This window comes from Paenibacillus ferrarius (genome assembly GCF_002027705.1).
In the GTDB taxonomy this organism is placed as follows: Bacteria; Bacillota; Bacilli; order Paenibacillales; family NBRC-103111; genus Paenibacillus_E; species Paenibacillus_E ferrarius.
This window is the reverse complement of sequence record NZ_MBTG01000073.1, coordinates 57,672-115,342: the sequence shown is the minus strand read 5'-3', so window position 1 is coordinate 115,342 and position 57,671 is coordinate 57,672. Positions and strand designations below refer to the sequence as shown.

Annotated in this window: 41 protein-coding genes (1 of these 41 only partly in view); 5 read left to right on the top strand and 36 right to left on the bottom strand. The window is 43.4% G+C overall.

What is annotated here, in order from left to right; genetic code table 11:
- From BC351_RS40630 to BC351_RS40550, 17 genes are all read right to left on the bottom strand, one after another.
- Window positions 1-501, bottom strand: the 5' portion of a protein-coding gene (locus BC351_RS40630; protein WP_244209353.1) for a carbohydrate ABC transporter permease. The gene continues 420 nt to the left of window position 1, outside the view; the window shows 501 of its 921 coding nt (coding positions 1-501); the start codon lies at window positions 499-501; its stop codon lies off the left edge, out of view.
- Window positions 502-507: 6 nt separating this feature from the next.
- Window positions 508-1,308 (bottom strand): endonuclease/exonuclease/phosphatase family protein, encoded by an 801-nt coding sequence (locus BC351_RS40625; protein WP_079421381.1) that lies wholly within the window; start codon window positions 1,306-1,308, stop codon window positions 508-510.
- A 15-nt stretch (window positions 1,309-1,323) separates the two neighbouring features.
- A complete protein-coding gene (locus tag BC351_RS40620) occupies window positions 1,324-2,697 on the bottom strand; it encodes an ABC transporter substrate-binding protein (RefSeq protein WP_079421380.1) in 1,374 nt (457 codons plus the stop codon).
- A 131-nt stretch (window positions 2,698-2,828) separates the two neighbouring features.
- Window positions 2,829-3,695: an AraC family transcriptional regulator gene (locus BC351_RS40615; protein ID WP_244209352.1), complete on the bottom strand. Its 867-nt coding sequence runs from the start codon at window positions 3,693-3,695 to the stop codon at window positions 2,829-2,831.
- Window positions 3,696-3,962: 267 nt separating this feature from the next.
- The gene (locus tag BC351_RS40610) at window positions 3,963-5,363 is read right to left on the bottom strand and encodes an ADP-ribosylglycohydrolase family protein (RefSeq protein ID WP_079421379.1); all 1,401 of its coding nucleotides are present in this window, start codon (window positions 5,361-5,363) and stop codon (window positions 3,963-3,965) included.
- 20 nt (window positions 5,364-5,383) lie between these two features.
- On the bottom strand, window positions 5,384-6,268 hold the full coding sequence (locus BC351_RS40605; RefSeq protein ID WP_079421378.1) for a carbohydrate ABC transporter permease: 885 nt from the start codon (window positions 6,266-6,268) through the stop codon (window positions 5,384-5,386).
- 60 nt (window positions 6,269-6,328) lie between these two features.
- The gene (locus tag BC351_RS40600) at window positions 6,329-7,219 is read right to left on the bottom strand and encodes an ABC transporter permease (RefSeq protein WP_079421377.1); all 891 of its coding nucleotides are present in this window, start codon (window positions 7,217-7,219) and stop codon (window positions 6,329-6,331) included.
- A gap of 69 nt (window positions 7,220-7,288) precedes the next feature.
- The gene (locus tag BC351_RS40595; RefSeq protein WP_079421376.1) at window positions 7,289-8,983 is read right to left on the bottom strand and encodes an extracellular solute-binding protein; all 1,695 of its coding nucleotides are present in this window, start codon (window positions 8,981-8,983) and stop codon (window positions 7,289-7,291) included.
- 158 nt (window positions 8,984-9,141) lie between these two features.
- On the bottom strand, window positions 9,142-10,554 hold the full coding sequence (locus BC351_RS40590) for a response regulator transcription factor (protein ID WP_079421375.1): 1,413 nt from the start codon (window positions 10,552-10,554) through the stop codon (window positions 9,142-9,144).
- Complete coding sequence (locus BC351_RS40585; RefSeq protein ID WP_341866056.1) at window positions 10,532-12,235, bottom strand: sensor histidine kinase; 1,704 nt, start codon at window positions 12,233-12,235, stop codon at window positions 10,532-10,534. Before BC351_RS40585 ends, BC351_RS40590 begins: the two co-directional genes overlap by 23 nt.
- Window positions 12,236-12,654: 419 nt before the next feature.
- Window positions 12,655-13,548: a glycine betaine ABC transporter substrate-binding protein gene (locus BC351_RS40580; protein WP_079421374.1), complete on the bottom strand. Its 894-nt coding sequence runs from the start codon at window positions 13,546-13,548 to the stop codon at window positions 12,655-12,657.
- 20 nt (window positions 13,549-13,568) lie between these two features.
- Window positions 13,569-14,222, bottom strand: a complete 654-nt coding sequence (locus BC351_RS40575) for an ABC transporter permease (RefSeq protein WP_079421373.1) — start codon at window positions 14,220-14,222, stop codon at window positions 13,569-13,571.
- Window positions 14,219-15,349: a betaine/proline/choline family ABC transporter ATP-binding protein gene (locus BC351_RS40570; RefSeq protein WP_079421372.1), complete on the bottom strand. Its 1,131-nt coding sequence runs from the start codon at window positions 15,347-15,349 to the stop codon at window positions 14,219-14,221. Before BC351_RS40570 ends, BC351_RS40575 begins: the two co-directional genes overlap by 4 nt.
- 214 nt (window positions 15,350-15,563) lie before the next feature.
- A complete protein-coding gene (locus BC351_RS40565; protein WP_079421371.1) occupies window positions 15,564-16,196 on the bottom strand; it encodes a GntR family transcriptional regulator in 633 nt (210 codons plus the stop codon).
- A 178-nt stretch (window positions 16,197-16,374) separates the two neighbouring features.
- The gene (locus tag BC351_RS40560) at window positions 16,375-16,623 is read right to left on the bottom strand and encodes a hypothetical protein (protein WP_079421370.1); all 249 of its coding nucleotides are present in this window, start codon (window positions 16,621-16,623) and stop codon (window positions 16,375-16,377) included.
- A 158-nt stretch (window positions 16,624-16,781) separates the two neighbouring features.
- A complete protein-coding gene (locus BC351_RS40555) occupies window positions 16,782-18,023 on the bottom strand; it encodes a CynX/NimT family MFS transporter (protein WP_079421369.1) in 1,242 nt (413 codons plus the stop codon).
- A 220-nt stretch (window positions 18,024-18,243) separates the two neighbouring features.
- Window positions 18,244-18,810, bottom strand: coding sequence for a helix-turn-helix domain-containing protein (locus BC351_RS40550; RefSeq protein WP_079421368.1), 567 nt, complete (start codon window positions 18,808-18,810; stop codon window positions 18,244-18,246).
- 181 nt (window positions 18,811-18,991) lie between these two features.
- Here BC351_RS40550 and BC351_RS40545 point away from each other — a divergent pair, with 181 nt between their 5' ends.
- Window positions 18,992-19,420: an SRPBCC family protein gene (locus BC351_RS40545; RefSeq protein ID WP_079421367.1), complete on the top strand. Its 429-nt coding sequence runs from the start codon at window positions 18,992-18,994 to the stop codon at window positions 19,418-19,420.
- Between the two features lie 51 nt (window positions 19,421-19,471).
- On the opposite strand, the gene BC351_RS40540 is transcribed toward BC351_RS40545, so the two are convergent.
- Genes BC351_RS40540 through BC351_RS40530 form a run of 3 tightly spaced genes read right to left on the bottom strand, consistent with a single transcriptional unit; the run spans window position 19,472 to window position 23,182 of the window.
- Window positions 19,472-20,584, bottom strand: a complete 1,113-nt coding sequence (locus BC351_RS40540) for a Ger(x)C family spore germination protein (RefSeq protein WP_079421366.1) — start codon at window positions 20,582-20,584, stop codon at window positions 19,472-19,474.
- A 5-nt stretch (window positions 20,585-20,589) separates the two neighbouring features.
- Window positions 20,590-21,678, bottom strand: coding sequence for a GerAB/ArcD/ProY family transporter (locus BC351_RS40535; RefSeq protein WP_244209351.1), 1,089 nt, complete (start codon window positions 21,676-21,678; stop codon window positions 20,590-20,592).
- Window positions 21,656-23,182 carry a spore germination protein gene (locus tag BC351_RS40530; RefSeq protein ID WP_425270970.1) on the bottom strand — a complete coding sequence of 509 codons (1,527 nt, stop codon included), beginning with the start codon at window positions 23,180-23,182 and terminating at the stop codon, window positions 21,656-21,658. The genes BC351_RS40535 and BC351_RS40530 overlap by 23 nt, the downstream gene beginning before the upstream one ends.
- A gap of 147 nt (window positions 23,183-23,329) precedes the next feature.
- On the opposite strand from BC351_RS40530, the gene BC351_RS40525 reads away from it, so the two are divergent.
- Both BC351_RS40525 and BC351_RS40520 read left to right on the top strand, forming a co-directional pair.
- Window positions 23,330-24,454, top strand: coding sequence for an ABC transporter permease (locus BC351_RS40525; protein ID WP_079421365.1), 1,125 nt, complete (start codon window positions 23,330-23,332; stop codon window positions 24,452-24,454).
- On the top strand, window positions 24,451-25,128 hold the full coding sequence (locus tag BC351_RS40520) for an ABC transporter ATP-binding protein (protein WP_079421364.1): 678 nt from the start codon (window positions 24,451-24,453) through the stop codon (window positions 25,126-25,128). Before BC351_RS40525 ends, BC351_RS40520 begins: the two co-directional genes overlap by 4 nt.
- A gap of 309 nt (window positions 25,129-25,437) precedes the next feature.
- Here BC351_RS40520 and BC351_RS40510 read toward each other — a convergent pair whose 3' ends face one another.
- Together BC351_RS40510 and BC351_RS40505 are read right to left on the bottom strand one after the other, a co-directional pair.
- Window positions 25,438-26,850: an MDR family MFS transporter gene (locus BC351_RS40510; RefSeq protein ID WP_079421506.1), complete on the bottom strand. Its 1,413-nt coding sequence runs from the start codon at window positions 26,848-26,850 to the stop codon at window positions 25,438-25,440.
- Between the two features lie 14 nt (window positions 26,851-26,864).
- Window positions 26,865-27,605: an SDR family oxidoreductase gene (locus tag BC351_RS40505; RefSeq protein ID WP_079421362.1), complete on the bottom strand. Its 741-nt coding sequence runs from the start codon at window positions 27,603-27,605 to the stop codon at window positions 26,865-26,867.
- Window positions 27,606-27,825: 220 nt separating this feature from the next.
- On the opposite strand from BC351_RS40505, the gene BC351_RS40500 reads away from it, so the two are divergent.
- Window positions 27,826-28,254: a MarR family winged helix-turn-helix transcriptional regulator gene (locus BC351_RS40500; RefSeq protein WP_079421361.1), complete on the top strand. Its 429-nt coding sequence runs from the start codon at window positions 27,826-27,828 to the stop codon at window positions 28,252-28,254.
- A gap of 293 nt (window positions 28,255-28,547) precedes the next feature.
- Here the strand turns inward: BC351_RS40500 and BC351_RS40495 are convergent, their stop codons facing one another.
- From BC351_RS40495 to BC351_RS40455, 9 genes are all read right to left on the bottom strand, one after another.
- On the bottom strand, window positions 28,548-31,631 hold the full coding sequence (locus tag BC351_RS40495; protein WP_079421360.1) for a hybrid sensor histidine kinase/response regulator: 3,084 nt from the start codon (window positions 31,629-31,631) through the stop codon (window positions 28,548-28,550).
- A gap of 68 nt (window positions 31,632-31,699) precedes the next feature.
- The gene (locus tag BC351_RS40490; RefSeq protein WP_079421359.1) at window positions 31,700-33,295 is read right to left on the bottom strand and encodes a xylulokinase; all 1,596 of its coding nucleotides are present in this window, start codon (window positions 33,293-33,295) and stop codon (window positions 31,700-31,702) included.
- A 15-nt stretch (window positions 33,296-33,310) separates the two neighbouring features.
- Complete coding sequence (gene araA / locus BC351_RS40485) at window positions 33,311-34,801, bottom strand: L-arabinose isomerase (protein ID WP_079421358.1); 1,491 nt, start codon at window positions 34,799-34,801, stop codon at window positions 33,311-33,313.
- Window positions 34,802-34,832: 31 nt separating this feature from the next.
- Window positions 34,833-35,543, bottom strand: coding sequence for an L-ribulose-5-phosphate 4-epimerase (gene araD / locus BC351_RS40480; RefSeq protein WP_079421357.1), 711 nt, complete (start codon window positions 35,541-35,543; stop codon window positions 34,833-34,835).
- A gap of 229 nt (window positions 35,544-35,772) precedes the next feature.
- Window positions 35,773-36,927 carry a glycoside hydrolase family protein gene (locus BC351_RS40475; protein ID WP_079421505.1) on the bottom strand — a complete coding sequence of 385 codons (1,155 nt, stop codon included), beginning with the start codon at window positions 36,925-36,927 and terminating at the stop codon, window positions 35,773-35,775.
- 48 nt (window positions 36,928-36,975) lie between these two features.
- A complete protein-coding gene (locus tag BC351_RS40470; protein ID WP_079421356.1) occupies window positions 36,976-37,998 on the bottom strand; it encodes a dienelactone hydrolase family protein in 1,023 nt (340 codons plus the stop codon).
- Window positions 37,999-38,061: 63 nt separating this feature from the next.
- Entirely contained in the window at window positions 38,062-39,603 is a 1,542-nt protein-coding gene (locus BC351_RS40465; protein WP_079421355.1) for an extracellular solute-binding protein, read from the bottom strand.
- Window positions 39,604-39,670: 67 nt separating this feature from the next.
- On the bottom strand, window positions 39,671-40,510 hold the full coding sequence (locus BC351_RS40460) for a carbohydrate ABC transporter permease (protein WP_167388062.1): 840 nt from the start codon (window positions 40,508-40,510) through the stop codon (window positions 39,671-39,673).
- Between the two features lie 66 nt (window positions 40,511-40,576).
- Window positions 40,577-41,488 carry an ABC transporter permease gene (locus BC351_RS40455; RefSeq protein ID WP_079421354.1) on the bottom strand — a complete coding sequence of 304 codons (912 nt, stop codon included), beginning with the start codon at window positions 41,486-41,488 and terminating at the stop codon, window positions 40,577-40,579.
- A 224-nt stretch (window positions 41,489-41,712) separates the two neighbouring features.
- Here BC351_RS40455 and BC351_RS40450 point away from each other — a divergent pair, with 224 nt between their 5' ends.
- Window positions 41,713-43,953, top strand: a complete 2,241-nt coding sequence (locus BC351_RS40450; RefSeq protein ID WP_079421353.1) for an AraC family transcriptional regulator — start codon at window positions 41,713-41,715, stop codon at window positions 43,951-43,953.
- 170 nt (window positions 43,954-44,123) lie between these two features.
- On the opposite strand, the gene BC351_RS40445 is transcribed toward BC351_RS40450, so the two are convergent.
- From BC351_RS40445 to BC351_RS40425, 5 genes are all read right to left on the bottom strand, one after another.
- On the bottom strand, window positions 44,124-50,627 hold the full coding sequence (locus BC351_RS40445) for a chitinase N-terminal domain-containing protein (RefSeq protein ID WP_079421352.1): 6,504 nt from the start codon (window positions 50,625-50,627) through the stop codon (window positions 44,124-44,126).
- 277 nt (window positions 50,628-50,904) lie between these two features.
- A complete protein-coding gene (locus BC351_RS40440; RefSeq protein WP_079421351.1) occupies window positions 50,905-52,041 on the bottom strand; it encodes a glycoside hydrolase family 88 protein in 1,137 nt (378 codons plus the stop codon).
- A 33-nt stretch (window positions 52,042-52,074) separates the two neighbouring features.
- Window positions 52,075-53,631, bottom strand: coding sequence for a glycoside hydrolase family 43 protein (locus BC351_RS40435; RefSeq protein WP_079421350.1), 1,557 nt, complete (start codon window positions 53,629-53,631; stop codon window positions 52,075-52,077).
- Between the two features lie 20 nt (window positions 53,632-53,651).
- Window positions 53,652-56,042 (bottom strand): glycoside hydrolase family 95 protein, encoded by a 2,391-nt coding sequence (locus BC351_RS40430; protein ID WP_079421349.1) that lies wholly within the window; start codon window positions 56,040-56,042, stop codon window positions 53,652-53,654.
- 49 nt (window positions 56,043-56,091) lie between these two features.
- The gene (locus BC351_RS40425; RefSeq protein WP_079421348.1) at window positions 56,092-57,516 is read right to left on the bottom strand and encodes a glycosyl hydrolase family 28 protein; all 1,425 of its coding nucleotides are present in this window, start codon (window positions 57,514-57,516) and stop codon (window positions 56,092-56,094) included.
- Window positions 57,517-57,671: the final 155 nt, after the last annotated feature.

The following is a 57,671-nucleotide window of genomic DNA, read 5'->3' as shown; positions in this document are numbered from 1 at the left end:
CTTTTCATCACCGAACCAGTTGATGCTAAGTCCAGTTAGAGCGTTGAATACGCCGATCGACGGATTTAAGATCAGTTGAAAAATCATTGCCGCCGAGGACATCGATACAGCCATGGGCAAAGCGAACAAAATCTGGTAAATACTTGTCCCTTTCCGTTTCTTTTCCGCCAATAATGCCATGCAAAGGCTGATTATTATGGTTCCCGGAATCGTGATGACGGTATATTTCAACGTATGAGTAACAGTTTGCAGCATTCTTTGATCACTGAATATATTTGTAAAGTTTTCAAACCACACAAATTCAATCGGATTGCCATTCAAATCGACTAATGTAAATCCTAAATAAAATGTTTTCGCAAATGGGTAATAGGTGAATAAGAAAACAAAAATTAAACACGGCAGCATAAACAAATATGGCTTAGCGGCTTCTCTCCATCTTTTCTTCGCGAAATGATATTTTAATCCCTTGCTTTTAACTTGTTGAGTTGAACTGATATTCACGCGGGATCATTCTCCTTCAATAGCAATCAGATGAGCGACGACCGGATAATGATCCGAAGGATACCGTCCGTCAATCATCCGTCGGTCGATTTGAATGGATGACACTTGCACGTCAGGAGTAACAAAAATATAGTCGATCGGCTCTCCTTCCATTCTTCCGGAATAGTTATCATGGAACGATGTTCCTATGGGTCCAACCATCACGGAATAAGCATCCGACATGTCCACAAGCGCATCATCCCAAACGGGCTCTCCCCTCATAAAGCGGATCACCGCATTATCAGGCTGTGAGTTGAAGTCACCTGTCAATAAGGCAGGAACATCTTTTGCAGTCCGCAGTTCCTTGATTCGCTCCCATATAAGCCGAACACCTTGTTCCCTGGCCTGCTGCCCCTGGTGATCTAGGTGGGTATTGAATAATAGTAGCTCCGTACCTGTGCCTTTATGCCGAAAGTGCCCCCAGGTACAAATACGTGGCAGAGAGCTGTCCCAGCTAATACTTGCCGGAATCTCCGGCTGCTCGGATAACCAGAAGGTGCCGTGTTCCACAATGTCCAGTTCGTCTTTTTTGAAAAAGATTGCGCAGTGCTCATCTCCTCGATCTCCAAGCCGATCCTCGCCGATCCAATGATATTCCTCTAACTTCAGATCCTCCAGCATCCTGGTATTTCCTTCCTGAGTACCCAAAAGCAGCGGACTATGCTCTCTGATCATTGCTGCCACTTTCTCGTAACGGTACTCCCAAGCATTATCACCGTCCTGTGCCAAATAGGTTCTCAAGTTATACGTCATCAAAGAAATATGCATAGTTAGCCCCCAGCATCATTTAATATTATTTGCCCGGTTGTAATCCTTCAAAGCTTTGTTGCTTGCATTTGCCATATCCGTGATCGCCTTATCTATGTTTTTCTTGCCTTGTACGTAGTTTAAGGTCTCCTCCCGCATAGCCTGGCTGAACTCGGCGCTTACCGGTCCCATCGGCTCTTGAGTTTCGGCAGACGACGCATGGAGCTGCTCGATTGCTGTTTTAAACAATGGATTTTTGGTCAAATGCTCTTTCATTTGAGGCAGATCATACGTTTTGGTGTTTACAGGGAAATACCCGGTTCCAGTGTGCCATACAAATTGGGATTCCGGCGTAATTCCATATTTCAGGAATTCCCATGCAGCATCTGATGCCGCTTTATCTCCCCGGTTCATAATATACAGTGCGGAACCGCCGACCGCGACTCCCCCTTTGTCCGTTTCGTTCACTTTGGGAAGGAATGCGGTGCCGACTTCAAATTTATCTGCGACCTTAGCCAGTGTGCCTTTTAATGCTGCAGTAGATGTAACGAACATAGCCAGTTTTCCCGCTGCAAACTCTTCATCTGCTTTGACATCGGTGCCCGTCTGGATGCCTCCGGCGTCTACCGCTTTTTTCCACTCTGACAAAAAGCGTTTCATTGCTCCGTTCGTATCATACTCAACAGCCGTCATATAATCGGCACGTCCGTTTTTGTTGTTGCCAATATAGGCTCCCTGCATGCCAATCCAGCTTGACAGTTGATATTGATCGGGGGTGACGGAAAAGCCCCATTGGGTAACTTGACTGCCACTTTTCTTGCTCATTTGTGCCGCGTATTTTCCTAATTCGTCTATCGTTTGCGGAGGCTTAGTCGGGTCCAGACCTGCCTCTTTAAACAAGTTTTTATTGTAATAGAGCAAAATCGTAGAATTTGCAAAAGGGATGCCTACTTGCTTACCTTTAAAGCTAAAGCCAGCAAGAGTATTCGGCTCTATGTCTGTGACTTTGAACGAAGGATCTTTGGCAAGCAAATCTTGAGCCCAGATGACCGCCGGTACATCTTTAATATAAGAGGTGTCCGAAGCAGGAATCTGTACGATATCCGGAAAGTCCTTTTCGTTCTTGGCCTGAACGGCTGCTTTTACTTTTTTCAGAAGATCAGCGTAGGATCCTTGAAACACCGGTGTGATTGTAATTCCTTTTTCCTTACCGACAGTTTCATTAAAGTTTTGGACCATCTTTTTGACAACCTCTTCGTTCGAGCCCCCCATGGCGTGCCAAAATGTCAAGCTTACCGGCCCTGTGCTTTTGGGTTTCGCTGAAGTGTTAGCTGCCGGTTCACTACTGCAACCTGCTAATGCCATAGCTAAGACGGCTACTGTCAAAATCGTTTTCATCTGTTTCTTCATTCATAGAACCTCCCTTTTCATATTGTATATAAAACCTTCCCCGTTTATCGGGAATGGCAGTTCACATAACTTATATCCTTTAAGCTACTTAAAATATAATCCTAAATAGGTGAAATTTCTTCACTAAATACTTAATCCGATTCACAAAAAGGGCTATTTATTCTCATAGCTGCTTTCCTATAATCCCCAGGAGACATCCCTACAATTTTTTGAAATGCATGGTAGAATGGGTTGTGACTCTGAAACCCTGATTGATAACATATATCTACAATGGATAAATTTGTATTCAACAGTAATCTTCTTGCTTCATTCACACGTAAATGGAGCAGATAATCCTTAAATCCTTCCCCCATAATCTCTTTAAATAAGTGACGTACCCGCGAAGAGCTAAGGTCAAGTTTCTTAGCGACATCTGAGAGTTCTAGAGGTTCTCTAAAATTTTCATGCATGTAGGTTAATACAGGCGCTAATTTGTAATAAAGCGCAAACACTTGGTTAAATTCCCCCGTCGATATATGACTCTTGAAATGTCTAGAAAGTAGAACACAAATTTGCAGAATGTAACTACGAATCATGCCAGGGTACGCTGTTCTTTTCTTTTCCATCTCCTCATTTACAGCTAAAATAATCCGTCCGATTTCTTGGGCAGCCTCTAATTCGGAAGATATTTGATTAATAAACTTTCTTGGACTATAGAAGAATGGAATTAATAATTCTTTTTCAATTTCAATGAGCTCTTTTTTAAAAAAGACAAATATGTACTGGCTCGGATTTTCAGGATCTGACTGAGCAATGTGCCGTTCCATATGATTGACGATAAACACATCACCGGGATTCACACTAAATTTTTTATCTCCAAAGTAAAACCAACCTTTGCCGGAGAGACAATAACCAATTTCAAATGAAGTATGCCAATGGAATGTTTCTAGTAACGAATTAGGAGTCCATTTGATTATACCAACAGGTATGCCTTCTTCTAATTTATTGAAAACTTCCACAAATTTGCCCCTTCCAAACTACATTGATCCCAACTAAAACGAATTGCTGTAGATGAATACTCCTGACTACGGAAAATAAACCGTCAGATCCTCCTGACGGTTATTTTTAAGTTACAAGTGAATTTCTGCCTATAGGGTTCCAGATCATTACTTCTTTGAATTTGTAGTTGTTAAGAAAGCCTCAATCTCAGATTTATTCGGAATACCATCTAGGGCACCTTTTCGTGTAATTTTAATTGCAGCAGCAGGTTTTTGATAAATTCAAATTCAAAGGCAGGAATCCACGTTCTCGTTCACATAGAGTTCGCTGGGTTGAATTCGATGTTGGCCGATGTGTAGCAGCTCTGGCAAACGTCCCATCCGCTCAGCCAAACGAGAAAGCTTTTGCTCATTAAAATAAGATAACCCCGTATAAATTCGGTCCTGAAATGGCTCAAGCCATCTTGGTTCCAAGCTGCCAGAACCGAAATAAACCCCGAGCAGAGAACCGGCTGTTGCCCCAAAGCTATCTGTATCGTTGCCTTGCATCACCTGCTTGCAAATCCCATCTCCGACATTCTCGGCAAATCGAAATGTATTCATTAAGGTGCCTATTTCCTGATAAACCTGACAATGGCAATAATTCGCATACTTAAGGTTAATGCTCTGATAAGCTGCCAGCCAATTGTCTGCATTCGCGACCATCTGCAGGCAATCCTGAGTAATCTCGTAGAATCGGCTCCGTCTAGGTACGAATTGCAGGGCAGTACTCATTATTTCTATCGGATCGCGCAGCACATGCGCGACAGCAATCGCAGCAGCAATGAACATCGTGGCGTAGATACCGGTCCGGCGATGTGTAAAGCTTGCATCCCGCCAAGCCAGCTCAGCAGCAAGAGCTGGTTGACCAGGGCAGGCATAGCCGTAAGCGTCTGCGCGAATCGCCGCACCGCATAGCTCTGTATCCTGGACCATGAAGTCAGGCCAACCCTCGATTTCAGAATGATTAAATATATCCCTATCATGCTCCAAATAGCTCATCCCCGATCGAAGCAGGATAGCCCTCTCTGGACCCCAAGTTGTGCTTATCGGAATATGATTAATCCATAAGTCTCTTACATTTCTTTTTGTAAAACCAGTGCCGAATTGCTCTAGCGCCATCATTCCCATTATGGTGTAATTGATATCGTCGTCAGGTGCCACGTAATGCATTCGCCCGCGGGTCGTCTCATACCAAGACCAATGACGACGATCCAATGCATGGAGGATTTCATCAGAAATGTAATCGTTCAGTGGCCATTCCCCTACGGAAGTTAGCGCTTGACGCAATTCCGACAGGCTGGGATTTACCTCAATTGGCTTGCCCAACATGGAACCGCAAACTGAAGCGAGGAATCCCGTCTCTACTCGCTTGGAGCTGTCCTTCAGATTCAGGATTCCGACCTGTCCGAGAGGTCGAGCCGGATCGCATTCCCGCCATATCTCCTCTAAATCATTAGGTTCATAGTAAGACCAATTATCCCTCATTGGAATAGAAGCCAAGCTGTGAGCGAATTCCACATAGGCATCATAGCTTGCGGGAAGCTCTTCCAGCTTGGCTAAGTAACCCGAGGTTTGATGTCCCTGCTCAAATTTATTGCGCAGAATTCCCTCCAATTGACGTTTAAGAAATGTAAGTGATGGTAGCATGCTGTATCTCCTTTATTTGATTACTCTTTAACAGATCCTAACGTAATCCCATGGATAAAAAACCTTTGCAAAAACGGATAAATGACTAAAACTGGAATCATTGCGATGAAGATTTTGGCTGCGTTCAATGTCTGGTTGGAAAGCTCGCTCATCTTTTGAATTTGTTCTGCTGTCATGGTTTGTGCATCAATGATTACGACCAATTGTTGAATGTAGGTTTGCAGCGGATAATGATCGGCGCTGGACATCAGCACAAGACCGTTAAAAAACTCATTCCAATGATAAACTATGCTGAATAAAGTAACCGTAGCAAGCACTGGAACAGCCAGTGGTATATAAATGTTCACAAGCATGTACCATGGACCCGCTCCATCCACTAACGCCGCCTCTTCTAACTCCTTAGGCAGATTGCGAAAATAGTTAATAACGAGAATAACACTAAAAACCGGAACGCTGTTTCCCAACACAAGCGCCCAAATATTATTGATTAGTCCGAATGATTTGACCGTTTGATACCAAGGGATCAAGCCGCCGTTAAATAGCATAGTAAAAACCAAAATCCACATGAGTACATTTCGAAAAGGCAAATCTTTCGCATTTTTGGATAACGGATAGCCCATGAGAATGATAATTACAAAATTAAGACTGGATCCTAACACGACACGCTGTATTGAAACCCAAAAAGAATTAAAAAACTTGCTGTCGCCCATAATTTCTTTATATGAACTCAAATTAAACCCCACCGGCCATAATCCAACCCGACCCGAGGAAGCTGCTGCATTATCACTTAACGAAATCACAAGTGTGTACCATAAAGGAAGTATACACAAAAGCGCAATGCCAACCAGAAGCACGACAAGCAAAACATCAAATGCTTTGGAGCCAAATGTTTTTTCTATAACCATAGTTGTAATGCTCCTTTATTTAAACATCAATTCAAAAAGTAACTGTCACAGAGGTTACTATTAAAAAATACGATAATTTGCAAATTTAGCAGCCAAGAAATAGGACGTTGTGATCAAAGTAAAACTGATAACAGATTTTAACAGTCCAACGGCCGTTGCCAAACCATACTGTAAATTCAATAAACCGGTTCGATATACCCAGGTGTCAATAATATCACCGCTTGAATAAACAAGAGGGTTATAAAGATTAAATATTTGATCGAATCCAGCATTCAAGACATTGCCAAGACTAAGTACAGAGAGCAAAATAACCGTTGTAATAATTCCGGGCAGCGTGACATTTAGCAATTGTTGCAAACGCGACGCACCGTCGATCGCAGCCGCTTCATATAAAGAGGGATTGATGCCCGTCAAAGCCGCCAAAAAAATAATCGTGTTAAATCCAAACTCCTTCCAAGCATCGCTTCCAACAACAATGAAGGGAAACAAATCTGCTCTGGCAAAAAAGACAGTAGGACTTATACCAAACACAGACAAAATCCCGTTAACCGGTCCTTTGTAAGAAAAGATATCCAAAAGAATACCCGAAAGAATAACCCAAGATAAAAAATGGGGCAAATAAACAATCGTCTGAATCCATCTCTTTAAAATTGTCACACGTAATTCATTCAACAACAGGGCAAAGGTAAGCGGTACGACCATATTCGCGATAATTTTCATTACAGCAATAAAAATCGTGTTAAAAAAAATCGTCTTACTATCATTAAGCGTAAACATATACTTGAAGTTTTCCAATCCAACCCACTCGGAGTGAAACATGCCTAAGCCAGGATTAAAGTCCTGAAAAGCAATAACGATTCCGAACATAGGAACGATACTGAATAGAGTCAACCAAATAAATCCAGGGAGGAGCATGAGATAGTAATGCTTGGCATAACCCTTAGTTATCATTCTGTAATCACTTCCATTCTCGCATGTTTAGAGAAAGGCGCCAGATTTCACTGACGCCTTTGGGGATATTTACGGTTTTGCGACTTCGTCTATTTCTGCAAGAATTTGGTCTCCGCCTTGCTTCTTCCAATCGAGTACAAACTGATCGAAGGAATCTAATGGGGCAGCCCCCATGATAATTTTGAGAAATGTTTCCTTTTCCAATTTATCCAGTGCAGCCCATCTGCTTTCCATGGTCTTGGTCTGCGAATAGGTGACGCTGTATGTTTTTTTATAAGGCTTTTGCAATGGAGAGATGCCGACGAATGTAGAATACATTCGTTTCCATACTCCCAAATCCGCATTCGGGTTCCAATACTGGATATCATAATTGTCGTAAGGCTCCAACTTCACTTTCTTTACATTTTCAGCGTCCGATTTTAATAGGTTATATCCGGGAAGATTTAAGTCTTCTGGCTTCTTAGTGCCCGCCAAAACCTCTTTCAACATTTTATAGGTAACATCCATGACATCCATCGAAGCAAAGACCAGACGTAATGGATAATTGCCAATTGCAACATTCACGTCAAATTTCGATTCATCTCGATACAAGAGATTTTGCATTTGAATCGCCGCTTCAGGATGCTCATATCCCTTCCGAACAACGAGATATTGGTTCGATGGGTTGCCCATATGCGGAGTAAATTCGCCATTCACATCAAGTGGTGCGGTATAGGCCTGCCAGTTTGCCTTCGGATTATTCTTAAACGCATCCGCTAACGGACCATACCCACCTGACCACCATACACCAAAATAGATGCCCGCTGTTCCATTCTTGATTGATTCCTGTGCATCCTTGCGAATGCTCATTTCCTTATCGATTAAACCTTTGCTATAGAAATCACGCAGCTTGGAAAGCGCTTGTTTCGTTTCAGGCTGAATCGAACCGTACGTTGCTTTGCCATTAGAGCCCTTAAGCCAATATCCCGGATAAGAATGGAATGAAGCAAAAATGGGGTCAAACCCATAGTTGTTGCTATTCGGATTAATAAAATCCGCATTGAGCTTTCCGCCTAGTTGCGGACCAGCAATACCGATGGTGTCTGCCTTCCCATTACCGTCGGGATCCTGCTCCACGAAGGCTTTGGCTACCTTTTCCAACTCATCCATCGTCTTAGGAGGCTGTAGGCCTAGCTTATCTAACCAATCCTTGCGAATCCACATGTAATGTACCATATCTGATTCCGGTGTTACATTTGGCAAGGCATACATTTTCCCATCAACTGTAACTGATTTGAGTGCAAGCCCATTCGTTGTTTCAATAATGCCTTTAATGGTTGGCGAAGCGTATTTATTATAAACATCGGTTAAGTCCTCAAGCTGGCCGCTTTTTACCATTTGTCTGAACTGCGTCTCCTTCACCACCAACGCATCAGGCAAGTCGTTACTCGCAATGGATAAATTCACCTTTTGTTCGTAATCTTTTCCTCCAGCGGCCTGCCAAACAATCTTCGTATCAATGTTCAAGTTTTCTTTCACATAACGCGTATACTGGTTATTCTCGGGAGAATCGCCGGCTGGTAAGCTTTTATCCGACGCATCAACTTCTTTTCCAATTTTAAGCGTGATTGGTTTCTCGGATTTCCCAAATGGATCCGCAGCTTTGTGCACTGCCGCCGTTGAAGAATTCGGTGATTCTTTGGAAGAGTTTGATTGACTACATGCGGTTAATACAATGATCATTCCTGCAAGTAAAATCTGAATACCTTTTTTAGACTTGCTCATGCGTGCCCCTTCTTTCTCTTTTAAATTAATCCACATCTAAAGGGTATCACACAAAGGCATTTAGCTAGGATAGGCGACGGTTGCCTGTTTAGAGAGCCAAATGACCGACGATTAGCAAGGTTTTGCGACTCTTTTTTCAGCTATCCACTTTTGCCCCCCTATTTATCGGACATTTCTCTACCTGTACCCAGAGTTTGCCGATATTTGCTCGGAAGCATGTCCGTTTGCTCACGAAAGGTGCGGCTAAAATACTTTTCATCCATATACCCAACGTTTTCTGCAATCCAAAGTATTGTTTTGTTGGTGTAGAGCAGAAACATCTTTGCTTTTTCGATACGAACCTGACGTAAATAGTCACTAAAATTCATACCAACAATTTCTTTAAAGCATTGACTGAAGTAGCTTCGACTCATATTGACTCTTTTCGCAATGTTTACCGCTGTAATCTGTTGATTCATCTCTTCCTGAGCTATATACACAGCTTTAACAATACTCTCCATAACCTCTTGCGAAAAGGTAGGTTTGTCCATAGCGTTACGGATCATATTCCGTGTGTTTATAAGCCATTCATCGACTTGATACCAAAAATCAAATGAATCCAGCAGTTGAATTTTTACTAAGCTTACAGGATAAAATAATAGGTTCCATTTATCGATTAACGTATACAGCAACCCGAAAAGCTTCGCCTGAGGTAACCGCATCATCTTTAAAGCATCGATATGCTGCTTAAATAAACTGTCCTGATAGATCCATTCGTAAGACGACCATTGCTCTTTCAGATCATTTATACTTTTTTCAGACTGTACTTGCCTGAGACAGCCCCATTCTTGCAACAAAATCGACCCCATGCTGGAATCTAAATCATAATCGTAAAAGAAATCCTTCTCTCTATATTCTCTTAACCAACGATGAACATCTTTATGGGGCCTGCCGTAGAGACCAATCAGCTTTATCAGCGCCCATCCCGATTTAGTGTTGACCTCGTGTGCAAGCCTTTCTAACCATAATTCGCTAGACTGCTCCACTGGTTGTGTCCAAAGCCAAAGGTTGCTGTCCACTTCAATCATCAATTGATTCGCGTGTTCGCACCACTCCTCTACCCAATAGTCTCCAACATCATTATTTAATGAGAGCAATGCATAACCTTGATCACTTGTATAAACCTCATTTAGATTTGCAGCTCGTTTTTGTTCTTGAGCAATCCGGTTGTAGATTCTTTCAAGCACTTCCTCAAAGCGCTCCTTTTCGAGCTGAACCTTAGCAATGTAATCAATCGCTCCTAATCTAAGCGCCTCTTGGATGTATTCAAAATCCTGATGGAGCGTCAATACAACAATATAGATATGAGTGAACTCTTTACGGACCCTCTTTATTAATTCAATGCCCGACATAACAGGCATTGCAAGGTCAGTAAGCAGCAAATCAACCGTATTAGATTGTAAAAATTCCAATGCCTTTTCGCCATTGCTTGCTTCCCCGACAACCTCCATATCGAAATTCTGCCATGGCATTGCCGATATAAGGCCCTTTCGAACTAATTTATCATCATCAACAACCATTACTTTTATCATGATTAGGTTCCACCTCCGAGAGCGGCAGACTTAACAAAATGCTCGTCCCTTTCCCTATGACACTATTAATTTCCAACTTGGCCCGCTCACCATATTGCGAATCAATCATACGCTTCACATAGTTCATCCCGATGCCCATACCAACCTTCCTATTTTCAACTTCTGAGTTATTTAATAAATTTTGTATGAATTCTTCTGACATCCCCGAGCCGTTATCGTGAATCGAAATAGTAATCGTTTGTGTTAATTTCACCTCAACTCGGATGAAGCCATCATCGCTTAAGCCATGATAAAGCGAGTTCTCCACGAGCGGTTGAAGGATGAACCGCGGAATCGGCATTTTCAATACCTCTTCATCCACATGAATCTGCACATCAAATTGAAAATCATAACGAATTTGCTGCAAAATAAGGTATTGCCTCAATGCCTCGATTTCCTCTTGTATTGTTGAAGCTTGTCCTAGCTTGCCTAAATTATAATGCAACAGTTTATTTAAAGAAGTTACAAGACGATCGATTTCGATCTGCCCGTTCATGACAGCAAGCCAATGCACGGTATCCAACGTATTCATCAAAAAATGAGGATTGATTTGATAAAGCAGTTTCTCGACTTCAAGATCAACTCTGCGCTTCTCTTTCTGCTCAACTTCCGCGAACAACTCCCAAATTTGTACTTTCATTTGTCGAAATTGATCCAAGAGATAATCAAACTCTGGTATTCTTGTCTTTGCTATACCAGATTGGATTCGATTCTGCGCCATCAGCTTAATTTCTTTATTGAAGCCGCTCAATGGTCGATACACCATTTTCCATAATAGCCAAGCCAGGAACAGACTCATTCCCAAAAAAACTAACGAAAATAGTAAGATTTGAACGAACCATCGATTCATCTCTTTATTATAATCTGCTTTCGGAATCACGGAGACAATGCTCCAACCTTGATTACTTTCCTGTCTAAACCAGTAAAACCCATTTTGTGAGCCAGAAGATTTTCCATTTTCAATGCCAGGGAATATCGTATCCATTGCATACGTATCCGGCAATTCGCTGTAGGCAATTCTACCATCATTGTCAAGGAATATATGAGAGTTCTTAACTCCGGTTTGATCATTATTTAGGATGCTCTGTGTCAAATGGAACCCTGTTTCAATGTATACATAAACATCATCCCGATTAGGCAGTTCTACTTTTCTTAAAGCAGACAACACATATTGATTATCAAATGAATTGTTGCTTACATGTGGACCATAATAGGAAATTCCAGAGTATTGGGCAAGCAATGGCAATTGTTCCGGAGAGAAGCTATTCTTGACTCCCGAATTTTCAAGATCATAGGAATGATCATTTTGGAAATAATAGAGGGTTAATCCGATACTAGGATTCGTGAAAGTAATGAGGCTTAATTCATCCTTCAGATTGCTTTTCATTTTGACTCGTTCGTATGGTTGACTATCTGTACTCGATAACAATTGATCTAATTTCTTGCCTACACTGCCTTCAAATGCAAGCTGTTGGGATACATGGTTCAAATTGCTGATGGTGCCCTCTAACGAGAGCTCAACTTGCTTTAAATTACTTTGAATGCCGCTTTGAATTTTATTTGTAAGAATAGAGTAGATTGTATAGTAAGAAATCAGACCGATGCTAATAAACGGAATCAACGAGCTAAATAAGAAGATCATAATAATCCTCTTTTTTAAAGTCAGGTATTCATAAAGAAATGATTTCAAATTTCTACTCATATTGAAAAGTATACAGACACACGCTCCCAAAAATAATATTTTCTGAATCTAGAACGTTGTAACATCCACTGCTTTACCATTGGTTGACCTTCTAACCAAAATAACACAGTACCCTCATTTTCAACAATAACAGAATTCGTTGTGGAATTTTCTCTTTCACCGCAGAGGGAATCACACAGGCGCATCACCACAAGCATAAAAAAGGAAAATTAGTAATTCGGAGGAAACCATTCTAAAGACGTCACATTTTTAGCACCCCCATCTTATCTGTTGGAATTCAAAAGGAGCAAAGCATCCCTTTTAAGGTTGCTTTGCTCCTTTGTGTTCATACCTTCATACTTATGATACGGTTCAGCCTATTACAATTTTATTATCCCTTTATCTCTTAAAAAATCATGCGCTACTTTTTGTTCTTTTAAACCTTCCGAATCTACTTTTGCGTTTAGTTCTTGCATATTACTCTCGTCAAGTTTATCTTGGAGTTTGTTCAACGCTTCGGCAAGTTGGGGATATTTGGTCAGGATGTCCTGACGAACCAGCGGCCCTGCATTATAGGGTGGAAAGAAAGATTGGTCATCTTCCAAGATGATTAAATTGTTCAGCTTGATCTGACCGTCCGTTGAGAACGCATCAATCACATCAACACTATTGTCATTCAAAGACCGGTACATAATGCCATGATCCATGCCCTTTACATTTTTAAAAGCCATTTTGTATACCTTTTCTAATCCTGGATATCCATCTGGACGATCCTTGAATTCGAATTCGCTGCCAAGTATAAGTTGATTCGATACTTTAGCAAGATCAGTAAACGATTTTAGCTGGTACTTATCTACCGTTTCTTTTTTCACCGCTAAGGTATACGTATTATTGAAGCCAAATGGATTGCCGAAAACGAGTTTATCGTTTTTCAACAGATCCTTTGCTTTTTGAAGGGTTTCTTCCGCGGTACCTGTCATTTCCTGATAGTAATTCGAAACGATTGTCCCTGTATATTCCGGATACATCTGGATATCGTTGTTCAGGAGAGCCTTCCATGCCACGTTAGAGCCACCTAGATTAAATTTCCGTTCAACTTTAAGATCGGTTTGATCCTCAATTACATCTGCCATCATATGAGCCAAAAGAATATTTTCAGTAAAGTTTTTTGAACCTATCGTTATCGTTTCTTGCTTGCTCTTTGAACTACATCCGTTCATTACAATAGCTAAAATACCTACGATACTTACAATTAGCAAGTTTTTGATTTTCATTTTTACCTCCACTTTTGAAATTATATTTTTAATCCTCTCGGTGTCGTCAACTTCTCCAACCCTCCCAACAAATAATCGAGCACGATGGCCAGGATAGCTGCAGGAAGAGCACCAATAAGAATTAAAGCATCAATATTTCTTTGAATACCGATAAAAATGAAATCCCCCAGTCCTCCCGCACCAATAAAAGCTGCCAAGGTTGCTGTACCCACATTGATTACCGTCGCCGTCCGAATGCCGGCCATGATGACACTCAGTGCCAAAGGAAGCTCGATTTTGAACAATATCTGCACATTCTTCATGCCCATTCCTTTGGCGGCTTCGATCAGAACTTTATCCACATCCTGAATGCCCGTATATGTATTCCTGACAATCGGCAACAAAGAATATAAAAACAATGCGGCTATCGCTGTTTTAATCCCAATCCCAAACAAGGGAATCATAAAACCCAGCAGGGCCAAACCGGGAATTGTTTGTAGGATCCCCGTCCCTCCCAATACCCAACTCTTCAAGAAGGGGAAGCGCGTTACGGTAATTCCCAATGGGACACCTATGACTATAGCAAGCAGCATCGAGATGAGCACCAGCTCCATATGTTGAAACGCGGCGACGCCCAAGTCTTCCCACCGCATAGTAAATTGAGTGATCAATTGTTCCCACAACGTTTGTTTCATAAACTCTCCTTTCTTCCTGCCCAATGATCAGCGAATGCGGTTAGCAAACTTGACCTTGTTACGACACCAATAATTTTATTGTTTTGTCCCACGATCGGAATGACGCCGAATTTAGCGTCTGTGATGGCGATTAGTGCATCTTTGGCTGTTGCTGTTTCCTCTAAATAGGGGACAGCTGGCTGACTTATTTCCTGAATAGATCGAATGTCTTCCATTTTCATTTGCAAATCGTAAGCCGAGACAATGCCGATCAACATACCTTTATCGTCGCCTATAATCAAAGTATCCGTCCGCCGCTGCCTCATAAAGGTTAGTGCTCTAGCTGGTGAAAGCGATGGAAGCGCAGTCGCTGGGTTCTCTCTCATAATATCTTTAACGGAAATAAAATCAGGATTTTGGTAAATACGATTCTTTCCAATGAATGTTTCTACAAAACCATGTGCAGGCTCTTTGAGCAGCTTATCCGCTGTGTCCAGCTGCAATAAGGAACCGTCTTTCAGTACAGCAATTCGATCTCCTAACTTCAAAGCTTCATCCATATCGTGGGTAACAAATACGATGGTTTTGTTTACCGTTTTTTGAAGTCTAATCAATTCATCCTGAAGCTGCTCTCTAGTCAACGGATCCAATGCCCCAAACGGTTCATCCATGAGCACGATTTCCGGATCGGCAGCCAAAGCCCGGGCAACGCCAACCCTTTGTTGTTGTCCGCCAGATAGTTCCCGGGGGAATCGTCCCGCAAAAAGAGCCGGATCTAGACCGATCATATGCAGCAACTCATGCACGCGCTCCTTTTTCTTCGCTGCCTTCCAGCCTTTCAAATCCGGGATCAGAGCAATATTCTCTTCGATCGTATAATGCGGAAAAAGTCCTGCTTGCTGAATCACATAACCGATATTTCGGCGAAGCTCTACAGGATTCGCTTTCGTGATGTCTTGCCCGTTAATCGTAATTGTGCCTTCAGTATGCGGCATTAATCGATTAATCATTTTCATCGTTGTCGTTTTACCACAGCCGCTTGGACCAATGAGAACAATGAATTCTCCCTTCGCTATTTCAAAATCCATGGATTTAACCGCTTGATATCCGTTTGGATACGTTTTACCGACATGTTCAAATTTAATCATATTAACCTCCTACTGAATTGTTTTATAGTTCACTACTATAACAAAGACGACCACAACTGACAACCCCATACAACATTTAAAGTTGTATGTTACTATATGTATCATTTAGCGGTCAATCCATATTTAAACAAGGTGCTTACTTAAAAAAATGCAGCACAAAAAAGCCTGTTGAAGAATATCAACAGACTGAAATGATCCAAAAAGGGCTTTTTTACTATTCTTTGTTTTCTACAGAATTGTTATTAATAAAAAGATTTGTTCGCTGATACGTATAACTATCACCAACTACAACAAGAATGTCATGTTCTCTTAGAATAACATGAGGTCCGGGAGAGATAGCTACCTCTGTGCCTCGACGTAGTGCAACGATCGTCGCACCGGTATTTTGCCAAAATTGAAGATCGGAAATGGTTTTCCCCACTACATGGGAGAATTCATTCACGTTTATTTCTATTGGATTGTAAATCTTCAGATTTTGAAGACGGTCCGAATAATTAATAATTTCAGTAAGAATCATGTCAAATTTATGATCCATTTTCTTCTTTTCAACTAATAATAATTCTAACTCTTGTTTGAGCGAATAAACCGACTTCAAGTAGTTATTTTTTGTTATATAGTCATATGCCCTTTGATCAGATAAAACAATGATTTCTTTGCCTTGTGAGACAGAAACAATGTTTTCATCCTTTAATAGACCAATAGCTTTTCGAATTGTTTCAGGTGAAACATGATATTGACTAGCCAATAGGGAGCGTCCTGAAATTTTTCTTTGTATTGAGAACTCACCACTTACAATCCTTTGAGCAATATCTAGCGCTATAGACTTATAGCCAGAAACTTCTTGCATGTATTCTTCTCCTGCCCTCTTTGAAATATAGCAACTACACCCCACTCGCAAACACTTACATTATATCAAATTTATCACACAAGTATGCAAATACATTTCTTATTCGTGATAATGTTCAGATTCCACCTTGAATCGCCATGCGCGCCGCACATAAAAAAAGCCGTTCATGATGAACGACTCAAGTTACTAACACATTTTCCTTTTGATCTGGCACACACTCTAAATTAATGCCCATAAATCGCACCTTATCTGGGACCATTATTTCAAAACGTTCAAAGTTTTCATCATACGCCGCTACTCGCATGTACGTTCTGTAATTAAGTGTGATCTTTACAGGTTTTTTCAAACCTTCACGCCTCCACCTAAAGTCATCTACTGCCTTTAATACTTCTTCGGTTGCATCTTTCAATATTAATTTATTTGTCATAGCAGAGCACTGTCACCCAACCTAAAATTTATGTTTATTAAATTATATAAACATAGTCAGCCGTTTGTCTAATCAAGTTTTGATAAAGAAAAAAAGCACTCGTAATGAGTACTTTCAGTCTCTAGAACACGGAGCGCGCTGTAGAATTGTGGCTGACATTAATCAAGGTAACTTGAGTTTGTATGTTTCGGGTTATTTCGGCTGCCTACAAAACGGTTTCTTGCTGCTCCTATACCGACTAAAAAGAGTAAGACCGAAGCGCCAAGCAGAATGAAAAGCGGCAGGTTCCAACTATTTGTCGCATCATGCAGAAATCCTATAAGGGCAGGACCGATTGCGGCAAGAAGATATCCGACCGCTTGCGCCATGCCAGACAGTTCCGCTGCTTGATGCGCATTTTCGGTACGTAAACCGAAAAACATCATGGACAAACTAAAGGCGCAGCCTCCACCAATTCCGAGTATGATAATCCACAACAGAATTATATTGGAGCTTCCGTATAGAAGTCCGAGCGTTCCCGTCATAAGCAATATGATGGTGATAACCACTAACAAACGTTGGTTAGACATGCGCCCAGCAATAACGGGGACAATAAAGGTAAATGGAAGCAGAGCCAACTGCATGATCGAGAGGTACCATCCTGATTGGTTTGAGTCAATTCCTTGCTGCTTTAGTATTTCAGGCAACCATGCGATCAACACATAGAAAATCAGGGACTGTATACCCATAAACAAGGTTACTTGCCAGGCAAGAGGGGATCGCCAAACATTCACATCGTTGCTGGCCATCTGTTGACTCGTCGTGGTTGTTGGCTTCGTTCGATTTCTTAATTGGGGTAACCAACAGAGGATCGATACAAAGCTTAGAATCCCCCATATTCCCAATGCTCCCTGCCATTTCAGACCTGCGTTCACGGCTAGCGGTACACTGATTCCCGATGCGATTGCTCCAAATAAACTCATTGAAATCGAGTAAACACCTGTCATGGAGCCAATTTTTTTGGGGAAATCCCTTTTGATTAAACTTGGCAATAATACATTACATATGGCAATCGCGAATCCAAGAATTGCTGTCCCCATATACAGATTAGCTGCGCCGGATAAAGAACGTATTACAATGCCAACAGTTAGAAAGATTAGGGCAATCAAAATGATACGTTCAGCCCCATACCTTCGTCCTAATTTTGGTACTAATGGCGATAATATAGCAAAGGCAAGCAAAGGTACCGTTGTTATCAGGCCTGCTAATGTATTTGAAATACGAACGTCATCCCTTATGAAACTCGTTAACGGACCGACTGAGGTTAACGGAGCACGTAAATTAGCTGCAATAACAATAATGCCGAGAATTATCAGCCCTATAGAGGATGGTACGAATTTTTTATTTGGTTTGTTCCGCATTCTTCGTTTCTCCTTCCTGAATTCATACGTATTTATTTCTTGCTGATTGACAAACTATAATATAACATTCGCGCGAACAACAAAAGTATATTATAGTATACTATTTTTATCAATAAGTATTTTATAAAATACCTGAATTCATCTAAAAACAAAAATACAACTCCGAATTCCCGTCATGGAATTCGGAGTTGTATGTAGGAAGTGGAATTTTTTCGGCTTTTTAGAAACCATACTTTAAGGATATATGGAGCACTGTTTCGCTATTCGTATGATTGGTATAAGAGTGAGGACAATCTGCACGAAAACTGATCGTATCATATTGATTCAATGTGTAAGTCTCTCCATTGACTTGAATTTCAATGGAACCAGTCATTACTGTCGCAATTTCAGTTGTATTCACATGATGTCCTTCAGGGTGATACGAGCTATTTGGCTGTAAGTAAGCCCGACACATTTCAATATCGCTACTTGCGTTTTTAAAGACTGGCTCAATGATCCAATTTTTTTGATCATTAGAAAACCGCAGTCCTTCGCCTGCTCGATACAAACTAACAGGGTCTTCTGATTTGAACAAAGCCAATAGCGGTAAAGATAAGCCTTTGGAAATTTTCCATATAATCGCCAAAGTTGGATTTGTCTCACCACGTTCGATATTCCCCAGAGTAAGTTTGCTTACACCCGTTAATTCCGCTAAGTCGTCTAAGCTCATGTTTTTTTCTTTTCTGTACTTTTTCAAGGCACCGCCGACTTGTAATACAATTTGTTTTGATTCATCGATTTCACTCACTTGATATTCACCTCAACAAAAAACATTTATAGCTAGTATATTGTTTATCTGGACTTTTTTCCATTCCTCCCGAAACCTCGTACGTCGGAAGCAACATAGCAATCCAAAAGAAACTATTAGTTTCATCATATGTTATCATAAGTACCAAGCATAAATTATTGCAGTTAGAAGGGAGTAAGACATGGCAAATATCGAGCACTTGCAAACCGTACATGTTCCAGCGTCGAAGGTGTATGCAACTTTAACCACCGCTGAAGGACTGTCCGAAATATGGACCAATGAACTCATTATTAATAATCAGATTGGCTTTATTAATGAATTTCGATTTGGCAGCAATGACATAACTAAGATGAGAATAGAGGAATTGATCACTAATAAAAAAATCGTTTGGCAGTGTATAGATTCAGATCCAGAATGGATTGGTACGATTATTTCCTTTGATATTCAAGAGAAGAACGGGAAGTCTTTTATTACTTTGCGTCATATGAACTGGAAAGAAGTAACGCCATTTTATCGCTCCTGTAACTACAACTGGGCTATTTTCCTTTATAGTCTCAAATCCTATTGTGAAGATGGCGATGGTATCCCCTATCATAAACGTAAGTTTTAATGATTTTACGAAAGCTTAGCCGCCCATTCTGGGCGCACATGCAAAGTAAGCTTAGTTTACTATCCCTTTCTTCGTAATTTCTACCTGAATATTAGGAACAAAATGCACTTTTTGATAGTTGCTCCCCCAGTCTTCCTTTTGTTTCTTCCAACTATCGGGATGGAACGCCCTGAGTTTTCTGCCGATACCTAGTCCATCACAGCGGGCATTTTGCATTTTTTTTATCGTTTCATTTATCAAGAAATTCATCTCTTTAGAAAGTAACTGATTTAATTGAGCAACCACTTCTTTATCATCTAAGTGACTTTTCGGGTATTCTACGATACTCACCTTCCATTTTAAATCCAGCATAACCGTAATTTGATCGCCTGATTGAGCCTGTATTTTCATTTTTCGCTTCGATTTATTAATATTAAATGTCAAAAAATCATAACCGTTCTGACCTTTACTTATTTTTCGGGTGAATCTCGCCACTTTTCCCTTGTCGTCTTTCATCAATAAATACATGGTAGATTCATCTGAACTTAGTATCCCTGTAAATTGACGTTTATGAAACATGGCGCTTTGCGAAACGTCCACTCGTTTCCCATTTTTGATGAGGTATGGAAGAACAAAGTCTTCTCCAGAGTCCTTTATCACAGGATAAATCGTTTCTACGGTCACTTTGGGAACGCTTGTCGTCAATTCTTTGCTCTTAATCAATTCATCAATTTCTTCTTCAATTAAGACATTCCCTACTTTTTTAAGGGAAAGCAAGTCTGACGCCTTCCCTTTCACCACTCCGATCCTCGCATTTAGAGCGCTCTTCGGATCGCGGTAAATATTATCAAGAATCGGATAAATATCTTGTTTGGCTTGTTCCTCTCCAATAAGAATGATCCGATTTCTGTAAGCTCGAAGAAACCGGGATATTTTATCATCTATTTTATCACGGCCTTCCAGTGTCGTATTACTATCTGTATAAATAATATCGTTTTTAGGACTCTGTTGTTCGATTCCAGCCATGTCCCGTATGACAAAGGTGGAGAGAAGCTTTCCATCGGGTGCGAGATCAAACCCTGTTCCATAAAGCAAACGAGCATTTTTTAAAAGATCTTGATCCCAACACCCGGTCATCCATAAGAGAATAAAAATAACCGTGATTGAAAAGAAACACTTTTTCATCCGACTTACACTCTCCTTGTTCTTGTAAAATACGAGAAGATGAGCAGGATCAAAGGAAGCCCAATCACCAGGACATAATGAGACATCCTAATGATTCGATCGATAAGGGCAGTGATCGATGGGTCCTGAGCAATCATAGCCAGAATAAAGATAATGATCGCGGCATAGGGGACTGCCTTTTTATGTTCCCCCCCGTGAAAGAGACGACCCAATCCAGTTGTCGCCATAAATAACCAAGAGACAATAGCCGTACTAGCAATAAAAACCCATAAAGATAGAAAGATTAAATCGATTCGTTGAATGAGTTGGAAAGAAAATCCTTTCAGCATATAGAGCAGAGGTTCCTCAATCGCGGGCATGACCGACGGGCTGAAGATGACTAAACTAGTAAACACCTCAAATGAGTAAAAAAGGGTAATCACCAGATTCCCCAAAGATGCTGCCTTTAATTTCTCCCCGTTTGTCCCTTCTACAAAAGGATAGATCACCAATATCACTTCATACCCGATTAAAGGAAACAACGCCTCGTTCGCAGCTTCGAAGATTTTCCCCCATCCAGATTCCATTATAGGAAATATATAATCGATATTCATATTGACATAACCCATCAAGGATAGTAGTACCATTACAATGATCGTCAACGAAGAAATGACAAACAGTCTGGCTATCACTCGAATATTTTCCTTAACCAAATATATACAAGTGAGGAGGGTGAGAATTAATAATGCCCATCTTGGCGTACTTTGGAGAACCCATTTTCCTATGACATCGGCAAATAAGGTTAAAACCTTTCCCGCTGAAAATAGAAAATAGCCAATATACACAAGGCCAAGCAGATTCCCAATAAGTTTGCCAGCGATTTTCGGTAAGAAGCTGAATATCGTATCGGAAGGAAACCGTCTGCAAAGAGCCCATAGAATCAATATAATCACTTGTACGCCCAGCCCGGCAATTAATGTTGAAATCCACCCGCCTCCCTTGGCTATAGCCTGCATGTTATGAGGAAGAGATAAAATGCCGACCCCCACCTGTGATTGGATGACAAAAAACATGAGCTGCCTTTGAGTAATTCTACTCTTTTCCGGAATCATCATGTTCCCACCCCCTTGGATTTTTCACTTGATTTAACTTACTTGGATGCGGGTCATGAGGGCGCTGATTCAAGCTCCAGATTGGAAAGCGTGTTAGTGCATCCTTCATATCTTTGATTCGAAGCGGCATAACAGGCGCGAAATAGGCTGTACCAAAGCTTTCTAATTTACATAAGTGGATTAAGATGAAAAGAAGGCCAAACGTGATACCGATTAAACCAAACATCGCGGCCAAGATCATAAGCGGAAAGCCCAGAATGCGAGTGGCCGTACTTATTTCGCTTGACGGGGCAACAAACGACGCAATAGCGGTTAAGGCAACAACGATGACCATAGGATAGGAAACTAATCCGGCCCGCACGACAGAATCACCGATGACCAAGCCGCCAACAATACTTACGGTTTGACCGATTCGGCTCGGCAGCCGAATTGCTGCTTCACGCAGTACCTCTAAAGCAATCTGCATAAAAAGAGCCTCCACGATCGGTGGAAATGGCACTCTATCAATACTGCTTTTGACGGTATATATCATATTTGAAGGAAGAATTTCCGGATGGAAGCCAATAATCGCAATATATAAAGCAGGTCCTAGAGAGGCAATGATGAAGCTCACCAGACGAATCAATCGAATGAACGATCCGACAATCCACCTGCTGTGATAATCATCTGGGCTTTGATAAAAGGCAAAAAAAGTCACAGGCAAAATAAGCGCGGACGGATCTCCATCCGATAAAATAACAACACGGCCTTCCATGAGATGGGCTACCGCCCGATCCGGTCTTTCCGTAAATAAGATTTGTGGAAAGAGAGAAAAAGAGTTATCTTCAATCCATTCGGCAATGTATCCAGGTGCGATCACGGTGTCCATCGCAATAGAACTAAGTCTGTGATCCACTTCTTGGACCAGATCCTGATTCGCCAGATCCTGCATATAAAGCAGAGCTAATTTGGTTTTGGTTGCCTTTCCGACCTTGTAATAACGAACGACCAGGTTCGTATTCTCAACGCGCTTACGAACCAAATAAAGATTCGTGATGAGGTTCTCTATAAAACCATCATGTGCGCCGCGAACGACAGCTTCGTTCACTGGCTCTGATATATTCCGTTTATTAACTGCTGCTACATCGAAAATAAAAGCTTCTGCGATACCTTCGAAAAACAAAGCGCAATTCCCTTGAACTAAGGCCTGAGATACCTCATTCAGATCCGTTTTCTTCGTAATCTCCATCGAAGTAACGAGTTCATCTACGGTTCCTTCTTTTTTTTCTTCTATGGGCTTAAGGATTTCTTTTTGAATTCTCTGTTGGTCAGAGAGTGATTCCAAAAAGATGATAAGACCCTCCAATTGATTAAACCTAATGCTCCGCCACTTCAGATCACTCGAATGGAACAACTGGTTTTGAATGTATGCCATATTGGGGGGCAAAGAAGGGAAAACTTCCGTTTCCATTAATGGTCTTTTTTCTTCCATGCCCTTCGAAATCAGTTTTCTTAATAGATTCCTCATTCCTGCTCCACCCACACTCAAACCAATTTTCATTAATTTACCCAGTATAATCAACATTATCCAACGTAGATTCACTTGTAACATGCTGTTCATTTGCCGTTCATTTTCAATATCTATACTTTGGATATTACGAAGGAGGGAAGCAACATGTATTTAGCTATTCGAGAAATGAGGTTTGCTAAGGCCCGGTATACGTTAATCGCTACAATTATGGTGCTTGTTTCATTTCTTGTTCTGTTTGTCACTGGTCTTGCACAGGGGCTTGCCTATGATAACGCGGCTTCCGTTAAGAATATGGCTGCAACTCATTTTGTCTTGGAACAGGATTCTAATCACCGCTTCACTAGGTCTCAGATCGATCAGAATCAACTTGAAAAGGCTGGATTAATCGTGGGAAAAGAGCATGCAGAGCCGCTTGGTGTAAAAATGACAACGATTATTCCATCTGATCGTACGGAGAAGATTGATGTCACACTGCTCGCGGTCAATCTCGATGGCTGGCTAGCGCCAACAGTAACAGAAGGTTCGTCCCTTTCAGATCAGATAAGCGGACAAGTTCTCGTTGATCAAAAGCTGTCTGCTTCTGGAGTCAAAATAGGCACAATCATTGCCGATCAAGCTACAGGAACAAAATGGACTGTAAACGGATTTGTGAAGAACGAGTCATTCAGTCATACACCGGCTGTTTTTCTTAATAAACAGGACTGGCTTAATCTCCAGGCGAAGACACTTACTCGTCAAGGAACTAAATCAGCAGATAATCAAGTTTACAATGCGATTGCCATTAAAGACTCGAACGAGAAAGTTAAGGATCTTCAGGCCGCGCTGCCCAATACAGAGGTTATTACGAAGTCTGAGGCAGTATCAGCGATTCCTGGATACAAAGAAGAGCAAGGCTCTCTTATGATGATGATTGTATTTTTGTTTGTTATTTCTGCTTTTGTATTGGCAGTATTCTTTTATGTCATTACGATCCAGAAAACCAGTCAATTTGGTATTTTGAAAGCCATCGGTACACGTACTGCCTATTTAGCTAGGAGTGTGACGATGCAAGTTTTGCTCTTATCAGTCGGCAGTTTGGTCATTAGCGTCCTGCTGGTACAATTGTTTGAGGCTGTATTGCCAAGTTCTATGCCATTTCAATTAGGCTTCTCCACCTTGGCACTTACTTGCTTGTCCTTTGTAGCAATGTCTCTGGCCGGGTCGCTATTTTCGGTGTGGAAGGTCGCCAAAATTGACGCTTTGGATGCGATAGGGAGGACAGCAGCATGAGAAACAGACTTGTTTTACAGGAGATTACACGGACTTTTGAGGATGGCGGTATCGAAAGAACGATTTTGGATAAGCTAAATCTTGAGGTTGTCGAAGGTGAACTGGTCGCGGTAATGGGACCTTCTGGCTCAGGAAAGAGTACATTTCTGTCCATAGCAGGAGCACTTCTTGAACCTACGAGTGGGGATGTTCTACTCGATGGAGAATCTATCATTGGTAAAAACAAACAAGAACTTTCTGAAATGCGACTTCGAAAAATCGGATTTATTTTTCAAAGCGCCAACTTAATCCCTTACTTGAAAGTGGACGAACAACTGATGGTAGTAGCCAAGCTTGCCGGAATGGACAAGGAGAAGGCTGCCAAACGAGCAAAAGAGTTACTCGATAAGATGGGATTACTTCATCGTCGAACGGCATATCCTGAGAAGCTTTCAGGAGGGGAACGTCAGCGGGTCGCTATCGCAAGAGCCTTAATGAATGACCCAGCTGTCCTGTTCGCAGATGAACCGACAGCAAGCTTAGATGCATCTCGAGGTCATGATGTAGTAAGCATGATCGCGAAACAAGTAAAGGATCAGCGAAAAAGCGCCGTTATGGTTACGCATGATGACCGAGTGCTGGCACTTTGTGATCGAGTGCTTTTCCTTGAGAATGGGAAACTTATCAAAAAATAAGGCAAGCCTCCAAATTCACCTTCTGCTTAAAAATGCAGCAGTGGAGGACACAAACAAAGGAGCTAAGCGGTACAAGCCGCTTAGCTCCTTTTTCATTCCCGTCTTTGTCCGTTCCGATGGGGTCATGCAGGGAAAAATCTTCCTCGTTTTCTTCAACGAACGCAGGTGCATCAGGATTTCGTTCTCGATACAACGAGCTGCGAGGGACTTGGCCCCTCCCGCGACGGGACTTTCACCGAGTAGAAGATGCATGCCACTGGGCACGCCAAAAAGAAAAGAGGATGAACTTTCTTCATCCCCTTGCTGGCGTCAAATGCTTGAATGACTTATCCCGTCGCGCTTAACAACAACCCGCCGGATAAAGATGCCGATAATCAAACCTATAATCGAGACGATTAGCGAAAAGAAGAACGCGTTCCGGGAGCCGAATGCTATCGCGTCGGCCATTCTATCGAGAGAATTCGACAACATGGAATCCTGCAAGCGCGTACCCGTCCCTCGTGCTAAGAGACTGACGGCAATAGCCGTTCCGATCGCGCCTGTCACCTGTTGAAGCGTACTCATGACAGCTGTGCCGTGTGGATGCAGAGCAGGCGGCAACTGGTTCAGCGCGTTCGTCTGCGCTGGCATCATCACCATCGAGATTCCAACCATCAGTCCAATATGAAGGGCGACGATCCATCCCGCTGAGGAAGAAGCCGTTATCCAGCAGTAGAACCCTAACGTTGTCGCAATGACCAAGAAGCCTGGGATAACCAGCCGCTTCGGACCGTGCTTATCGAATAAACGCCCCATCGAAGGGGAGAGGATTCCGTTCAATGCGCTGCCCGGCAGTAGCAGGAGGCCGGTTGTGAATGCGGAGAACTTCAAGCTGTTCTGCAGATATATGGGTAAAATAATCATGCTGGACACAATAATCAACATGCCGATCAAAATGATTGATTGCCCCACTGTGAACATCGGGTACCGGAAGACGTTTAAATTCAGCAATGGCTGAGGTATGGTTAGTTGCCGAAGCACGAACAACGCAAGGAATACGATTCCGATCAGAAGGAATACCGTAACCGCCATGCTTGTCCACCCCGCCTCCGCTTCGCCGGCCTTAGAGAAACCGAATACGACAGAGCCGAAACCGATAGTGGATAATACGATAGACAACAAATCGATCGGCGGCTTCGTACGCTTCGTTGCATTTTCCAAGTACCTCAGTCCTATTAACAGGCCTATCCCTAGTAACGGCAAGGAAAACCAAAATATGTAACGCCAGGACAAGTATTCAATCAGCAGCCCTGATAAGGAGGGGGCGATGGCAGGCGCGAACATGATGACGAGGCCGACGGAGCCCATCGCCGCGCCTCGCTTCTCTGGCGGATAAGCGACAAGGATCATATTGAATAAGAGCGGAAGAAGCAGGCTCATGCCGATTGCCTGCAGAACACGGGCTGCCAATAACATCTCGAAACCAAACGCCATCGCCGCAATCAAAGTGCCGGTTATCGAACTCACAAGCGAGATGATGAACAACTGCCTGGAGGTGAACCACTGCAGCAACAATCCGGTCATCGGCATAAGGATGCCGAGCGTCAGAAGGTAGCCTGTCGTTAGCCATTGCGCGGCAGAGGCCGATATGTGGAAGACTTCCATCAGATGGCTGATGGCGATATTCAACGCCGTCTCACTGAACATGCCGACGAAGCCGCAGACGAGCAAGGACGTCATCATAAGGTTTCGATGATTCAATTCATTCCTCCGTTAACATGAATGGTCTGACCGGTTATCCAATCGGCATTATCGCTCACTAGGTATTCAATGACATTGGCGATATCCACAGGAGTACCCAGGCGGCCAAGGGAGTTCATGCCCTTCATGAACTCAAGTTCTTCTTCTGACTTGCCAACGAAGAAATGCTCGGTTTGTATCGGGCCAGGTGCTACTGCATTGACGGTAATTTGTTTGGAACCGAATTCCTTGGCTAACTGACGAGTAAGGTGTTCAACCGCACCCTTGGTGCTCGCATAGACACTCATATCAGGGAAGGTTAGTTTCGTCCCTGCTGTAGAGATATTCACAATTCTCCCGTTGCTTTCCATATGCTTCCACGCTTGCTGACAAGCAAAGAAGACCCCTTTGACGTTAACCGCGAATTGATGTTCGAACTCCTTCTCAGTCACCTCGGACAAAGGGTTGTTCGTCATCACCGCCGCATTGTTGATCAGAATATCCACTTGGCCGAACTCAGCCATCGTCTTGGCGAACATCTCCTCAATCTCATCTATTCTGCTGAGATCGGCGCGAACCGCCAACGCTTTTCTTCCATTGCTCAAGATCGTATCCACCAAAGCAAACGCATCCTCTGCGCTATTCGAATAATTGATGACCACCTTGGCCCCCAATTCCGATAACCGCTCGGCAATGCCGCGTCCAATTCCTCTAGAAGATCCGGTAATCAACGCTACTTTTCCATTCAATGAATTCATGTCTAAATCCTCCAGTTTTCTTGTGTATTGGTGTGCAATTAAGTTGGGTAATTGATTGTTCAAACTTTAACACTTAGAATTCTAATAGTCAATATATATTTTACTCGACTTCTATCCGTATCCTAACTAACCAGCGGTTCCGTTGACACTACTCATTCATTCTTATATAGTTTTAGTACTTACAATTAGAAATTTAATCGTTAGACAGGAGGAGTCCAGCATGGATACCAACCACGACACCCCGTTTCTGGAAATGCTGCAGCTTATCGGGCTCAAATTAAAGAAACAAGCCGATGAGAGCATTAAAGAACTAGGCTTGAATTCTCAGCAGGGAAAATTAATAGCCTTCATCCATGAACATCAGGAGCAAGGCCTTATTCAGAAAGATCTCTCCGAACGTTTCCATGTGCGCGGAGCAAGCATCACAAGCATGCTTCAGGGACTTGAGAAGAAGGGCTATATCGAACGGAAGATCCCCGCTCATAACGAACGGCAGAAGAACATCTACGTCCTGCCCAAGGGCCTTGCCTTGATCAATGACTTCGAAATATCCTTCCAGCGGGTAGAAGAGAAGATCGTTCAGAATCTCAACATAGACGATCGGGAAGTTCTTCAACAACTTTTGACGAAGATCAATCAAAATCTGTAGTCAAAGTTGAGATTATCCCCACAAGGGTTGTGGTGCAAGAATTGAGGCATTCAACAGCAGAAAGGACAGACGAATTATCCGCCTGTCCTTTCCTAATCATATGCATGGCCTCGGTTGCCTTCAACGTCTGTTCTGTAGTGCGAAACGTTATGAAACCAAGATTTGGTTTCGACATAATCACCCAACAAACGGAATCAGACTCGTAAAAAAAAGCAGTGACGGACTAAGGTTCGAAAAGACCTAGACTGCCGCGCTGCTTTAATTGTGCGCGATGATTCAAAAAATGAACCCCACTACTCTTCACCTTTCCTTGCTGGGAACGTGATTATCGTACCCATGTCTTTGTTGCTATAGATGTCAAGTCCGCGGCCATAGATCTGACGGAGACGACGGTTTGTGTTCCGTAACCCGATACCGACTGGCGCTTCAGACTGATCCTGCAACACCTGATTCAGGATCTTTTCGTCAAAGCCAACCCCATCGTCCGACACCTGGATTTCGACATAGTCGCCACGCTCCTCCACGGAGATTCGCACAGTTCCTCCTCGAATCCGCTTCATAATGCCGTGGCGAACACCGTTCTCCACCAATGTCTGGATCGAAAGTGGAGGAACCAGAGTCGACAGCAGCCGTTCAGGAACGTCCCACAGTACGCGAAGCCGATCGTTGAATCTCTCCTGCTCGATAAACAAATAAGCACGAACCAATTTTAACTCTTGCTCAAGCGGTACCAATCGTTCAGAATTGCGAAAATCGAAGCTTGCTCTCAAGTATTCACCAAACACAGAAAGTAATCTCTGCATCCGTTCGGCATCAATTTCCTTCAAAGCAGCGATTGAGTTGAGAGTATTAAACAGAAAATGTGGCTGTACCTGAGCTTGCAGGAAGGCTGCCTCAAAACGCATCCGTTCCGCAGTCGTCGATTTCAACTCTGTGAGTGCCTGCACTCGGTGCTGCAACTCTAGACTATCCGCTGGTTTGGTCACATAATCATTGGCCCCGGCCTGGAAGCCGGCTGCTATATCTTCGGGCCGACTGCGAGCGGTTAGCAGCAGCACTGGCAATTCGGACATCGCGAATCGCAGCCGGATTGATCGTGTCAACTCATAGCCTGACATGCGGGGCATCATAATGTCCGACACGACCAAATCCCACTCTCTAGTGTCGATTAGCTTTATCGCGTCATGTGCTGAAGTAACGGTAATTACATGGTATTGGTGCTGTGGCAGCATTTCCTTCAAGATGCGTAGATTAATCGGGTCGTCATCTACAATAAGCACCCAAGGTTTTTCAGCTTTTGCTTCGGTAGCTGAGGTAGGCTTCGGGATTTTAAGTATTTCCTCCGTGGTTGTCTGTTTCAAGAGTGTCTTCTTCGGCTTCGTTAATTCGGATGTAACCTCTGGCTTTGCTGTTGCTGGCGCTAAAGGCATTGTAAGCTTGAAGAGAGAGCCCTTTCCCAGTTCTGACTCCGCCTCAAGCGCCCCGCCATGCAGCTCGGCAAGTTGACGGCTTATACTCAACCCCAGTCCAAGACCGCCTCCCCCTGCTGTTAGGCTAGAGTCCGCCTGCTCGTACGGTTGGAATATCCGCTTCATTACTTCCGGATGGATGCCGATTCCTGTATCCTCCACTTCTAGCACCCCTAACTCCCCACGAACGAACCCCCTAATGGCGATATGTCCTTGGGTCGTAAACTTTACCGCATTGTGGAGCAGATTGAATATAATTTGTACCATCCTGTTTTCGTCCATTAGTACCGATGGGAATGATTCGGGAATTTCATTGCGCAACTCGATAGATTTTCCTTCTATCATGAACCTAATCATATCGATTATGCCATCAACAGAAGGTTGTACCTGTACGGATTGCGGATGCAGCCGAAGTCCTTTGTTCTGCAGCCGTTCCAGGTCCAAGAGATCATTCAGCAGCAAGGACATTCGATTGCCTACCGTTACCAAAAGCTTTAACCGTTCCTGTACGTCTTGGGATACGATTTCTTGCTCCAACACGCTGCGCGCTATGCTAATCATCCCATGAAGCGGATTGCGAAGTTCATGGGAAGTGTTCGCGAGAAAATCATTTTTTTGTTTATCCGCTTTTTGTAATTCGGCAGCCAATCGCGCCGTCTGCTGCATATTCCGAAAATACATTCTGAACCAATAACAAGCAAAGGCGATATATACGACAATAAAATCGATTGGATAGAAGTGTACGGAACGGAAAACATAACTAAAATTATTCAAGACGCCCCAAACCAAATTCGCGCTCAGGCCAACACAGGCGAGCCATAAATAGATCGAGTCTCGATCAAGACGCAGCGTAGCGCGAAATGAGAGTACTGGTACATAGATGGTGCCGATAAGCAGAAGAGGGATCGTATACAGATCAACCCAAGCTATATAACTCGTGGGCAGCAGTGCAACCGCAACCGTCAAACTCAGTACCATAATTCCGTAATATCGATGCCAGGGCCATTTCGACAAAGTAGGATACAACTGCTTCATGAAAATGAGCAGCAAGGCCGTTGCCCACAAATAACTCAGTGTATAAAGCCTGAAGCTGATGCCATACGACAGGTTCAGCCATGTGACTAACAGCTTGTCATCCGTGACGAGAACCGACAGACTGATACAGAACATGATCATTACTAGAGTAAACAGCGCCCGTTGCCGGACACCCATAAAGAACAAAACTGACGCATACACCAAATGAATCATCATGACGACACAAACAAGCAGTTGCATCGCCATCGAGAACTGCTTGTGACGCATGATCACGTCTTCAGTTCCGAATTGAATCGATTCGATCAATCCGCCATCCACGTTATTTACGAAATTGGCTACCTCGACGATGATCTCTACTTCAGACCTGTTTGTCGTGAATGTGACATTATAGGGTGTCTCGTAAGCAACGGTATTGTCTGCAGTTTTCCCTGGCTTGCCTGCTGCCCCAAGTTTGGTTCCATTCACGTACAACTCAGAAGCAGACATCGTGGGTGGCATCGCAATTGTCATCCGCTTCTCATCCAATGAATTGTCCAGCAAAATGAGAAGCCGGTAGCTGCCAAATCCAGTCACCTGTTTAGGGTTAGCAAAAAGGCCTTTCCACGAGCCTGGCAAAGCAGCGGAAACGCTGCTTGTATTCATAGCCTCATCATCCGACTGCATGAGTAAACGTTCCGGATAAAACATCCAGACACCCTCCAATAGTATCGGACGGCTCAGAGAGCTCTCGCGAAGATCAAGAACTCCATGCATGGCTATTGCTCGAACGGGGGGCGAGCCGGCAAATATCCAAGTCAGCCGAATCCCAGTTAAGACCATAATAAAAATGAGAGTAATGGAGAGTATTTGTTTGATGTTCATAATAATAATCATTCGACAATCCTGGTTATAAATCCTTTACGGGCATTGGGTTAAGCTGCTGCACCGCATAAAGGGCATACTTATAAATACTCCACAGCGGCCCTTTCTATTGCCAACCCTTGTTTGTACCTTTGCATAAATACATCAAAGCCATTAACGTCCTTTTGCTCAGGTAATATGGTCTTACCGGCTTTCTCTGCAAATATCTTTGTAGTCAAATAATCATCTAAAGTCTCGTTCTTCTCTTTTTCAATCATGTAAGAAGCAAGCAGCGCAATGCCCCAAGCCCCTCCTTCACCTGCTGATTCCATTACGGAGACCGGAACATTTAAGGCAGCTGCCATAATTTTCTGCCCGACTCCTTCCGTCTTGAAGAAACCGCCATGACCCAGGATTTTCTCCAACTTCGCATTTTCTTGTTGTAATAGGATGTCCATTCCAATTTTAAGTGCTCCCAGTGAGGTAAACAGATGGGTTCGCATAAAGTTCGCTAAGTTGAAATTACTATTCGATGTACGTACAAATAATGGACGCCCTTCTTCGAAATGCGTAATGTGCTCACCCGAAAGATAGCCGTAAGCTAACAAGCCACCACCGTCTGGATCGCCTTGCAGCGCTAAATTATACAGCGTGTTGTATAATTGATTTTTATCTATATTTTGTCCTAATACTTTTGCAAATTCATCAAATAAGCCTACCCATGCATTGAGATCAGATGTACAGTTATTAGAATGTGCCATAGCAACCAGACTGCCAGTTGGTGTCGTAACAAGATCGATCTCAGCGTACACTTTAGAGAGTTCCTTTTCCAATACAACCATAGCAAAAACTGAAGTGCCGGCAGATACATTTCCTGTTCGCTCAGCAATACTATTTGTTGCAACCATCCCCGTCCCTGCATCACCCTCAGGTGGACAGATCGGAATCCCTGCCATTAACTCTCCGCTGATATCTAGAAGTCTTGCTCCTTCTTCTGAGAGAACACCTCCATTTTCTCCTGCCACTAACACTTCGGGCAAAATGTTCTCAAGTTTCCACGATAGTTCTCTATCCTTAATTAACTGATTGAATTTTTCAATCATATTGGCACTAAATTTTTTTGTCATTAAGTCAATTGGAAATACACCAGAAGCTTCGCCTATGCCTAGTACTTTTTGCCCAGTGAGCTTCCAATGAATGTACCCGGCCAATGTGGTTTGGAAATTAATTTGGTTAATGTGCTCTTCCTGATTAAGAATGGCTTGATAGAGATGAGCAATACTCCAGCGTTGCGGAATATGATAGTTGAATAAATCTGTTAAAATGCTCGACGCCTGCTCCGTTATATTGTTTCGCCAAGTGCGGAACGGAACTAATTGCTCACCAACCTCATTAAACACCATATATCCATGCATCATGCCGCTAAAACCAATTGCTCCAATGGTTTGTAAAGGAACTCCGTAGCGAGATTTCACTTCTGAAGCCATCTTCTGATAACAGTCTTGTAAGCCACTCCAAATATCCTTTAAACTGTAAGTCCAAATGTGGTCAACATAGCTATTTTCCCATTCAAAACTGCCGGATGCGATTGTAGAGTAGTCTTCTCCGATTAGAACAGCTTTAATTCTCGTCGAACCAAACTCAATACCCAGTGATGTTTTTCCGTTTAGAATTGCATGTCTAATGTCATAACCCATTGACTATTCCTCCGCTCATTTCAACTTCCAAAGCATATCATTCCATTGCAGCTCACGCTGGAGTTGAAGCAAATTCGTATCACGATCGATAAGTACACATTCGATACCAATCATGCTTGCCCAATCAAGAAGCTGTTCTGGAGTAACTTTATATGAAAAAACGGTATGGTGTGCGCCACCGGCCAGAATCCATGCTTCCGCGGACTTTGGCAACGAAGGATGTGGCTCCCAAAGTACACGTGCTACTGGTAACTTGGGCATTGCTTGTGGAGCTTTTACCGCATCAACAGTGTTTACGAGTAGGCGGAATCGATTGCCCATATCGATGACTGTTGCGTTCAATGCAGGTCCTTCTTGACCATCAAATACAAGCCGCGCAGGATCTGCTTTTCCGCCAATGCCTAGTGGTTGAACGATAATTTCTGGCTTATTGGCCGCAATTGTGGGGCAAATCTCCAACATATGTGCACCCAGCACTAACTCTCGACCTGGCTCAAAGTGATAAGTATAATCCTCCATGAACGACGTGCCTTCCCCACCGGCAATCAGTTTCATAATTCTTGTCAGAGCGGCCGTCTTCCAGTCACCCTCTCCTCCGAAACCATAGCCCGCTGCCATAAGTCGTTGAACAGCAAGTCCAGGGAGTTGATCTAATCCATGCAAATCCTCGAATGTTGTTGTGAATGCACCGAAGCCACCTTCAGTCAGGAACGCTTTTAACGCCAACTCAACACGTGCTTGATAGCGAATTGCTTGACGCACCGCGCCGTCTTTGCGACCTTCTGGTGTAAACACATACTCAGCCTCATATTCGTCCATCAAGGCATTCACTTCAGCTTCCGTAACGGCATGAACACGTTGAACGAGATCACCAACACCATAACCGTTGACTGACCAACCAAATTTAATTTGCGCTTCGACTTTGTCGCCTTCTGTTACCGCGACCTGACGCATGTTATCACCGAAACGTGCGACTTTCAGTCGTTTGCCTTCTTGAATAGCAACTGCTGTACGCATCCAACTTCCTACACGTTCTTGAACATCACTGTGAGCCCAGTATCCAGCAACGATTTTACGTGAAATTCCCATTCGAGCACCAATAAATCCATACTCGCGGTCTCCATGCGCAGCCTGATTCGTATTCATGAAGTCCATATCAATCTTGTCCCAAGGGATATCACGATTGTATTGGGTATGCAGGTGCAGTAAAGGCTTACGGAGCTCACTTAAACCTGCAATCCACATTTTGGCTGGGGAGAATGTATGCATCCAAGTAATAAGGCCGGCACATGTATCATCAGTGTTCGCCTCAATACTTAGTCGACGAATTTCATCAGGTGTTGTTAAAACAGACTTAAAAACGATAGAACAAGGCAGATTCCCGCTTGCATTCAGCCCCGCGACAATTTCTTTTGAGTGAATAGCGACTTCTTCAATCGTTTCAGGACCATACAGATGTTGACTACCAGTGACAAACCAGAATTCATGTTTTTTCAATTCGAACATTGAAACCCCTCCAGAAGAAAATGATTTAATCTTACACTGAATTATTGTTATTGCTTGTTTGGCCGTAATAAGCATTTTTGCCATGCTTACGAAGAAAATGTCGATCAAGTAAGATTTGATCCATGGAAGTGCTATTAGGATTTAACTGTTGGGTATTTAAAGCAATCTTCGCCACTTCCTCTAGTACAACCGCATTATGAACAGCATCGTGTGGATCCTTGCCCCAATTAAAAGGAGCATGATTTTTGACCAGCACGCCTGGCACCATTGTAGGATCATAGTCTCGAAACGTTTCTACAATCACATTCCCGGTTTCCAGTTCATAAGCTCCTTTAATTTCTTGCTCGCTCATATCTCGAGTGCAAGGAATTGATCCATAAAAATAATCAGCATGTGTCGTACCTAGCGCCGGAATTGCGCGCCCAGCCTGCGCCCAGCTAGTCGCCCATGGAGAATGCGTATGAACAATTCCACCTATTGTTTCAAATGCTTGATACAGCACTAAGTGTGTTGGCGTATCAGAAGAAGGTCGCAATTTACCTTCAACAATATTGCCCCCTAAATCAACGACTACCATGTCATCCCGTTTTAGCTTTTCGTAAGGTACGCCACTTGGCTTAATGACGACAAGTCCAGAAGGACGATCAATACCGCTAACATTTCCCCAAGTAAAAGTAACGAGTCCGTATTTGGGTAAAGCAAGATTCGCCTCAAGAACGGCTTCCTTTAAAGATTCTAGCAATATTGCACGCTCCTTTTGTCTGACATACATTTCGTCAATTTGATTATAACTTGTACGTACAAGTTTGACAATTATATTTATTTAATTTGAAACTATTTTATAGTTGTACGCACAAATACCTCAAATGATTACAGATTCATCGCGAAAAAAGGAACACTATAGCCCCAATTGGGGTCGTGTTCCTGACGCTGCTATGGTATCTACTGCTTCATGTTCTCATATTCCCCCTTTACCATAGATACAAATCGTTCCCTTTTAGCTTGAAAATCGCTTCCATGAAATAGTAGTCGCCATAAATAATCGCGTGATGATGGTTCACCGAATGATAGGCAGCTGAACCGTATTGAACCAGACAATCACTATCCGTTGTCCAATCAATTCGGATACTATCCAACGTTTTGAGCATCTTCAACGCAGCACCCAGATACAGACTCTTTTCATGCTCGCCTACGACTTTCGCAATTTCAATCAGACCGCATGCTGCAATCGCTGCAGCCGTATCATCCTCGCGCTTCGGTTCTTTCGGCTGACGGAAATCAACCGGAATCACGCCATCCGCAGGAATGTTTGCGATAAAATAGTTGGCAATTCGTTTCGCGGTTTGCAAATAGTCATCCTTTTGCGTATGAATATAGCTCATCATGTACCCATATAACGCCCAGGTCTGCCCTCTCGTCCAGGAAGAGCCTTCTTCATATCCTTGGCCGCCATACGATCTAACTACGCCGCCTTCAAACGGATCAAATTCTACAATGTGGTTCACGGATCCATCCGGTCTGACAAACGCCGTCATCGCCGTATCGGCGTGCTTCATCGCAATTTGCTTGAACCTTGGATCACCCGTTTCTTCCGAAGCCCAGTATAGCAGCGGAATATTAAACATACAGTCGATAATCGCCCAGCCTCTTGTATCGGAGCCCTCCAAATCGTTCCATGCCCGAATAAAGCCGCCTGCCAAATTAAAGCGACCTGCGAGCAGTACAGCAGCATGGAGTGCTCGTTTGCGAGATTCCGGATTCTGCGTCACTTTATAATTCGCTCTACTCGTCGGCAACCACATAAATCCAACATCATGATGCAAACCGTAAAATTCATCAAAACAGCGATCTAATTCTTTTTCGGAGATTTGTGCGATTTCTTTATATTTTTCGTTACCTGTTTCGTGATGCATAAGCCACATCATGCCGCCCCAGAAGCCGTTGGTCCACCAGTTAATTTCATCCGTTTCGGTACCCGTAGGATTGTCCACGATGCGATTATCATGTGTGCCGTTGATGGTCGTGTACGGAATTTTATATTTGGACTTTTCGCTGACCCAGTCCATTTTCAATTTAATTTTGCCAATCACAGTCTCTAGCCAAATTTGGTCTTTTGCCTCAAGCATGCTCATATCTTCTACCCCTTAAGTTTATTTGATTTCAATATCCAAAACTTATTCGGTTAGCTTTGCGTACATCCAATCGTATGACAATCTCCCGCTAATCTCATGAGCACCAGGAAAAAGATCTGTTGCCAAAAGATCTGGCTTTCCAATACTCGTATAAGCAGCTTGAATCACTTCGACTGCTTTTATAAATCCTTCTTTGGGAAAAATCGGATCATCCAAGCCCGACTCGAGAAACAGCGGTCTAGGCGCAATTAAGCTAATCAGTTCCGGTAATTCGGCATGATTCAGAATACCTGGGGTATAGTTACACAAACAATGGTGAACCGCAAGAATACTTTCCTTGAACGTGTTCGGGAAACCTGCTAACACAGTTGCATGCAAGCGCTCGTCTAGGACGGAGGCTATGAAGGCTATCAAACCGCCTCCTGAGAAACCCATGATTCCAATATGTTCTGGGTCTACTTCCTCCAAACCACTAAAGTAATCTAATGTGCATAAAGCCTCTTGAATACGGAGCCCTGTCAATGTCTTACCAACCATTAACAATTGTGCAGCCATCGTATAACAAGAGCTAGGAGCGTTAGGGTCTTCTTTTAAGTCTGACTGTAACCTTCTCTCTCCGAATCCCACGACATCTGGTGCAATTACGACCATTCCACGATGTACAAATTCGAGGGCAAAGTTATGATAAATCCCAGGCTCGCCTTCATCCCATGAGCCGTCTGGATGCATTCCTAGAATTTGTCTACTTCCATATCCGTGACCGTGAACCGCCACTACACCTGGCAGTTTTGTCTTCCCAAATCCTTTAGGTACTAATACATAAGCAGGAAATGTTAATCCTGGCGTGGCAGATAGTTCTACCCGCTTTCTTATATAAGTGCCACAGTCCATTTCCTCCAAAAGCACTGGCGTATGATTTTCTTCCTTCTCAAAAACACCGATGGACCGAGCTAAAACTTCTCTTAAATGTACTTTTCGATCGGTCGCTTGCCTACTGCGATCTAGCCCTTGGTTCATCCTTGATTTATCATATTCAGTTGCCAGAAATTGATCCGCTGCCCACATAAGCTCATCCTCCATATGAAAACTGTCGTAAGAGGAATACCCTTACGACAGTTGCTCATTTTATTATTTTTTCACAGATAAGAAAGCATCAATTTGCTTCTGCATTTCGGTTTGAATTTTTTTCACCGCGGAGCTCGCTTCGGCTTTATATTTATCCCAATACGTTTGCGGGTCCACTACACCATTAAAGATAGGATCCATGTACTTGTCCCGAAGTGTATTCAGTTGAGCAACTTCATTGGCAACTGACGCAGAGTCGAAAGTAAAACCAGCTAATTTGCTCGGTGTAAAGTTTTCAGCTACTGCCGTGTATCTGTTCAGGGCAATCGTCTCCGCGCCTAGGCTTTGATCATAGCGATCCATAGTTGGATTCCAAAGCCATGCATAAGGGAACCACGCATAGTCGTTATCAAGCTTCTTGTACTGATCGTCGCCAACAGGCTCCCAGTTTTTGCCCTTTATCCCGTATGCAAGCAAGTCATAGTTATCCTTTTGCTGTGTCCAGTTTAAGAATTGAATCGCACGCTCTTTGTTTTTGCTAACATGCGTCAGAGCGAGGAAATTCCAAGCTTGGAAAGTAGACACATTCGCTCCCTTCTCTTGTTTAAACAAAGTCACAGCTTCAATTTCGCCATTTACGCTCTTCTTCACCGCAGCCGCATCGTCAGCATTCACACCAAAATCGTTGGCATTGATAATGGCTGCTTTACCCGCTTTATATTCGGCCTTGGCATCTTTGACCGATAACACATCTTGATACATCAATTTATCGGTATATAGTTTTCTAGCATCGATAATCCAGTTCCAAACCGTTGAATCCATTTGATCAAACATGTTGTAGACCTTACCGTCGTTATTTTTCAAAAATAGAACACCATTCGTACCAATTTGTGTATCATCAATGTGGCTATCATAATCAAAAACTTTACGGAAGTTCGCCCAATCCATCGGGCCTTTATTCGAGATAATCGGTGCTATGTTGGTTTCTTTTTCCTTAATGACTTTGGCATAACTAATCAAATCATCGTACGTCTTAATAGGAGCTACGCCATATTTCTCTCTCAAATCTTTACGGACATAAAAGACACGCCCTTGAAAGTAGGAATTGGTAAGCGGGATCGCCATAATTTTGCCGTTATATTTATTAGAATTCCATAATTGTTCGGATCTCGTTTTTAATATATCTGGGCCATATTGTTTGAGTAAATCGTCTAGCGGTTCATAATAGTTGCCTGCTACCATTTGACTCAAGTGAACCCAAGGTGCATCGAATACTAAGTCGACATCCTCTCCAGATGCTAGCGTAACTTGTGTTTTTTGAGTGATGTCGGAGAACGGTACGAAAACAACGTTCAGCTTCACGTTAAGTGTACCCGACATGCGTTTTTCCGCTTCTGCAATCACGGAGTCAAAATCTTTCGGACGATCACCTGGAATCATAATTTTAAGTGTAGCTGGCTCGTTCTTCTTCACAGCTGAAGATTGTTGTGTGTTCGTTGCAGCTGAGGATGTTGCGGATTCCGCCACCTTGTCTCCATTGCTGCAGCCTGCCAACACCGCCATAACGGTAACTGCTGTCAAACCTAAGCTAATCCATTTCTTCATTTCTGTTTGCCTCCCTTTATGAACCCTCTTCCTTATATGTTCAACCGGTATCACCCGGGGAACAACATTACCCTTTAATCGCGCCAACAGTTAAACCGCTGACAAAATATTTCTGAACGAAGGGATATACCAGTACGATAGGACCGATCGTTAAGCACACAGTAGCCATTTGAACAACATTCGTAGGTGCTGACACACTATAGGAAGTACTGCTTCCTGAAACATAAGAAGAAACATTTAAGTTCGAAATGAGCTGACGTATCATCATTTGAAGCGGATGCAGCTTATAATTATCGATAAATAGAAGGGATAACCACCAGTCGTTCCAATATTGCAGCGCATAAAATAGCGTTATTGTAGCAATGGCCGGCGCCGTGATGGGCAAAATAATTTTGAAGAATATACGAATTTCTCTAGCTCCATCGATGGTCGCCGATTCATTAATTTCATAAGGTAACGTCCGATAAAAGGATACGAGTATAAATGCATAAAATGGATTTAACAAATACGGTAAAATGAGTGCCCAAACGGAATCCTTCAGATGCAGCCAGTTAGCGATCAAGATGTAGAAGCCGACCAGTCCGGCGCCAAATACCATCGTAAAATACGTAAGGAATGAAAGGATATTGCGATATTTAACCTTACGGTTTGCAATTACATAGGCATACATCGCTGTAATGATGACAGAGAGCGCAGTTCCTAGAACTGTAACCAGAATAGAGACCCGGTAACTGCGAAAGATCTGATCGCCTTGCAAAATGAATTTATACGCATCGAGTGTTAGAGCGCTCGGCAGCAATTGATACCCATGTGCCATAAAGCTGGCTTCTGAAGCAAAGGAATCAATGAAGACGAGCCAGAATGGCACAAAACAAAACAAAGCAAACAAGAAAACAATTAGGTTCATACTCAGTCCAACTGTTTTTTCACGCAACGATCGGTTCTTCAGATTAGCATTCAAACGGTTAACCTCCTAGAACAAACTTGAATCTTTATCGATTTTGCGAACTAATCCGTTAAACACGAGGATACAAATCAATCCCATAATGGATTGATAAAAAACTACGGCTGCCGACATACTGAAATTCCCTAGCTGACGCAAGGCACGGAACGAATATGTATCAATGACATCCGTTGTCGGGAAGAGGACTCCATTGTCACCTACGATCCCATAAATCATGCCAAAGTCGCCATAGAAAATCCGACCGACACCCAATAAGGCAAGCATGATGATAATCGGTCTGAGCAAAGGAATTGTGATATGAATGATTTGTTGAAACCGGGATGCACCGTCAATTTCGGCTGCTTCATAATAATCGGATGAGATTCCTGTAATAGAAGCTAGGAAAATAACCGAATAGTAGCCTGCAAATTTCCACACATAGATAATGGTTAAGATGGCCGGCCAGGCACCAGACTTCTGGAACCAAGCTACTTCAGGCAGCCCAAGGGTGATCAGGAATTTGTTCAGCAAGCCATCACCTGTATTTAAGATAGCGAACACCATTAAACTAACCACTAACCACGAGATGAAATATGGCAAAAATATAATGGATTGTGCTAGTTTTTTAAACAGCTTCATACGAATCTCATTCAAGAGGATCGCAATGCTGGCAGAAATGAGTAAACTGAAGATAATGAATAATCCATTTAGGAACAATGTGTTGAAGGTTACCTGAATCCAATCATGTCCTTGAAAGAAGAATTTGAAATTATCAAATCCAACCCAAGGACTCCCCCATATCCCATTCATAAGTTGATATTTCTTAAACGCGAGCAAATGACCCGACATAGGGACGTAAGCGAAAATAAGTAGAAATAGAAGACCAGGCAATGCCAATATATAGAGATCGACATTTTTCCTGATTTCTTTGAAGAAACCCATCTGTTCATCACCTCAACCCTTTTTGTTGTAATAGCAGCTCTTGTCGATGTGCTCATCATAATTCGCTGGGCAAGGACTGGTAAAGTCAGAAGATTGACGATTCAGTCCTTCAAATGGCTGTACAGATGCGAATAGCCGTATTGAATACAAGGAAGCAGAATAAGTACTTCCATGAAGGAACTGCCTTTCCTATAATAGAAGTTAGCTATTAGAGGGGGATACTCATGAAAATCATAACTCGGATCAAAATGCCTCTGCTGTTTCCAATGCTCAGCCTGTTATTCATGATCTTACTTACATTTACCTTATTCATGTCTTACGAATATTCCAAGCAAGCAACAGCTGACGTCAACACCTTCTCCTTAGCTAAGATGCGGCATTCTTATCAAAATACCTTATTTACCTTCGATACTATTCGTTCCTTTGGGGTTAGTACCTATCAGGACACAGCGATAAGCTATTGGCTGATCTCAGATCAACGCGATCCACTCAGTGATGCGGATGCTTTCAATGCAGCTAGCCGCTTTGCATCCCTACAGCCTTTCATTCATTCCATCTATTTGGTAAATACGAAAACGCGTAAAGTCATAGACACCTCAACTAGCCTGAAGGATTTCAATACTTTTCAAGATCAAGGTATCATCCGGAAAATTCTGGAGGATCGTCCATCCTACATTTCTTATTTCAATCATGCAGTCGGCAATGAGACCTATATTGGAATGATCATGCCAAACACACCATCAACGAATTCTGGCTATTTAGTCATTTTGCTCAATAAAGATCAACTTCAAAAGTTTCTGCTGCAGAATGAAGATACCGTTGGTTTACAAATTAATATTACGGATAAAAACAAACAAATAATGCTCGGTGAGAGCATTTCGAATGTGGCGCTTACGGACACCTACTATCAGGCTCCAGACAAGCCGTTTCAACCCATTGAATATAAACTAGGTAAAGATAAACGAAAGATTTCATCTGCTGAGCTGCCCATTGAACAATGGGTCATGCATTTTGTAGTCGATGAAAACTTCTTGACTAAGAACATTAATAAGTTCAAACAGAAGTTAGCCTTTTGGTGTGTGGTTCTTCTGATTCTCATGCTTCTGCTATTCATTTGGAGTTCACGTCGAACGTTAAGTCCTTTTCGCAAATTGTCCGCAGAATTACAAAATAAGCTTGGCCTTCATTCGATTCAACAATCGGGAGCAGATGCTGACATCATTCGAAGTGGATTTACGTTTCTCATGGATTCCCTTCAGAATATGAATCATTCGCTCAAGGATTATCGCCATATCGCCAAAGAAGAATTCCTGCGCCAATGGCTGTTGCAGGGAACAAAGCTTGAAGGAAAGGTTCATAACGAAGTGTCTCCATTGCTGGCATATGAATACCTTCATCTGGCCATCTTACGGATTGAAACCTACAAATATTTCGTAGATACGTATAATTACAACTCACGAAAGCTGCTTAAATATGCCATGGGCAATATTGCACAAGAAATCTTCAACGAAGCTGATTACACGTGTGAATCCGTTGATATGGGCAGTGATCATATCGTTTTATTGCTGGGTGCCCGTGACTTCACTGAGCAGAGAAGTAAGCCTGACATCAAAGATTCCTTAGAGAATGTTGGACTTCAAATCGAAAAATGGCTGCAAATTCGAACCTCCCTCGCGTTGAGTACCACCTTATCCATCCAAGATAATTTACGACAGTCTTATCAGGATGTGTATGAGTTGTCATTGCTTAAGTTTTTTAATGGGGAGAATAAAATTTATTGTGATGCTGACTTGGAAGAGAGCTTTCAACAAGAACAAATCTATCCGGACCAAATTGCCTTAAACGAGTTGATACAAGTGATTAAGCAGAATGATGCGGAACGTTCTATCGCGCTGCTAGACCGGTTACTGGTCCAGTTAAAGCATGCTTCCTATTCCGAGTGCTTGTTCCAATTACAAATGATCGTCTATAGCTTATACAAAGCATTTAATAAGGTCACAACGATGAAGGAATCCGTTTTGGAAGAGTTCCGCGCTGACCGATTCTCTTCACTCGCTGAAGCGCAAACTTGGATCGAACAAGAAATCCTCAGCATCATGGAAACCCTCAGCCAGAATCAAATTGGCGGTCGCAAAGGGGAACTGGTTCAAGAAATCATTGAATATGTCCAGGATCATTTGCAGGATCCTCTCCTCTCAACAGATATCATCGCCGACCATCTTGGCTTCTCGTCCAGTTATTTGAGACACCTGTTCAAAGAGGCCACCCAAGTCACTTTAGCCGATTTCATCTTGCTTCAGCGTATTGAGCAGGTCAAATATTTACTGGTCAACACAGAGGATACGTTAGCTATCATTGCATCCAAGACAGGATTCCAGACTCGAAGTCACTTCTTCAGCGCTTTTAAAAAGGCGACGGGATGTACACCAAGTCAATATAGAAATGAATTTGTAAAAGCTAATTGATCTGCAGTACAACACGATTAAGACAGGCCATTACGGAGATCTATAGTGACAAAAACCAGTCTAACACTTTATTCTCGTGTTTTGACTGGTTTTTCATTTTAATTATTTATGATAGAGAGATTTGTCACACCTACAACCCTATCCCTAACATCTGTTGTGCATCAGTTGTTTTACTTAGTTACTGTCACACTCATCGTATTGCTGGATGTTGCACCCGCATAGTTCACTAACTCCGCGCGGTATACATAGGTACCAATGGCCTTGTTCGTTATTACAGCTATTGCCGATTGACCTGACGGTGAATTGTTCGTCAATTCTTGCGAATAAATGAGGACGTCATTCTCATATAAACGATAACTTGTACCATTCGTTCCCCACCACTTATTCATCGTGACGTTGAAGTTCCCGTCATTATCCCAGTTGTTGTTCGACAATACTGGTTGTGCTGGAGCTGCTTGCGTTACGATTACTGTGTGTGTGCTGCTTCTTGTTGTCCCGTACGCATTCGTTAGTTCAGCATAATATTGGTAGGTCCCGTTTGGCTTATACGTAATCGCTGTTACCGTTGACTGAGCATTCGTGGAATTGTCCGTCAGCAATTGTGTATCGATTAGTGTGCCATTTTCATAAAGTTTGTAAGATTTACCGTTATTTCCGTACCACATATTCATGGTGATCTGGTAATTACCGTCTGCTATTCCATCAAACCCGTTATCGTCGGAAAGAACGACTGTTCCCGGAACGCCTTTACTCTTCGCTATAATATTGTTTACAGTCGCCGTAACCATTCCATGGTTTCCAGCCGCATCGACGATTTCAAATGTGAAACTGCCGTTCTGAATGAACGTATAGCTCGCCGAACCGCTGTTGTTCGTAATCGTTACCTGCTCGTTTGGTAGGATCGTGGCAACAACTTCTTGATTCGTCGCTGCTGTTTCACTGTAAACCACAGTTGCGGTAGGAACGATTTTATCGATGTTGCTGACCGTGTAGCTCGTCACATTGGAGACATTGCCCGCTGCATCCGTTCCTCTCGCATACACGGTGTCATTGGCGGTGACAACTACAGGAGCGCCGTACACTGTCCATGTACCGGTATCGCCTACTTTGTACTCCTTCACAGCTGCGTCAGCCGGATAGCTGATCGTAAGAGTTACATTGCTGTTCGTCGGAGCCGTAATATCGGCGGATAGTACAGCATCTGCTGGGGGTAATTTATCAACAATGCTTGCGACAACATGAACCTCATTCCCAATATTGCCTGCAGCATCCGTCCCTCTTGCGTATACCGTTTCATTATTGTTAACTACGACCGGCGTAGAATAAGCAGTCCAGACGCCATTCGCGCCCACTTTGTACTCATTCACCACAGAGTCAGCGGGATAGTTGATTGTGACGGCCATATGGACATTGTCCGGTGTATTTGCCGTAACGAAGGTCGCGTCTGCCGGCGCTGTTCTGTCCATATTTACAGTAGTCGACTGCTCGGCGCTGGTCGTTCCATCGCTGTTCTTGATTCGGTAGTTGAAAGTATAAGTGCCGTCCTGATCGAAAGTAAACGGAGCTGTGTAGGAATGCCATACTGCTTCACCGTTCACTTTGTATTCCGCGCCGCCATAGGTCGATAACGTCACGGTCGCCGGCACCGTATACCAACCGTTAAGCCCATTCGGTGCAGCGGGATCTACGCTAGCCGAGATCAAGTATTTTAACCCGCCCAACGCCGATATCAGGTTGGAAGAGGCCGTATCGATTTCGGCCTGGCTTGCGTTAGCATTGTCAGACACACTTGCCGTCGCTAGGGCCGCCTTCAGTGCTGCGTAGCTGTCTGCCGTGTACTGGTTAGTGTTAATCGCTGCCGCTTTGCTGAGCAGAAGCTTGAGCAGCGTTCGGTCCACAATCTTCTCATGGAATTCCACATCCCCCACATTGGCAAAGCCGTTAGGCGTATAGTACCTCAGATAACGGTATGCCTTGCTGCTATTTAATATTTGCGAATACCATTTAAAATCTGTGATGTTATTGATTGTATACAAGGTGTCAAAGTTGGTACCATCGTTGGATCCTTGGATCAGTGCTCCGTTAATCCGGGCAATATTGCCAGATCTCGGTATAAACTTAATGCCGCCAATCACTTTGGCATTTCCCGAGCCTAAGTCGGCTTGAGCCCAACCCGATCCTGTTTTCGTATCAGGCGAAGTGGTTGTATCCCCGTCAAAAGCGCGCCATCCGTTCATTGCCGCATTGAGCGTGCCGTCCCACGAAATGGACGATGCCGTCGTCATCGAAGACGCAATGTTGATTTTTGGGTACATATCGACCAGAGACACCAGCAGCCCTTGAGCCTGAAGCAGCTGCTTGAGTAGCGTCGGCTTATCGGCTCCCGGCTGGCTCATTGCCGCTTGAATCCGATTGACTTCATTCTGGTACAGGTAGTAGCTTCCCTTGGTATAGTTGTTCGGCGGAAGCACATTGGAATTAAAGTCGAATTGATAATCACCATAAAATTCAACTTCCGCGATGTTGCCGAACCAAGCACTGCTGTTATACAGCTTCAAATAACGGTAATATGTGTGATCCAAAATTTTGTCAAGCCTGATATCAATCCAAGTGCCGTCTGTCGCTCCAATTACAGGCTGAGTAAGATTCGTCCAAGTTGCATTGTCGTTGGAGCCCAGAACAACGAGTCCATTCATTCTGGCGCTATTCGTCCCTGCTCTCGGCATGAGCCTGATTTCGTTCAACTGAGCAGACGAGCCTGCACCCAAATCAACAATGTAATAGGCGCCCGTACCGCTATTCAGGTCACCGGCAGTGGCCGTATCCCCATCAAACAATAAATAACCTACCTGCTCCGCTGACAAGCCGGTGCCAGGATACTGCACAGCAGAAGCTGTCACTTTTGCCACATTTTTGACGTCGATTTTGGGACTGCTATATTTGCCCGGCGCCAAAATAACGATGCTCCCCGTATCCGCTGTCGTACCGCCATCCAGTTTCGTAACAGTAAATACAGTGTTCACTAATGTATCATGGTCTGGCGATGTGATCGTTCCGTCTGTGCCAATAATTCCCGAAGGCGATGTGGATTTAATTGATACGCTATAACCTGCCGGAACCTTGGGCATCGAGATACTCGTTGCACCCTTGACAGGCGTTGCAACACTTGTGATTTTGGATGCAATGATTGCAGCGGATGCCGTATAATCTCCGTAAAATTCAACTTCAGACACGTCGCCTGACCAAGCTGAGCTGTTGTATAGTCTCAGGTATCGGTAAGCGTTATGATCTAGGATTTGACTATTTTTCAATTGGTACCATTTGTTCGCTTGCGAGTCTGAAACCCCGGTAGTAATGTTCTTCCAATTGACATTGTCGTTGGAGCCTTGAACCACCATGCCATTCATTCTTCCAGGAACCGATGCTCTTGGCATGAGCAGCACTTCGCTCAACTTGACAGCTGCGTCTGCTCCGAAGTCTACAGTGTAATAGGAGCCGGAAGCCGTATTCAAGTCTCCGAAAGTAGACGTGTTGCCATCAAACAACAAGTAGCCCACCTGAGCTGCTGACAGACCGTTGCCGGGCCACTGCTTGTCGGAAGCTGTAACGGTAGCTAGCATAGGAACATTGATGAATTTTGACCCATCGACAAGTAACAGAGAGCTGCCGTCGGAAGTTCCATACATGGTGTCTCCAACCGTTCCATCATTCTTCTGATAGTCAACAGATACTTTCATATAGCCGGTTGTTTCATTTCCATTTATCTTTGCCACAGCCGTCCAATTGATATTGTCCGTCGTGCTGACCGTTGCATCAACGCCTTGAATCTTGACCTTTACGTTCTGGATGGTTTCTTTTGCTGTAATCCTAACTTTTGCCGTATCGCCTGTGGAAATTTTGCCGTTTACGCTTTGATCCGAACCAATCGATACGGACTTTATCTTATTCCCAATTTCGTAGCCCTGACCATAAATATCGAAATCCCTTAACTCCAGGAAATTCCGAACTATGCCGTAAAGAACGTCAGGTAACGGCTGAATCATTTCCAATTTAAGAAAGCGGTATTTCACATTCTGGTATGCTGGATCGACATCAAGGGTCTGAAAAGCTTGAGTCATCTGAGTTACTCCCGGCGTCAGCCGAGTCCAGGTTTCCCCATCGTTTGATCCATATACCGTGGAGTTTGCAACGCGATCCGTAAAGATATTGCTAAAGAATCCGAATTTGTAAGCTGAAACTTTATATTCGGGACCAAAATCCACAATATGATATAAATGGGGTGGAGAACCCAGTGCCGTACTCAACGAAGAACCAGTTGAATTATCTAGATCATCCATATTTTTGATATCAGAACCCCAGCTGGACCAAAATACTTTACCTGAGTAATGCATGCTGCCGTCCGCTCTTAATTGTGTCACCAAATCAAGACCGAGTACTACGCTCCTCAGAGACTGCAATTGCTGATTGAAAGCTTCATCGGAAGCGTCGTTAATCTGACTGATGGTCTTCGCATACTCGGCTTGATATGCTGCAAGCGAAGCAGACGAATAAATGGCATTTGAATCATAGAGAGCAATGGCTGCTTGAACGGCAGAAGCGCGGTCATTAGCTACATGGATCGTCACGTTCTTGGTTGCTACCGTAGTAGCGTCGGAAGCAACGACAACAAAGGAAACATCCCCTGCTTGCGCAGGATGCCAAGAAAATGCGCCTGTATTATTGTTAATTTCAGGCCCGCTCGGATTATTCTGCAGCTCATACGATACAACATCCGTGCTGTTTGCATCCGTAGCCGAGAAATCGAGGTGAAGCGGCGAACCGATATAGGTATACAGATTCAAATCTGAATTTCCAGCGTTAAATGCCGGCGGCGTCAGCTGCTGATCTGCCGCTTTGAGGATATGTTCCATATCAACCGTCGTTCCTGCTGGTCCTTTGACAGTCAAATAGTAAATGGTATCCCAAGATACCTGGTTAAGGGTGACATATTGCCACTGCCCTTTCGTGTCCGGTAGCGTGATCTGCGCCAATAACGGCCATTTGGCCTCCTCCGGATTACCTCTTACTTCCAATACAGTTACGCCGTTGGTCCGAACTTTGATTCCGATCCTGTTCTCGGTGAGGGCCCCATGAGTAACCACCGTAGTAGTTCCTTCCGGCGTCGCGCCCAACCTGATAAATGAAGTATTACCTTCTTGCAGGATAGACGTATTGTTATTTAATATTGTGGCCCTATCCGCGAGCTTAACCAAACCAACTGGCGGCGTCTTTTCGGTATAAGTTGCCGCGTCAGCCGCTGCCGCCGCTGGATAATAGAGCCACTCGTCTCCGCCGCCGTCCACGTTGTTCCATTTACCAACATCTTGGGGAAGCCTCTTGGTGAATGCTTCATAAAAATATGGAGCCTTTGCCGCAATATCGACCCCTTTGATATACTTGTAGTAATAGAAGAGATACCAAATATTATTATTGACAAATCTACCACGATAGCCGCCTGATAAGGTATTATAGGTATCTCTTATCGTTCCATCGGGACTAATAGCGTACGCAACCGGCGTCCAGGGCGTATCGTAACCGAGCATGAACTGCCAATAATAGTCGGCACCCGCCAAAATTCGATCATTCAGGAACTCATACGGTCCTACGGCATCCGCATTGGTGGATGGGGTTCCTTCTATCGGATCCACCTTAGTTCCCTGGGCCGTCAATTGCCTCGCAAGGAGGCCGAAATTGGTTACGTCCCCGCCGGCATGCGCCTGGTCCCTTCCCATCTCCATATGCTGAAGATGCGGCGTAACCGGCTCACCTGTAGCGTCGTTGCGATCGACAATTCGGAACAAGCGCTTGACCGATCCATTGAAGCCTTGATCTTTGGCTGTCTTATTAACTGTAAACCATTCGACAGACTCGTTATATCTGTCTCTGTTATCGGTAAAGATATACCCAGCCATTGCTCCGAACAGCGGATAATTAAACTGGTTCATGAAATAATCCGGACTATGAAATAGAGTTTCTGTCAACGGAACAATCAAGTTGTTCGTAAATAAAGTCGTATCTTGATCCGTCCACGCATTTGCCGGATTCTGATAGCTGGTATATCGCAATATTTCTGCCGCACTTATCATCCGGTTGGCTGGGATCGCTGCATGAATCTGCCCATCCGTATAAAACTTGTATTTCGCAGGATCCATCTGTTCCCAAATGCGGATAATATGCAGCGCATTGGCCCGATAAGTCTCATCGCCGGTAAAATAATACATCATCGCCTGTGTATACGCCTTCAAGCCATCAGAAATAAATTTCGGCTCAAAGCATTGGCAGTCAAAAGCATCTGTACCCGGTTTATTGGGATCCGCCGAGCTTTGGTTGCTTGATGTAACCGTTTTCGAAGCAGCATCGGAATTGGCCATTGATAAATACCCCGAATACCAAGGCTCTTTTTGCGCCATCACCTGATCTCTCGCGTTTTCGAGTATCGCTTTGGTAAAGCCGATACCTGGATGGGTAAAACCATTACTAACCGTTTCATTAATTTGCACCAGATTGCTTGTACCGATGGTATCGGCAGAAACAGAGCCAATCGGTACAAGCGACATCATGATACTAGTTGCCGAAACTACTGCAAGCAAACGCTTTCTTAAATTTTCAAATAGAAATGCTGTTTTAGACTTCATCTTGTTGCTCCTTTCATTGACTAATCGGTTGAATATGTACTCCAATCATGGTTACGCTTTCAATTCATCCATCCCCCTTTACTATCAATTTTAATAGCGCTTTCTTATTCCATATATAGTACTTTTACACGATTCATTGTAATTTAATAAAACACAGCGAACGATAACTCCCAAGTTCTTTTTTGATAAGAATAGACCGATTCAATTGAATCGGCCATCTTATAATAATCTCATACCAATCGACAGTCATCATAGATAGTACCTAGTTATCAAAAAATCACCAAATAAGAACATGCTTTTCTTTAAGACGAAGTACAGCTTCAATAAAGAAATAATCACCGTAAATAATAGGAACCTCGTTGTTCTTTATACTGTGATACGCTTCTGTCCCACCTGAAATAATCGCATCTTCGTTCGGATTCCAGTTCGCGAAGCGTTCATCCGTTGATTGTAAAATCCGAATCGCAGCATTGCGATAGAACGGTTGCTCAAGCTCTGGTACTGTCTCGGCAAGTTCAAGTAACCCACATGCTGCGCAGAGACCTGCCGTTGTATCCCATTTCACTGGTTCTGCGGGTGCGCGGAAATCAACTAATGGTACATAGTCTGTTGTGGACACTTGTGTGATAAAGTAATGAGCGATGCTTTTTGCAGCGCTCAGATAGCGGTCATCCTTCGTGTAACGATAGCTCAAAGCAAAGCCGTACAGCGCCCAGGACTGTCCTCTGGACCATGCTGATCCAGATGCAAAACCTTGTCCTCCCGGTGCTTCCAATAGTTCACCGTTCTCTGGATTCAAAATGGCAATATGGTTACATGACCCATCGGAACGCACAATTCGACCCAGTACCGTATCTGCATGATCCATCGCGATATAACGAAACCGCGGGTCATTCGTCTCCATGCTCGCCCAATATAACAAGGGAATGTTCATCATACTGTCTACAATGATCCAACCTGTGCAATCGTCATTCCAAGCCCGAATAAAACGGCCCCTTGGATTGTATCTGCCAGCCAATAGGTTAGCCGCATGCAAGCCGCGTGTTTTACTTCTTTCATTCCCCGTTAACCTATAGTTTGCAACCGCAGAAGGCAGCCACATGAATCCAACATCATGATGCAATCCCTCGAACCCCTCTAACGCTGCATCTAAACGACGTTCTACTCCTTCTGCTGCAGTTTTGTAAGGTTCTTCCTGGGTAGCTTGATACATATGCCACAACATGCCCGGCCAGAAGCCGTTGGTCCACCAATAAATATCCGTATCTCCTTTATCTTCACGATATTCTCCATTAACTGGAACATAAGGAATATGATCACCTACGCGTTCGCATTCTGCGGACATTTTCACTTGTATCTTTTCCCAAGTACAATCTAGCCAATACTGGTCTGTGTCATTTAGTTTCTTATGCATTTCGCATCTCCTCACGTTATCAAAATGTCTAAATTACTCTTTAATACTTATCCATTCAAAATCAACAAAATCATTCTCCGATTCATACCCCATTGGTGAACAGAAAAGTCCAATCTTTGCACCTACCCATCCGCCAGGCTTAGCAATAAATGGATCTCCACCAATCTGTTGATATTCGATCCCATCTAAACTGAAATGGAACGTACATAGTGCTCCAGCAGCAACATGAACTTGTATATAAACCGACGAAAGCGAGTTCTCAAGCTCAAAGCTAGAAGTTAATTTTTCATCTTCATTACGATTTCCTTCGACTACAACCATCCGCTTGTTGAACCCATTATGCTCCACAGCCATATAAGCAAATTCATGCCCGAATACAGTCATGCCCGACTGAAATAAACCTCTTTCACGTGGTCCTAGGTTCAACTTACATGTAGCTGTGAAAACGGGTGCAGGGAACTTTTGGCATAAAATATTCGGAGCTTCGAACAAGTTAGCATGATGCGTATTGGCATATAGACGTAGGTTACCAGGATTTGCGTCAAGCGAGTACCACTCCGCTTTCCTATTTCCCTGCCATTGCCATTGAAGTCCGAGGCTGCTTTTCTCAAAATGATCTGAAGTATCCGGAACGGTTATAGGCCATGAATGCGGTCCAACATTCGGTTTATTATGAGACATGACGGGCTCGCCGATTCCATCTCCATTCGTATCTGCGCCAATCATTGGCCAATCATTCTGCCAAGTCATAGGCTGGAGATGAACAATACGTCCGTACGCTCCGCATTCTTGGAAATGAGCAAACCAGGATTCTCCAGAATCGAGTTCCACATAACCACCTTGGTGTGGACCGTTAATTTGCGTATCTCCTTGATGCATGACAATCCGATCTTCAAACGGACCGAAGATGTTTCTGGATCTAAGCACAGTCTGCCATCCTGTTGCAACTCCTCCTGCAGGAGCAAAAATGTAATAATACCCATTTCGTTTGTAAAGTTTGGGGCCCTCAATAGTAGGATGGTCATTTGTTCCATCAAAAACGACGACTCCGTCGTCTAACAATGCAGTTCCATCACTCTTCATTTTGCATAAATTCAACTTGCTGTTGAATCCGCATCGACTATACGCATAAGCATGAATCAAGTAAGCTTGGCCATCCTCATCCCACATCGGACAAGGGTCAATCCATCCCTTAACTTCCTTTACAAGATGAAGTTCAGACCACGGTCCAGAAGCATCCTTCGCTTGTGTCATAAACACACCCTCATCAGGTGTACTGACGAATATCCAAAACATCCCGTCATGATAACGAATACTTGGTGCCCAAATGCCCTGAGCGTGACGAACGCTCTCATCATATCCGGATGGAAGCCTGTCAACTGCGTATCCGATAATCGTCCAGTTTACAAGATCCTTCGATTCCAGAATTGGAAGTCCGGGCGTACTAACAAAACTAGAGGCTGTCATATAAAAACTGTCTCCGACTCGTATAATATCCAAATCGGAATAATCAGCATGAAGAATCGGATTACGATACTTGCCATCCCCTAAATCAGCTACCCATACTGGACTTAATGATATTTCATTCATCTCATTCACTCCTTCATTCCTTAACGTTTCATATCCGAAGAAGCTTTTAAAACTGGTGAGATCTTATATGTCATGCCTACCGTCGTCGCAAACGTGACCATGCCGTTACTATGGCACACACTTGCCACCGAATGACCATTTGCTTCGACCTGCAAAGGAATTGCTGACGTCACGTTACATGAATTGCCTTGTAGAGATAGTATTGTCGCACTCGTAATCTCACCGTTCTCCCACGAAATATTAATTTCGAAGCCCCCGCGTGCTCGCAGCCCTTTAACATGCCCAGATGCCCAGTCATCAGGAGTTGCTGGCAATAAATAAATCACCTCTGCGTGAGACTGCAGGAGCATTTCTGCCACACCAGCCGTAAACCCAAAGTTGCCATCGATTTGAAAGGGTGGATGAGCACCGAACAAATTAGGGTAAACTCCGCCGCCTGTAACAGCACCTTTTTCTTCCCGAACAAGGTTAAAGACATCATCTATTAAGCGTAATGCCCGATTTCCATCCCTAAAACGGGCCCATAAATTAATTTTCCATGCTAAACTCCAACCAGTGCCAATGTCGCTTCTCCGCTCTAAAGAACGTTGAGCGGCTTCGAACAACTCAGGCGCCGTTTCGGCAGTAAGTTCGCAACCTGGAAATACGCCGTACAAATGTGATACATGCCGGTGAAACACATCTTGATCCGCGAAATCTTGAAACCATTCCTGCAGCTGGCCATGCTTCCCAATTTGATAAGGGAATAAGCGAGCTTTAGCCATTTCTAACTCAGCTTGAAACGATTCATCCATGCCCAATGCCTTGGCTGCCTTGACGCAATTAGTAAACAGATCCCACATTAACGCATGGTCCATAGCAGCCCCTTTACTCACAGCAGCGAGGGAGCCATCTGCCGTTACAAATTTATGTTCAGGCGACGTTGAGGGCGATGAGATCAAGCTTCCATCCGGTTCTTCTTGCAACCAATCTAGACAAAAGAGGGCCGCTTCTTTCATGATCGGGTACGCCATTTCCCGAAGATAAGTGTCGTCACGTCCGAAATCATAATGCTCCCAAAGATGTTGACTTAACCAAGGACTCGCCATTGGCCAACTAGCCCATACCGGATCTCCTGCTCCATAGTCTCCAACAGGTGCAGCTTGGCACCAAATATCGCTATTATGATGCGCAGTCCACCCCTTTGCAGCGTAATTGACCTTTGCCACATTTGTTCCCTTTGTGCTCAGATTCTTTGTGAACGTAAGCAGTGGTTGATGACACTCCGCCAAATTGCACGTCTCAGCAAGCCAGTAATTCATCTCCGCATTAATATTTAACGTATAGTTGCTGCTCCAAGGCGGTCGAACGTCTTTATTCCAAATCCCTTGTAGGTTTGCAGCCTGTGTGCCGGGACGTGAACTGGAGATCATCAAATATCGCCCAAATTGAAACAAGAGCTCGACCAGCTTCTTATCTCTCGCCCCATGAGCTTCAACTCTAGCATCTGTTGACTTCATTGGGGCTAAATCAGCAGCACCCAAGTCTAACGAAACACGATCAAATAATGCACGATAATCGTCAATGTGATCGTTCAATAACGCGAGGTAGCTCTTCTCTAGAGCTGCAGCCACGTGAGATTCAACAATCGAAGAAGGATCCTTGCCTTCAGCAGCAGGATTACGATCAAAACCATTGAAGCTCGTAGCTGCACTGAAAATAAGTGTAGCTGACGTAGCACCTTCCATGTACAAGCCATCTTGATTCACAACGGACTGACCATTCTCGACGCGATATGCAAGTCTACCTTCGAACCTCATACCTTCATCCCCGTAAACAACCGGGTTGTTCGTGCGGTAATAATTCGGGTCCACATGCACGGGCGCTTTCCCCTTCAAGACAAGTCGATCATCTTCTACACCCGTATGATGCTTGAGTGGGCTCCACAATTTCACTCCGAAATTAAGCATTCTAGGTCGATCTGCCTCAAATCGCAGAACAATTACTTGATCGGGATAAGAGATAAAATACGTCCGTTTATAGGTAACCTCACCAATTTTATAAGAAACAGTTGTCGTTGCCGTCTCAATATCTAATTCACGTGAGTAATCTTGTGCAAGATCTCCGTGATAGAAATGAATACTCAGGTCGCCAAGCGGCAGATATGATTGTGTGTAAGGTCCCATCATTTCTTTACTTAATACATCTGCATTCGTATATGAACCTTCATTAATGCTTTTGCGGATCTCGGGCAAGATGTCTCGTACTCTTGGATTCGTTCCATCCTTCGGTGCACCTGACCACAATGTATCCTCATTCAACTGCAACTTTTCTGATTCGATTCCTCCGAAAACCATCGCTCCCAGACGCCCGTTGCCAAGCGGTAACGCCTCTGTCCATTTCCCTGCTGGAACTTGATAACATAACTTCATGTTGTGTTCTCTCCTCACTCATAGGTGCTCTGTTTAACTACAACGCAACTTATTCAAATCGCACATCGGACACGAACGATCCAACGTTCACCTTACCTTCAGAAGCACCTGTTATTTTTACACCGTTTCTATAAAAATCTTTAATTAAGACACTTTTGACAGACCTGCCCTCGTCAAATCCACAGATGGATGAAACCACATCCTCGCTCCCGCGATAACGAATATTGTCAAACTCCACATGTTCAATGCCATTCCCTGGGACCGGATTATAGTCTGGGTTCCAAATCACACGAATGTCGATAATTCTTCCTAATTCAAAAGGATCAATACGAATGTTCCGATAGGACACATGCCTCACGATATTTTTATCTCCCGCATTGATCGTTAGGCATCCACGATACCCATCCTGCGGCTCGTGATGTTCCAAAATGTCTATATTCTCAAACAAGATATTCTCGATTAACGTTCCTTCTCCATGATAATCGCCATGCGTTCCAATCATCGTCGGATGTGCTACATCAGCCCAAAGCACTGAATTTTTGACAGTAATATTCTTAGCGTCTCCGTAGTACCCCCAACGATGTCCATAGATTGCAATACAATCATCTGAATTTCGCATAAATACATTGTCGATATCAACGTCGCAACACGACATCATATCGATGCCATCTGACCAGCCCCGTGTACTGAAGGACTCGAAATCTCGTATACGGATTCGCTCTGATTGGCCTAAGTAGATACTATAATGAGGAGGATCAATGACCGCGATGCCTGACACCTCGATATCCTTGCTATACATGATACGCACGCCTCGGAATGCAGAGAATCGGCCGAAATCTGCTAAGTAAATCAAGCCTCTGCCTGAGATTTTAACATCCGTTACGCAATCGCAAACGAGCGAACCTACGAGGACTGCACCACCCGCCAAATAGACAGACATTCCTGAAGGAATGTTCAATAGCACCTGCTCAATATGATGCATGCCTGGTTTAAAATAAAGTGTATGTATGCCTATCTCCATCCGTTCAACCAACATTTCCGTTCGATGAATCCCTGGATCGATGACGACTACACCCGCACCTTGTGGATCGGGTTGCTCTGATTGAATTTCTTTCGCAAATAGATGCAAATTATGAAAACGGTCTCCATTTATCTCAATAGAGAGTTTCTGAGGTTGCGTCAAAGTGAATTGCAATCGCTCTTGATTACTCGTGTCAAGTAGGATACCAGCGGAATGCGGTCGAATTTCGACCTTTTGGATAAAGCTGCGGTGGCTGATGACTTCAACTTCTACTTCACAGTAAAAATCGAAGCTGGCCATTGCCGCTTCCCTCACATCGTGCATATCGACTTTCACTACTAGTACGTCTAGTTCTTTCCAATCTCCTCCGGGGGTCCGGACGTTTACAGAGAAATCTTTATTCCTCGGAATTGGATTAGGTATGGAATAAGTAATAAGCTTAGATTTTTCCATGTTTATATATTCATCCTCCAACAAGTGCCGTAATCGCTTACATGATAGTACACGTCAATTTTATCAAGGTGGAAGAAGATGGCCTATCCTAAATTCTCAAGATTCCTTGTACTTTTCTAGGTTACATGCTCAAACTGAACAACCCCGGTACCGGA

What these genes read in the sequence shown, in the direction of transcription:
- BC351_RS40540 (WP_079421366.1), bottom strand. Translation starts at nt 20,584, where the DNA reads ATGAAAAAGTGTTTCTTTTCAATCACGGTTATTTTTATTCTCTTATGG.
- BC351_RS40430 (WP_079421349.1), bottom strand. Translation starts at nt 56,042, where the DNA reads ATGAAGTTATGTTATCAAGTTCCAGCAGGGAAATGGACAGAGGCGTTA.
- BC351_RS40605 (WP_079421378.1), bottom strand. Translation starts at nt 6,268, where the DNA reads ATGGTTATAGAAAAAACATTTGGCTCCAAAGCATTTGATGTTTTGCTT.
- BC351_RS40575 (WP_079421373.1), bottom strand. Translation starts at nt 14,222, where the DNA reads ATGAAACAAACGTTGTGGGAACAATTGATCACTCAATTTACTATGCGG.
- BC351_RS40440 (WP_079421351.1), bottom strand. Translation starts at nt 52,041, where the DNA reads ATGCATAAGAAACTAAATGACACAGACCAGTATTGGCTAGATTGTACT.
- BC351_RS40560 (WP_079421370.1), bottom strand. Translation starts at nt 16,623, where the DNA reads ATGACAAATAAATTAATATTGAAAGATGCAACCGAAGAAGTATTAAAG.
- BC351_RS40450 (WP_079421353.1), top strand. Translation starts at nt 41,713, where the DNA reads ATGAAAATCATAACTCGGATCAAAATGCCTCTGCTGTTTCCAATGCTC.
- BC351_RS40460 (WP_167388062.1), bottom strand. Translation starts at nt 40,510, where the DNA reads ATGAACCTAATTGTTTTCTTGTTTGCTTTGTTTTGTTTTGTGCCATTC.
- BC351_RS40435 (WP_079421350.1), bottom strand. Translation starts at nt 53,631, where the DNA reads ATGAATGAAATATCATTAAGTCCAGTATGGGTAGCTGATTTAGGGGAT.
- BC351_RS40425 (WP_079421348.1), bottom strand. Translation starts at nt 57,516, where the DNA reads ATGGAAAAATCTAAGCTTATTACTTATTCCATACCTAATCCAATTCCG.
- BC351_RS40600 (WP_079421377.1), bottom strand. Translation starts at nt 7,219, where the DNA reads ATGATAACTAAGGGTTATGCCAAGCATTACTATCTCATGCTCCTCCCT.
- BC351_RS40455 (WP_079421354.1), bottom strand. Translation starts at nt 41,488, where the DNA reads ATGGGTTTCTTCAAAGAAATCAGGAAAAATGTCGATCTCTATATATTG.
- araA (WP_079421358.1), bottom strand. Translation starts at nt 34,801, where the DNA reads ATGTTCGAATTGAAAAAACATGAATTCTGGTTTGTCACTGGTAGTCAA.
- BC351_RS40570 (WP_079421372.1), bottom strand. Translation starts at nt 15,349, where the DNA reads ATGATTAAATTTGAACATGTCGGTAAAACGTATCCAAACGGATATCAA.
- BC351_RS40490 (WP_079421359.1), bottom strand. Translation starts at nt 33,295, where the DNA reads ATGGGTTATGACATTAGACATGCAATTCTAAACGGAAAAACATCACTG.
- BC351_RS40535 (WP_244209351.1), bottom strand. Translation starts at nt 21,678, where the DNA reads ATGATGATTCCGGAAAAGAGTAGAATTACTCAAAGGCAGCTCATGTTT.
- BC351_RS40565 (WP_079421371.1), bottom strand. Translation starts at nt 16,196, where the DNA reads ATGCAAGAAGTTTCTGGCTATAAGTCTATAGCGCTAGATATTGCTCAA.
- BC351_RS40545 (WP_079421367.1), top strand. Translation starts at nt 18,992, where the DNA reads ATGGCAAATATCGAGCACTTGCAAACCGTACATGTTCCAGCGTCGAAG.
- BC351_RS40520 (WP_079421364.1), top strand. Translation starts at nt 24,451, where the DNA reads ATGAGAAACAGACTTGTTTTACAGGAGATTACACGGACTTTTGAGGAT.
- BC351_RS40590 (WP_079421375.1), bottom strand. Translation starts at nt 10,554, where the DNA reads ATGATAAAAGTAATGGTTGTTGATGATGATAAATTAGTTCGAAAGGGC.
- BC351_RS40620 (WP_079421380.1), bottom strand. Translation starts at nt 2,697, where the DNA reads ATGAAGAAACAGATGAAAACGATTTTGACAGTAGCCGTCTTAGCTATG.
- BC351_RS40585 (WP_341866056.1), bottom strand. Translation starts at nt 12,235, where the DNA reads ATGATCTTCTTATTTAGCTCGTTGATTCCGTTTATTAGCATCGGTCTG.
- BC351_RS40495 (WP_079421360.1), bottom strand. Translation starts at nt 31,631, where the DNA reads ATGATTATTATTATGAACATCAAACAAATACTCTCCATTACTCTCATT.
- BC351_RS40555 (WP_079421369.1), bottom strand. Translation starts at nt 18,023, where the DNA reads ATGCGGAACAAACCAAATAAAAAATTCGTACCATCCTCTATAGGGCTG.
- BC351_RS40470 (WP_079421356.1), bottom strand. Translation starts at nt 37,998, where the DNA reads ATGTGGGCAGCGGATCAATTTCTGGCAACTGAATATGATAAATCAAGG.
- BC351_RS40525 (WP_079421365.1), top strand. Translation starts at nt 23,330, where the DNA reads ATGTATTTAGCTATTCGAGAAATGAGGTTTGCTAAGGCCCGGTATACG.
- BC351_RS40530 (WP_425270970.1), bottom strand. Translation starts at nt 23,182, where the DNA reads ATGAGGAATCTATTAAGAAAACTGATTTCGAAGGGCATGGAAGAAAAA.
- BC351_RS40510 (WP_079421506.1), bottom strand. Translation starts at nt 26,850, where the DNA reads ATGATGACGTCCTTGCTCGTCTGCGGCTTCGTCGGCATGTTCAGTGAG.
- BC351_RS40500 (WP_079421361.1), top strand. Translation starts at nt 27,826, where the DNA reads ATGGATACCAACCACGACACCCCGTTTCTGGAAATGCTGCAGCTTATC.
- BC351_RS40465 (WP_079421355.1), bottom strand. Translation starts at nt 39,603, where the DNA reads ATGAAGAAATGGATTAGCTTAGGTTTGACAGCAGTTACCGTTATGGCG.
- BC351_RS40475 (WP_079421505.1), bottom strand. Translation starts at nt 36,927, where the DNA reads ATGCTTGAGGCAAAAGACCAAATTTGGCTAGAGACTGTGATTGGCAAA.
- BC351_RS40610 (WP_079421379.1), bottom strand. Translation starts at nt 5,363, where the DNA reads ATGCTACCATCACTTACATTTCTTAAACGTCAATTGGAGGGAATTCTG.
- BC351_RS40445 (WP_079421352.1), bottom strand. Translation starts at nt 50,627, where the DNA reads ATGAAGTCTAAAACAGCATTTCTATTTGAAAATTTAAGAAAGCGTTTG.
- BC351_RS40505 (WP_079421362.1), bottom strand. Translation starts at nt 27,605, where the DNA reads ATGAATTCATTGAATGGAAAAGTAGCGTTGATTACCGGATCTTCTAGA.
- BC351_RS40625 (WP_079421381.1), bottom strand. Translation starts at nt 1,308, where the DNA reads ATGCATATTTCTTTGATGACGTATAACTTGAGAACCTATTTGGCACAG.
- BC351_RS40580 (WP_079421374.1), bottom strand. Translation starts at nt 13,548, where the DNA reads ATGAAAATCAAAAACTTGCTAATTGTAAGTATCGTAGGTATTTTAGCT.
- BC351_RS40595 (WP_079421376.1), bottom strand. Translation starts at nt 8,983, where the DNA reads ATGAGCAAGTCTAAAAAAGGTATTCAGATTTTACTTGCAGGAATGATC.